51 protein-coding genes and 2 tRNA genes (2 of these 53 running past the window's edge) are annotated in these 57,671 nt (G+C 57.5%); 36 read left to right on the top strand and 17 right to left on the bottom strand.

All coding sequences use genetic code 11. The annotated features are described in order from the left end of the window. Positions 1–462, top strand: the final stretch of a protein-coding gene (gene cydB, locus EE949_RS03710) for a cytochrome d ubiquinol oxidase subunit II (RefSeq protein ID WP_122662984.1). 546 nt of this gene lie to the left of the window's left edge; the window shows 462 of its 1,008 coding nt (coding positions 547–1,008); the start codon falls outside the window, past its left edge; it ends in the stop codon at positions 460–462. A gap of 55 nt (positions 463–517) precedes the next feature. Then, positions 518–688 (top strand): DUF2474 domain-containing protein, encoded by a 171-nt coding sequence (locus EE949_RS03705; RefSeq protein ID WP_087272625.1) that lies wholly within the window; start codon positions 518–520, stop codon positions 686–688. Between the two features lie 181 nt (positions 689–869). On the opposite strand, the gene EE949_RS03700 is transcribed toward EE949_RS03705, so the two are convergent. Then, entirely contained in the window at positions 870–1,994 is a 1,125-nt protein-coding gene (locus EE949_RS03700) for a methyltransferase (RefSeq protein ID WP_122662982.1), read from the bottom strand. A 118-nt stretch (positions 1,995–2,112) separates the two neighbouring features. Further along, a complete protein-coding gene (locus EE949_RS03695; RefSeq protein ID WP_122662980.1) occupies positions 2,113–2,346 on the bottom strand; it encodes a LuxR C-terminal-related transcriptional regulator in 234 nt (77 codons plus the stop codon). Between the two features lie 344 nt (positions 2,347–2,690). Between EE949_RS03695 and EE949_RS03690 the strand changes: the two genes are divergently transcribed. Continuing rightward, positions 2,691–3,467 carry a ferredoxin--NADP reductase gene (locus tag EE949_RS03690; RefSeq protein ID WP_122662978.1) on the top strand — a complete coding sequence of 259 codons (777 nt, stop codon included), beginning with the start codon at positions 2,691–2,693 and terminating at the stop codon, positions 3,465–3,467. A 136-nt stretch (positions 3,468–3,603) separates the two neighbouring features. Here EE949_RS03690 and mscL read toward each other — a convergent pair whose 3' ends face one another. Then, positions 3,604–4,050, bottom strand: a complete 447-nt coding sequence (gene mscL / locus EE949_RS03685) for a large-conductance mechanosensitive channel protein MscL (protein ID WP_087272638.1) — start codon at positions 4,048–4,050, stop codon at positions 3,604–3,606. A gap of 195 nt (positions 4,051–4,245) precedes the next feature. Between mscL and radA the strand changes: the two genes are divergently transcribed. Then, complete coding sequence (radA, locus tag EE949_RS03680) at positions 4,246–5,613, top strand: DNA repair protein RadA (protein ID WP_122662976.1); 1,368 nt, start codon at positions 4,246–4,248, stop codon at positions 5,611–5,613. A gap of 219 nt (positions 5,614–5,832) precedes the next feature. Here the strand turns inward: radA and EE949_RS03675 are convergent, their stop codons facing one another. Beyond that, positions 5,833–6,201 carry a PilZ domain-containing protein gene (locus EE949_RS03675; protein ID WP_122662974.1) on the bottom strand — a complete coding sequence of 123 codons (369 nt, stop codon included), beginning with the start codon at positions 6,199–6,201 and terminating at the stop codon, positions 5,833–5,835. A gap of 283 nt (positions 6,202–6,484) precedes the next feature. Between EE949_RS03675 and EE949_RS03670 the strand changes: the two genes are divergently transcribed. From EE949_RS03670 to yjiA, 3 genes are all read left to right on the top strand, one after another. Further along, complete coding sequence (locus EE949_RS03670; protein ID WP_122662972.1) at positions 6,485–8,560, top strand: carbon starvation CstA family protein; 2,076 nt, start codon at positions 6,485–6,487, stop codon at positions 8,558–8,560. Positions 8,561–8,579: 19 nt separating this feature from the next. Further along, entirely contained in the window at positions 8,580–8,777 is a 198-nt protein-coding gene (locus tag EE949_RS03665) for a YbdD/YjiX family protein (RefSeq protein WP_032627364.1), read from the top strand. Between the two features lie 155 nt (positions 8,778–8,932). After that, positions 8,933–9,910: a GTPase gene (gene yjiA, locus EE949_RS03660; protein WP_122662970.1), complete on the top strand. Its 978-nt coding sequence runs from the start codon at positions 8,933–8,935 to the stop codon at positions 9,908–9,910. A 212-nt stretch (positions 9,911–10,122) separates the two neighbouring features. Here yjiA and glyA read toward each other — a convergent pair whose 3' ends face one another. Together glyA and EE949_RS03650 are read right to left on the bottom strand one after the other, a co-directional pair. Next, a complete protein-coding gene (glyA, locus tag EE949_RS03655; protein WP_122662968.1) occupies positions 10,123–11,376 on the bottom strand; it encodes a serine hydroxymethyltransferase in 1,254 nt (417 codons plus the stop codon). A gap of 217 nt (positions 11,377–11,593) precedes the next feature. Continuing rightward, the gene (locus EE949_RS03650; RefSeq protein ID WP_122662966.1) at positions 11,594–15,391 is read right to left on the bottom strand and encodes a sensor domain-containing protein; all 3,798 of its coding nucleotides are present in this window, start codon (positions 15,389–15,391) and stop codon (positions 11,594–11,596) included. Between the two features lie 452 nt (positions 15,392–15,843). Between EE949_RS03650 and ettA the strand changes: the two genes are divergently transcribed. Further along, positions 15,844–17,508 carry an energy-dependent translational throttle protein EttA gene (gene ettA / locus EE949_RS03645; RefSeq protein WP_032627371.1) on the top strand — a complete coding sequence of 555 codons (1,665 nt, stop codon included), beginning with the start codon at positions 15,844–15,846 and terminating at the stop codon, positions 17,506–17,508. A 92-nt stretch (positions 17,509–17,600) separates the two neighbouring features. Here the strand turns inward: ettA and EE949_RS03640 are convergent, their stop codons facing one another. The 3 genes from EE949_RS03640 to EE949_RS03630 form a co-directional block, all read right to left on the bottom strand. Beyond that, positions 17,601–18,098: a GreA/GreB family elongation factor gene (locus EE949_RS03640; protein WP_122662964.1), complete on the bottom strand. Its 498-nt coding sequence runs from the start codon at positions 18,096–18,098 to the stop codon at positions 17,601–17,603. A gap of 172 nt (positions 18,099–18,270) precedes the next feature. Next, positions 18,271–20,124, bottom strand: coding sequence for a DUF4105 domain-containing protein (locus EE949_RS03635; RefSeq protein ID WP_122662962.1), 1,854 nt, complete (start codon positions 20,122–20,124; stop codon positions 18,271–18,273). 98 nt (positions 20,125–20,222) lie between these two features. Further along, complete coding sequence (locus EE949_RS03630; protein ID WP_027901843.1) at positions 20,223–20,711, bottom strand: DUF3015 domain-containing protein; 489 nt, start codon at positions 20,709–20,711, stop codon at positions 20,223–20,225. A 281-nt stretch (positions 20,712–20,992) separates the two neighbouring features. On the opposite strand from EE949_RS03630, the gene EE949_RS03625 reads away from it, so the two are divergent. The 5 genes from EE949_RS03625 to EE949_RS03605 all read left to right on the top strand — a co-directional run bounded on the left by EE949_RS03625 (position 20,993) and on the right by EE949_RS03605 (position 26,027). Continuing rightward, the gene (locus tag EE949_RS03625; RefSeq protein WP_122662959.1) at positions 20,993–23,428 is read left to right on the top strand and encodes a Lon protease family protein; all 2,436 of its coding nucleotides are present in this window, start codon (positions 20,993–20,995) and stop codon (positions 23,426–23,428) included. A 362-nt stretch (positions 23,429–23,790) separates the two neighbouring features. Then, positions 23,791–24,120: a hypothetical protein gene (locus EE949_RS03620; RefSeq protein ID WP_122662957.1), complete on the top strand. Its 330-nt coding sequence runs from the start codon at positions 23,791–23,793 to the stop codon at positions 24,118–24,120. A gap of 179 nt (positions 24,121–24,299) precedes the next feature. Next, a complete protein-coding gene (locus tag EE949_RS03615) occupies positions 24,300–24,788 on the top strand; it encodes a TIGR00645 family protein (RefSeq protein ID WP_027901846.1) in 489 nt (162 codons plus the stop codon). A 141-nt stretch (positions 24,789–24,929) separates the two neighbouring features. Continuing rightward, positions 24,930–25,235 carry a DUF6482 family protein gene (locus tag EE949_RS03610; protein ID WP_122662955.1) on the top strand — a complete coding sequence of 102 codons (306 nt, stop codon included), beginning with the start codon at positions 24,930–24,932 and terminating at the stop codon, positions 25,233–25,235. A 174-nt stretch (positions 25,236–25,409) separates the two neighbouring features. Then, complete coding sequence (locus tag EE949_RS03605; RefSeq protein ID WP_122662953.1) at positions 25,410–26,027, top strand: FKBP-type peptidyl-prolyl cis-trans isomerase; 618 nt, start codon at positions 25,410–25,412, stop codon at positions 26,025–26,027. Positions 26,028–26,106: 79 nt separating this feature from the next. Here the strand turns inward: EE949_RS03605 and EE949_RS03600 are convergent, their stop codons facing one another. Together EE949_RS03600 and EE949_RS03595 are read right to left on the bottom strand one after the other, a co-directional pair. Next, positions 26,107–26,349: a PA4570 family protein gene (locus EE949_RS03600; protein ID WP_027901849.1), complete on the bottom strand. Its 243-nt coding sequence runs from the start codon at positions 26,347–26,349 to the stop codon at positions 26,107–26,109. A gap of 300 nt (positions 26,350–26,649) precedes the next feature. Next, complete coding sequence (locus EE949_RS03595) at positions 26,650–27,618, bottom strand: polyprenyl synthetase family protein (protein WP_122662950.1); 969 nt, start codon at positions 27,616–27,618, stop codon at positions 26,650–26,652. A 240-nt stretch (positions 27,619–27,858) separates the two neighbouring features. Here EE949_RS03595 and rplU point away from each other — a divergent pair, with 240 nt between their 5' ends. The 5 genes from rplU to EE949_RS03570 all read left to right on the top strand — a co-directional run bounded on the left by rplU (position 27,859) and on the right by EE949_RS03570 (position 31,782). After that, complete coding sequence (gene rplU, locus EE949_RS03590) at positions 27,859–28,173, top strand: 50S ribosomal protein L21 (RefSeq protein ID WP_003176051.1); 315 nt, start codon at positions 27,859–27,861, stop codon at positions 28,171–28,173. Positions 28,174–28,207: 34 nt separating this feature from the next. Further along, entirely contained in the window at positions 28,208–28,483 is a 276-nt protein-coding gene (rpmA, locus tag EE949_RS03585) for a 50S ribosomal protein L27 (protein ID WP_002551972.1), read from the top strand. 234 nt (positions 28,484–28,717) lie between these two features. Further along, on the top strand, positions 28,718–29,941 hold the full coding sequence (cgtA, locus tag EE949_RS03580; protein WP_122662948.1) for an Obg family GTPase CgtA: 1,224 nt from the start codon (positions 28,718–28,720) through the stop codon (positions 29,939–29,941). A 103-nt stretch (positions 29,942–30,044) separates the two neighbouring features. Further along, positions 30,045–31,163 (top strand): glutamate 5-kinase, encoded by a 1,119-nt coding sequence (gene proB / locus EE949_RS03575; protein ID WP_087272787.1) that lies wholly within the window; start codon positions 30,045–30,047, stop codon positions 31,161–31,163. A gap of 148 nt (positions 31,164–31,311) precedes the next feature. Next, the gene (locus EE949_RS03570; RefSeq protein WP_095096769.1) at positions 31,312–31,782 is read left to right on the top strand and encodes a CreA family protein; all 471 of its coding nucleotides are present in this window, start codon (positions 31,312–31,314) and stop codon (positions 31,780–31,782) included. A 287-nt stretch (positions 31,783–32,069) separates the two neighbouring features. Here EE949_RS03570 and rpsT read toward each other — a convergent pair whose 3' ends face one another. Further along, a complete protein-coding gene (gene rpsT / locus EE949_RS03565; protein ID WP_122662945.1) occupies positions 32,070–32,348 on the bottom strand; it encodes a 30S ribosomal protein S20 in 279 nt (92 codons plus the stop codon). Positions 32,349–32,600: 252 nt separating this feature from the next. Here rpsT and murJ point away from each other — a divergent pair, with 252 nt between their 5' ends. The 6 genes from murJ (at position 32,601) to ispH (ending at position 40,003) form a co-directional block, all read left to right on the top strand. Next, on the top strand, positions 32,601–34,139 hold the full coding sequence (gene murJ, locus EE949_RS03555; protein WP_122662942.1) for a murein biosynthesis integral membrane protein MurJ: 1,539 nt from the start codon (positions 32,601–32,603) through the stop codon (positions 34,137–34,139). A gap of 134 nt (positions 34,140–34,273) precedes the next feature. Then, on the top strand, positions 34,274–35,224 hold the full coding sequence (gene ribF, locus EE949_RS03550; RefSeq protein WP_122662940.1) for a bifunctional riboflavin kinase/FAD synthetase: 951 nt from the start codon (positions 34,274–34,276) through the stop codon (positions 35,222–35,224). After that, positions 35,221–38,052 (top strand): isoleucine--tRNA ligase, encoded by a 2,832-nt coding sequence (ileS, locus tag EE949_RS03545; protein WP_122662937.1) that lies wholly within the window; start codon positions 35,221–35,223, stop codon positions 38,050–38,052. The genes ribF and ileS overlap by 4 nt, the downstream gene beginning before the upstream one ends. Then, positions 38,045–38,548, top strand: coding sequence for a signal peptidase II (gene lspA, locus EE949_RS03540; protein WP_122662935.1), 504 nt, complete (start codon positions 38,045–38,047; stop codon positions 38,546–38,548). Before ileS ends, lspA begins: the two co-directional genes overlap by 8 nt. After that, entirely contained in the window at positions 38,541–38,993 is a 453-nt protein-coding gene (gene fkpB, locus EE949_RS03535; protein ID WP_122662933.1) for an FKBP-type peptidyl-prolyl cis-trans isomerase, read from the top strand. Before lspA ends, fkpB begins: the two co-directional genes overlap by 8 nt. Before the next feature lie 62 nt (positions 38,994–39,055). Then, on the top strand, positions 39,056–40,003 hold the full coding sequence (gene ispH / locus EE949_RS03530; RefSeq protein WP_122662931.1) for a 4-hydroxy-3-methylbut-2-enyl diphosphate reductase: 948 nt from the start codon (positions 39,056–39,058) through the stop codon (positions 40,001–40,003). Between the two features lie 128 nt (positions 40,004–40,131). Here ispH and EE949_RS03525 read toward each other — a convergent pair whose 3' ends face one another. Then, entirely contained in the window at positions 40,132–40,629 is a 498-nt protein-coding gene (locus tag EE949_RS03525; RefSeq protein ID WP_122662929.1) for a GspH/FimT family pseudopilin, read from the bottom strand. 131 nt (positions 40,630–40,760) lie between these two features. Here EE949_RS03525 and EE949_RS03520 point away from each other — a divergent pair, with 131 nt between their 5' ends. The 7 genes from EE949_RS03520 to thiO are packed head-to-tail and all read left to right on the top strand — an operon-like array spanning position 40,761 to position 47,742. Then, positions 40,761–41,240 (top strand): GspH/FimT family pseudopilin, encoded by a 480-nt coding sequence (locus EE949_RS03520; protein ID WP_122662927.1) that lies wholly within the window; start codon positions 40,761–40,763, stop codon positions 41,238–41,240. Then, a complete protein-coding gene (pilV, locus tag EE949_RS03515; protein WP_240350576.1) occupies positions 41,233–41,766 on the top strand; it encodes a type IV pilus modification protein PilV in 534 nt (177 codons plus the stop codon). Before EE949_RS03520 ends, pilV begins: the two co-directional genes overlap by 8 nt. Beyond that, positions 41,763–42,470 carry a PilW family protein gene (locus EE949_RS03510; RefSeq protein ID WP_122662925.1) on the top strand — a complete coding sequence of 236 codons (708 nt, stop codon included), beginning with the start codon at positions 41,763–41,765 and terminating at the stop codon, positions 42,468–42,470. Before pilV ends, EE949_RS03510 begins: the two co-directional genes overlap by 4 nt. 13 nt (positions 42,471–42,483) lie before the next feature. Then, positions 42,484–42,987 (top strand): pilus assembly PilX family protein, encoded by a 504-nt coding sequence (locus EE949_RS03505; RefSeq protein WP_240350577.1) that lies wholly within the window; start codon positions 42,484–42,486, stop codon positions 42,985–42,987. Continuing rightward, on the top strand, positions 42,974–46,174 hold the full coding sequence (locus tag EE949_RS03500) for a pilus assembly protein (RefSeq protein WP_122662921.1): 3,201 nt from the start codon (positions 42,974–42,976) through the stop codon (positions 46,172–46,174). Before EE949_RS03505 ends, EE949_RS03500 begins: the two co-directional genes overlap by 14 nt. Before the next feature lie 12 nt (positions 46,175–46,186). Beyond that, the gene (locus EE949_RS03495) at positions 46,187–46,609 is read left to right on the top strand and encodes a type IV pilin protein (protein ID WP_122662919.1); all 423 of its coding nucleotides are present in this window, start codon (positions 46,187–46,189) and stop codon (positions 46,607–46,609) included. A 23-nt stretch (positions 46,610–46,632) separates the two neighbouring features. Then, entirely contained in the window at positions 46,633–47,742 is a 1,110-nt protein-coding gene (gene thiO / locus EE949_RS03490) for a glycine oxidase ThiO (RefSeq protein ID WP_122662917.1), read from the top strand. Positions 47,743–48,010: 268 nt separating this feature from the next. On the opposite strand, the gene EE949_RS03485 is transcribed toward thiO, so the two are convergent. The 4 genes from EE949_RS03485 to EE949_RS03470 all read right to left on the bottom strand — a co-directional run bounded on the left by EE949_RS03485 (position 48,011) and on the right by EE949_RS03470 (position 52,502). Continuing rightward, complete coding sequence (locus EE949_RS03485; RefSeq protein ID WP_122662915.1) at positions 48,011–49,351, bottom strand: sigma-54-dependent transcriptional regulator; 1,341 nt, start codon at positions 49,349–49,351, stop codon at positions 48,011–48,013. 2 nt (positions 49,352–49,353) lie between these two features. Then, complete coding sequence (locus tag EE949_RS03480; protein WP_122662912.1) at positions 49,354–50,946, bottom strand: sensor histidine kinase; 1,593 nt, start codon at positions 50,944–50,946, stop codon at positions 49,354–49,356. Beyond that, positions 50,936–51,175 (bottom strand): PP0621 family protein, encoded by a 240-nt coding sequence (locus EE949_RS03475; protein ID WP_122662910.1) that lies wholly within the window; start codon positions 51,173–51,175, stop codon positions 50,936–50,938. Before EE949_RS03475 ends, EE949_RS03480 begins: the two co-directional genes overlap by 11 nt. Before the next feature lie 313 nt (positions 51,176–51,488). Then, positions 51,489–52,502 (bottom strand): outer membrane protein assembly factor BamD, encoded by a 1,014-nt coding sequence (locus EE949_RS03470; RefSeq protein ID WP_122662908.1) that lies wholly within the window; start codon positions 52,500–52,502, stop codon positions 51,489–51,491. A gap of 148 nt (positions 52,503–52,650) precedes the next feature. Here EE949_RS03470 and rluD point away from each other — a divergent pair, with 148 nt between their 5' ends. The 5 genes from rluD to EE949_RS03445 form a co-directional block, all read left to right on the top strand. Next, complete coding sequence (gene rluD, locus EE949_RS03465; protein WP_087272735.1) at positions 52,651–53,613, top strand: 23S rRNA pseudouridine(1911/1915/1917) synthase RluD; 963 nt, start codon at positions 52,651–52,653, stop codon at positions 53,611–53,613. After that, positions 53,610–54,341, top strand: a complete 732-nt coding sequence (gene pgeF, locus EE949_RS03460) for a peptidoglycan editing factor PgeF (RefSeq protein WP_122662906.1) — start codon at positions 53,610–53,612, stop codon at positions 54,339–54,341. The genes rluD and pgeF overlap by 4 nt, the downstream gene beginning before the upstream one ends. A 383-nt stretch (positions 54,342–54,724) precedes the next feature. Then, the gene (gene clpB, locus EE949_RS03455; protein ID WP_122662904.1) at positions 54,725–57,289 is read left to right on the top strand and encodes an ATP-dependent chaperone ClpB; all 2,565 of its coding nucleotides are present in this window, start codon (positions 54,725–54,727) and stop codon (positions 57,287–57,289) included. A 282-nt stretch (positions 57,290–57,571) separates the two neighbouring features. Then, positions 57,572–57,647, top strand: a tRNA-Asn gene (locus EE949_RS03450). A gap of 21 nt (positions 57,648–57,668) precedes the next feature. Further along, positions 57,669–57,671, top strand: a tRNA-Pro gene (locus tag EE949_RS03445); it runs 74 nt beyond the window's last position.

Below are 57,671 nucleotides of genomic sequence, written 5' to 3'. Positions count from 1 at the left end.
ACCGAAGGTGCACTGCAAAAAGCCATGCATGATCTGGCTCGTCCATTGGCAATCGCGGTGCTGGTCGTGATGGGTGTGGTAAGCCTGTGGACGCCGTTGGCTCACCCCGACATCGCTAACCGCTGGTTTACGCTGCCGAACCTGTTCTGGTTCCTGCCCGTGCCGATTCTGGTGCTGGTAACCATGTACGGCTTGTTCAAAGCTGTGGCCCGCAACGCTAACTACACGCCGTTCCTGTTGACCCTGCTGCTGATTTTCCTTGGCTACAGCGGTCTGGGCATCAGCTTGTGGCCAAACATCATCCCGCCATCGATCTCGATTTGGGAGGCGTCGTCGCCACCGCAGAGTCAGGGCTTCATGCTGGTGGGCACGCTGTTCATCATCCCGTTCATCCTGGGTTACACCTTCTGGAGCTACTACGTGTTCCGCGGCAAGGTTACCCACGAAGACGGCTACCACTAGCAGATATCTGCCCCGACGCCCCGCGTTGGGGCTATCAGTAGAGGAGAGACTGGCGATGTCAGGCAAAGAATCTTTTCATGATGAGCAAGACCCGGCGTTGAAAAAACCGTTGTGGCAGCGTCTGGCATGGTTGGCTGGCATCTGGGCTGCGAGCGTGTTCGCGCTGTTCATCGTCGCCAGCGTATTGCGGCTGTTCATGAACGCTGCGGGTTTGACGACCCACTGATTTCGAATCCCATCCTGCGTCCCATCGACGCGGTTTTATAACCCTCCTTTGGAGGGTTTTTTTTCCATCCCGATATTGATCCTGTAGGAGCTGCCGAAAGCTGCGAACTGCGGTTTATCAGGCAAAACGCGTTCGCAGCCTTCGGCAGCTCCTACAGAGGTATGGTTTGGGCCCGGGGTTATTACTTGCGCGCTTTAAGAATCACAAACTTTGGCGTTGCAGCGACTTGCTCTACGCCACGAAACAGCCGTGCCAGTTTGGTGTGGTAGCCCAGATGACGATTGCCCACCACATACAACGCGCCACCGGGAACCAGTGCGGCACGAGACTGCTGGAACATGCGCCACGCCAGGAAGTCACCCACCACCTGCTGTTGGTGGAAGGGCGGGTTGCATAACACTACGTCCAGAGAGTCGGGTTCCTGACCTGCCAGGCCGTCATCGGTGCGCAGGATGACTTCACGGTCGCCCAGTGCAGTGCGCCAGTTCTGCTCTGCCGACTGCACCGCCATGTATGACTCATCAACCAGTGTGTACTGCGCTTGAGGGTTGGCCAGAGCGCTGGCAATCGCCAATACGCCATTACCACAACCGAGGTCCGCAACCCGGGCGTTGCCCAGATTCCTTGGCAGATAAGGCAGAAATGCACGGGTGCCGATGTCCAGACCCTCACGGCAGAACACGTTGGCGTGGTTCACCAGTTCGATCGCAGGTTCATCCAGCGTGTAGCGGGTCGGGTAGGGCGAAGAGGCAAGCTCTTTGGGTTGTGGAGTCGCGAACAGCAGCCTGGCTTTTTTCACTGCCAGGGAAGCACTGACCGGGCCGACGTACTCTTCCAGGAGCTCACCGGCCGAGCGAGGCAGGTGCTTGACCATCGCGGCTGCCACGACCCGGGCGCCGGGAGCCAATTGGCCTTGCAGGCGAATCAGTTGCTCTTCGAGCAAGGCGAGGGTTTTTGGTACACGAATCAGCACCCAGTCGAAAGGGCCAATGGCGGCGTTGCTGGCGGGCACCAGGGTTACCGCATCGTAGGCCATGCCATTGCGCACCAGGTTTTTCTGCAAACCATGAGCCGCCAGATAAGAGTCGGTGCTGCTGGTGACCGTCGCATGCTGAGCAAGGCTGACTGCCAGCGCGCCGAAACTGTCGTTAAGCACCAGCACCTTGCTTTGCAGCGTCAGGCCATGCTCCGCCACGTAATTGAGCAGATATTCATCAGCAGCGTCGAACGCTTGTAGCGGTTCATCTTGCTGTTCCGGTTGGCGGATAAGATCAAGCTGGGCGAATGGAGTATCAAGCAACGGCATGGGCGGGGAAACTCTGGTCAATCGACGATTGGTCACCTAAGCCCAGGACAGCGGGCTGGCTGAGGAGGGGGATTTTACGTGCTTTTTGTCGCTTGGCACGTGTCGGTGAGCGGTTGCTTCAAAACATTCCTCTGAGCGCCGCCTGTACCACTGCCGCTGTCTTGTTGCAGGCCCCCATTTTTACAATCGCGTTGGCCATATGAAAATGCACGGTACGCTCCTTCAGACTCAGAATGATGGCGATGTCGCCTGCTGTTTTTCCTTCGGCCGTCCATTTCAGTATTTCGACTTCCCTCGCAGTCAGCGGCTTGACGCCGTACCTGTGCAGGGCCTCAAGAGACGTGCTACCCATTTTGTAGCCTCCGTGCTGTGTCAGTTATTTCCCGTTTGCCTCACTTCTCTAGTGTAGGAAGAATCCCGTACCGCAACTTTGCCTTGCTGCTATCACGGACAGGTGGAGTACTGGCGTTTTATCCCGCAGATCACAGGTCACAACGCCAAGCCGTTGCAGCGGCGGGCTTTGCCCGGTTCGTCCGGCCCGCGTTTGAATGCACCGCTATAGACCCAAGAATGAAACAGTCTAAACGGCGACCAGAGCAACGAATCAGGGATGTCACTACAAACCGGCGGTGTTTATCCACTGCACTTTGCGGGACACTGGGCGCATCCGTTTACATGCAGGAGTCAGGTTCGACCATGACCGCCAGTGAAGAAAAGTACACCCGCCAGACGCTGCTAAACGTCACGCCGTTGACCCCAAGCCTGTTCACGTTGCGAACGACCCGCGATCCGGGCTTTCGCTTTCGGGCCGGGCAGTTTGCGCGTCTGGGGGTCACCAAGCCGGACGGCAGTATCGTTTGGCGTGCCTATTCAATGGCCTCTTCACCTCATGACGAATTTCTGGAGTTCTTCTCCATTGTGGTGCCGGGTGGCGAGTTTACGAGCGAGTTGAGCCGGCTGCGTGAAGGCGACACGCTACTCGTCGAAAAACTGGCGACGGGTTACCTGACTGTGGACAGGTTTATGGACGGGCGGGACCTGTGGCTGTTATCCACGGGCACTGGAGTCGCGCCGTTTCTGTCGATCCTGCAGGATTTCGAGGTGTGGGAGAAATTCGAGCGGATTGTTCTGGTGTACAGCACCCGTGAGGAGAAAGAGCTGGCGTACCAGGAGTTGATTGCGGGGCTGACAGAGCGCGATTATCTGGCCGAATATGCCGACAAGCTGATCTACCTGCCTGTGGTCACACGCGAGCAGATCCCTGGCGCACTGAATGGCCGGATCACGCAGTTGATCGAGAACGGCGAGCTGGAACAGGCAGCAGGCCTGCCGCTGAATCCTGAGCAGTCTCGCGTGATGATCTGCGGTAACCCACAGATGATCGAAGACACCCGTGCGCTGCTCAAGGCCCGCAACATGAACCTGAACCTGACGCGTCGGCCGGGACAGGTGGTTGTCGAGAACTATTGGTAAGAGGATGAAGGCTTGGTGCTGTTTCTTGTGGGAGCGGTGCTTGCCCGCGATAAAGTCCCGGTGATTTGACTGTCAAATCGCGGCGTCCTTATCGCGGGCAAGCACCGCTCCCACAAAAGCGAGCCAACCTCTCCGGTTAAACCGGATGCTTCGGATCAACGGTGATCGGCGCCGATGGCTGATGCTGTTCTTTGAGCAGATCACGAATCTCGCCCAGCAGCAGTTCCTGCTTGGTCGGAGTCGGTGGCAGGGTTGGCGCTTTGGCTTCTTCGCGTTTGAGGCGATTGATCGCTTTTACGCCCATGAAGATGGCGAAGGCGACGATGATGAAGTCGATCACGGTCTGGATGAACTTGCCGTAGGCCAGCACTACCGCAGGGGCCGCCCCTTCTGCAGGTCTGAGAATAACGGCGAGGTCACTGAAGTCCACACCGCCGATCAGCAGCCCCAGAGGCGGCATGATGACATCGCCGACGAACGACGAAACGATCTTGCCGAATGCCGCACCAATGATGATACCGACGGCCATATCGACCACGTTACCTTTGACGGCAAAGGCTTTGAACTCGCTTAGTACGCTCATGGGTCATTCCTTGTAACTGATGAGATTGTCCAGTGCAGTGTAAGTCAGCTGCACGCGTTGCGCTGGGCACCCTGCAATCGACCGGGCTTTTCTGACGAAGTTTTATGAAATTCCTTAAAAACCTGATGTAGCAGGCTTACCGACGTACAGGTAGCAGCTGCGTTATGATTGCCAACTTTTACCGACGGGGTTGTCATGGCCAAGGCCAAACGCTTGTATGGCTGCACAGAGTGCGGTGCGACCTTTCCCAAGTGGGCCGGGCAGTGCAGCGAATGCGGCGCCTGGAACACACTGGTTGAAACCGTGCTGGAAAGCGGCAGCGCAGCGCCTCCGAGCGGGCGTTCCGGCTGGACCGGGCAGCAAACGCAGATCCGTACGCTGGCTGAGGTCAGCATCGAGGAAATACCGCGCTTCTCCACCAACTCTGCCGAGCTGGACCGCGTGCTTGGCGGCGGGCTGGTCGATGGTTCGGTGGTGCTGATCGGTGGCGATCCGGGGATCGGCAAGTCGACCATCCTCCTGCAGACCCTGTGCAACATTGCCGAACGCATGCCCGCGCTGTACGTCACCGGGGAAGAATCCCAGCAGCAAGTGGCGATGCGCGCCCGTCGTCTGGGGTTGCCTCAGGACAAGCTTCAGGTGATGACCGAAACCTGTATCGAAAACATCATTGCCACCGCCAAGGTTGAAAAGCCCAAGGTCATGGTGATCGATTCGATTCAGACGATTTTTACCGAGCAATTACAGTCCGCGCCGGGCGGTGTTTCGCAAGTTCGCGAAAGCGCGGCTTTGCTGGTGCGTTACGCGAAGCAAAGCGGTACGGCGATTTTCCTGGTCGGCCATGTCACCAAAGAGGGCGCTCTGGCGGGGCCGCGAGTGCTTGAGCACATGGTGGATACGGTTCTCTACTTCGAGGGCGAGTCTGACGGGCGTCTGCGGTTGCTGCGTGCAGTGAAAAATCGCTTTGGTGCGGTCAATGAGCTGGGTGTGTTCGGCATGACCGACAAAGGCCTGAAAGAAGTCTCTAATCCGTCGGCGATTTTCCTGACACGCGCCCAGGAAGAAGTCCCGGGCAGTGTGGTGATGGCAACCTGGGAAGGCACGCGGCCTATGCTGGTGGAGGTTCAGGCGTTGGTGGATGACAGCCATATGTCCAATCCGCGGCGGGTGACGCTGGGCCTGGATCAGAACCGTCTGGCAATGTTACTGGCGGTCCTGCATCGTCACGGCGGTATTCCGACTCACGATCAGGATGTTTTCCTTAACGTGGTGGGGGGCGTCAAAGTACTGGAAACAGCGTCGGACCTGGCGTTGATGGCCGCAGTGATGTCCAGCCTGCGTAACCGTCCGTTGCCCCACGACTTGCTGGTGTTTGGTGAAGTGGGGCTGTCGGGTGAAGTGCGTCCGGTTCCGAGTGGCCAGGAGCGCCTCAAAGAAGCGGCCAAACATGGCTTCAAGCGGGCGATCGTGCCCAAAGGCAATGCGCCAAAAGAAGCCCCGCCGGGGTTGCAGATTATTGCGGTGACGCGCTTGGAACAGGCGCTGGATGCGTTGTTTGAGTAACGTTCGAGAGGCCCTGTAGGCGCGCGCTCATCAAACAATATGCAATCTACTGGATTGAAATGCATTTTCTGTAGGAGCTGCCGAAGGCTGCGAAGCATTTCTCCCGATACACCGCGATCGCAGCCTTCGGCAGCTCCTACAGGTCCTATGTTTGCCGCTAGACAGCGCGGTGCCAGGGACAGCGGGCGATCTCCTACAGCTAAAAAACCATGCAGGTCCTTACACCTCAATCAGCGCTGCCAACTCCCGCTCAAGCTCATCATGATCGGCCAGGTTCAGTTCGATCAGGCGTCGCAAGTGGCTTATTGAGTCGAGCGTGATGTGCTCACAGACAAATCCCAACTGCCCGTTATCATCATGGGTCAGTCTGACGTCCATTTGCACATGCACTTCATTGCTCAACTTGATGTCAGCGTGGAATGGCTCATGAGTATCGGCCTGCCACGGTTGTGGGCGCTCGATCAGCATGCCTTTCAGAGACAGGTCGACCAGTTGAACCTGCCAGTTGCGGTCCCCCTGGCTTAGCGTGGTTTTGGCATCGAAGGCGATGCGTTTGAAGCGGCGGCGGTCATCGTGGGAGTCGGTCATCGAATCACTTCTCTTGGAATCGACTGACATGCTGTCAGCGGTTCAACGCCAGGCAAGGCGTCGCCTGTAACGACGATAGTCCTGATCCTGCTTTCCGGATAGCTTTCAGGCCCGGATTTACACTTCGTCTGCCTTTCGAACCGCGTCTGGTGATCAGGTTCAATGGCCGTTTTTAAGTGAAACGTTTCTTTTACGCTCTAGACCTTGGTTGGGGTGGCCTTTCGCTGCGACAGAGCTAAACTCGCGTAGCTGGTCTTTCAGTCATCTGCTGGAATATAAAAAAATGAAAAATAATAATAGCCTCATGCGCCATGTGCCCTGGCTAATCGTTGCAATTATCGGAGCATGTGCTCTGGGGGTCGTGGCCTTGCGCCGCGGAGAAGCAATCAACGCCTTGTGGATCGTGGTCGCTGCAGTCGCCATCTACCTGGTAGCCTATCGTTATTACAGCCTGTTCATTGCCCGGCATGTCATGCAGCTCGACCCGCTGCGAGCGACTCCAGCAGTGGTCAACAATGATGGTCTGGACTACGTGCCGACCAACAAACACATTCTTTTCGGTCACCACTTCGCCGCGATTGCTGGCGCCGGACCATTGGTCGGGCCGGTACTGGCTGCGCAGATGGGCTACCTGCCCGGCACCCTCTGGCTGATCGCCGGTGTGGTTCTGGCGGGCGCGGTGCAGGATTTCATGATCCTGTTCCTGTCCACACGCCGTAACGGCCGCTCCCTGGGCGACATGGTGCGTGAAGAAATGGGCCGTATCCCAGGCACCATCGCGCTGTTCGGTTGCTTCCTGATCATGATCATCATCCTTGCGGTGCTGGCGCTGATCGTGGTCAAAGCGCTGGCTGAAAGCCCGTGGGGCATGTTCACGGTCATGGCGACGATCCCGACCGCGATGTTCATGGGCATCTACATGCGCTACATCCGGCCAGGCCGCATCGGGGAAATCTCGGTGATTGGTGTGGTCCTGCTGTTGCTGTCGATCTGGGCGGGCGGCCATGTTGCTGCCAGCCCTGAATGGGCACCGCTGTTCACCTTCACTGGCGTGCAGATCACCTGGATGCTGGTGGGTTACGGCTTCGTCGCTGCCATGCTACCGGTCTGGTTGCTGCTGGCGCCACGCGACTACCTGTCGACTTTCCTGAAAATCGGCACCATCGTCGCACTGGCGATCGGTATTCTGGTTCTTGCGCCTGAGCTGAAAATGCCTGCGCTGACCCAGTTCACCGACGGTACTGGCCCGGTCTGGAAGGGCACACTGTTCCCGTTCCTGTTCATCACCATCGCATGTGGTGCGGTGTCCGGTTTCCACGCGCTGATCTCTTCCGGGACCACGCCGAAGCTGCTGGATAACGAAACCAACGCCCGTTACATCGGTTACGGCGGCATGCTCATGGAGTCCTTCGTGGCGATCATGGCCATGGTTGCTGCTTCGGTGATCGAGCCAGGCATCTACTTCGCCATGAACAGTCCGGCTGCGGTCGTTGGCAGTGATGTGGTCACGGTTGCCGCGACGATTACTAACTGGGGCTTTGCCATCACCCCGGAACAACTGACAGCAGTTGCTAAAGATATCGGCGAGAACACCGTACTGGCACGTGCCGGTGGTGCGCCGACGCTGGCGGTGGGTATCGCGCAGATCCTGCACCAGGCCTTGCCAGGTGCGAGCACCATGGCGTTCTGGTACCACTTCGCAATCCTGTTTGAAGCACTGTTTATTCTGACCGCGGTCGATGCCGGTACACGTGCCGGTCGCTTCATGCTGCAAGACCTGTTGGGCAGCTTCGTACCGGCCCTGAAACGCACCGAGTCCTGGACTGCCAACGCCATCGGTACCGGTGGTTGCGTGGCGCTTTGGGGTTACTTGCTGTATCAAGGCGTGATCGATCCACTGGGTGGTATCAACACCCTGTGGCCTCTGTTCGGTATCTCTAACCAGATGCTGGCAGGTATCGCGCTGATGCTGGCAACCGTTGTGCTGATCAAAATGAAGCGCCAACGTTACATCTGGGTCACCATGCTGCCAGCTACCTGGCTGCTGATCTGCACCGTAACGGCTGGCTTCATCAAGCTGTTCGATAGCAACCCTGCGGTAGGTTTCCTGGCGCTGGCCAAGAAGTACAGCACCGCGGCTGATGCGGGTCAGATTCTGGCTCCGGCCAAGACCATGGATCAGATGCAGCACGTGATCTTCAACGCTTACACCAACGCGACGCTGACGATTCTGTTCCTGTTCGTGGTGTTCAGCATCCTGTTCTACGCGCTGAAAGTCGGCGTCGCGGCATGGGGCAACAAAGAGCGTACGGATAAAGAAGCGCCATTCCAGGCACTGACGACTCCGACCAACGTTTGAGAAACGAGAGGATCTGCCTATGTTCAACGACCTGAGTCGCCTCGGGAAATACCTCGGTCAGGCCGCGCGCTTGATGGTGGGGATGCCTGACTACGACAATTACGTCGCGCATATGCAGGTCAAACACCCTGACAAGCCGGTGATGGATTATGAGGCGTTCTTCCGGGAACGCCAGGAAGCCCGTTACGGCGGCAAGGGTGGGCCCAAGTGCTGTTGATCGGTTGATTAACAGTCCGCAGTAGAAGTTAACTTGTGGGAGCGGTGCTTGCCCGCGATACAGTCGAACCGGTATCTGAGACCGAGTTGAATGTATCGCGGGCAAGCACCGCTCCCACAGTTGTTTTGTGTTGTTTGATCAGTAAAGGAGCACCCATGACCACCCCGCAACCCATTCCCGTCACTGTCCTTAGCGGCTTTCTCGGCGCGGGCAAGACCACGTTGCTGCGTCATTTGCTCAAGACCGAGCACGGCCTGAAAATCGCCGTGATCGAAAACGAATTCAGTGATGCCGGGATCGACACCCAATTGCTGGGCGACGAGCCGGTGCAAGTCATGACCCTGTCCAATGGCTGTGTGTGTTGCACCATCCACACCGATCTGACCAAAGCCCTGTTCCTGCTGCTTGAGCGTTTGGACAGCGGTGAAATCGCCTTCGACCGTCTGGTGATCGAGTGCACCGGGCTTGCTGACCCTGCGCCGGTTGCGCAGACGTTTTTCATCGACGAAGAACTGCGCGAGCGCTATATCCTCGATGGGATCATCACGTTGGTAGATGCGGCCAATGCCGAGACACATCTGGCGCAGACCATCGCTCAGGCGCAGATCGGTTTTGCTGACCGGCTACTGGTGAGTAAGCGTGATCTGGTCGACGACGCGGCTTTCGATGCCCTCAGCGCCCGATTGACCCGCATTAACCGCCGCGCTCCGATCCGGGTGGTCGAGCATGGCCAGATTGATCTGGCTGAATTGCTGGATGTGCGAGGTTTCAACCTGAACGCAGACTTGGGCGCAGGCCTGACCCTGCGACCACTGGCCCCGGCGGGCAATTCCATTGACCGTATCTCCAGCCTCGTCCTGCGTACGGACGCACCGCTGGATATCGACAAACTCAGCGAGTTCATGAACGAACTGCTCGAAGAGTATGGCAAACAACTGCTGCGTTACAAAGGCGTGCTGAACATCGCTGGCGAGCCGCGGCGGATGGTGTTTCAGGGCGTGCTGAAGCTCTATGGCTTCGACTGGGATACCGAATGGGAGGAGGGCGAAAAGCGCGAAAGCGTGATCGTGTTTATTGCCGATGAGTTGCCGGAAGAGAAAATCCGGGCGGGGTTTGCCAGAGTCGCGAGCTGAACGGCCTTCTATCGAACAAAATACGATTTATTGAATTGAAATGCATTTTCTGTAGGAGCTGCCGAAGGCTGCGAAGCATTTCTCCTGATACACCGCGATCGCAGCCTTCGGCAGCTCCTACAGGTCCGATGTTTGCCTATATTTCCTGAACCCACAAAAAGCCCCGGCTCTTACGAACCGGGGCTTCATGTTACTGCTGCAAACAGGGCTGATTAAGCGCTGTATACCGGCAGTTTGGCGCAGATAGCTTTTACTTTTTCACGTACTGCGTCGATCACGGCTTCGTTGTTCAGGTCAGCCAGGATGTCGCAGATCCAGGTGGCCAGTTCTTTGCACTCTGCTTCTTTGAAGCCGCGAGTGGTGACTGCCGGTGTGCCGAAGCGCAGGCCGGAAGTGACGAACGGGGAGCGTGGGTCGTTAGGTACGGAGTTCTTGTTGACGGTGATGAAGGCGCGGCCCAGAGCGGCATCTGCGTCTTTACCGGAGATGTCCTGCTTGATCAGCGAGAGCAGGAACAGGTGGTTTTCAGTACCGCCGGAAACCACGTCGAAACCGCGCTCGATGAACACGCTGGCCATGGCCTTGGCGTTTTTCACGACTTGTTGCTGGTAAGCCTTGAACTCAGGCTGCAGCGCTTCCTTGAAGCACACGGCCTTGGCGGCGATTACGTGCTCCAGTGGGCCGCCTTGGGCGCCCGGGAAAACAGCAGAGTTCAGCTTCTTCTCGATGTCGGCGTTGGCGCGAGCCAGGATCAGGCCGCCACGTGGACCGCGCAGGGTCTTGTGCGTGGTGGTGGTCACGACGTCAGCGAAAGGCACCGGGTTCGGGTAAACGCCAGCGGCTACCAGACCGGCTACGTGGGCCATGTCGACGAACAGGTAAGCGCCAACTTTGTCGGCGATGGCGCGGAAGCGCGGGAAGTCGAGGATCTGCGAGTAGGCAGAGAAACCGGCCACGATCATTTTTGGCTTGTGCTCAACAGCCAGACGCTCGACTTCGTCGTAGTCGATCATGCCGTTGGCGTCGATGCCGTATTGAACGGCGTTGTACAGCTTGCCCGAAGAGCTGACGCTGGCGCCGTGGGTCAGGTGACCACCGTGGGCCAGGCTCATGCCCAGAATGGTGTCGCCGCCTTGCAGCAGAGCCAGATAAACGGCGCTGTTGGCTTGCGAACCAGCGTGTGGCTGAACGTTGGCGTAATCTGCGCCGAACAGTTCTTTGGCGCGGTCGATAGCCAGTTGCTCAACCACGTCGACGTATTCGCAGCCGCCGTAGTAACGCTTGCCTGGGTAGCCTTCAGCGTACTTGTTGGTCAGGACCGAACCCTGAGCTTCCATCACCGCTGGGCTGGTGTAGTTTTCCGAAGCGATCAGCTCGATGTGCTCTTCCTGGCGCTGGGCTTCTTGCTCCATCGCGGCGAAGAGATCGGAGTCGTACTTGGCGAGAGTCAAATCACGGCTGAACATGGCGGTCCTCAAGGATCGGGGCAGAAAAGGGGGGCATTCTACCCCATTGGCTTTTATCTGGCATATGAAAGGCAGTCATGTGCTGGACAAGTGGTTTTCACGTGGACTGTTCGGTCGCAGGCAACCCCCTGTGGGAGCGTTCAGTCAAAGCTTTGATATGGCTCCAGAGGCCTTGAGCGCCAACATGGAATTTTCCACGGGGTTTACCAAGCGCGAACTAATCGAACATGAACAGCGCGTTGTCACTGTACTGCGCCTCGAAGCGGCTTGGTGGCATCGGGCGGCCGAAGAGGTAGCCTTGCACTTCGTCACAGCCATGCTCGCGCAAGAACTCAAGCTGCTCGTGAGTTTCGACGCCCTCGGCGATTACCGCGAGGTTCAGGCTGTGGGCCATGGCGATGATGGCGCGGGCGATCTGCGCGTCCTGTTCGCCGGAGGGCAGGCCGTCGACAAACGTCCGGTCGATCTTGAGGATGTCGATAGGGAACTGCTTGAGGTAGTTCAGCGACGAGTAGCCGGTGCCGAAGTCGTCCACCGCGATGCTCAGACCCAGACGCTTGAGACCGTCGAGAATATGCATCGCTACGCCCACTTCGCGCATCAGGATACTTTCGGTCAGTTCCAGCTCAAGACAGGCGGGGGAAAGGCCTGTTTCCTGAAGGATATTGGCAATCCGGTTGCCTAGCTGGCCGTCGGCGAACTGGCGTGCAGAGATGTTGACCGAAACCTTGGGCACGCGGACCTTGGCCTGGTGCCAGGCCTTGAGCTGTCGACAGGCTTCCGTGAGTACCCAGTCGCCGACTTCCACCACCAGCCCGAGCTCTTCCAGCACGGGAATGAATTCGCTTGGCGAAACCAGCCCGCGCCGTGGATGACGCCAGCGCAAAAGTGCTTCGGCACCGGTCAGGCGTTTGCCGTCGCCGCTGAACTGCGGTTGATAGAAGAGGGTGAATTCCTTCTGCTCCAGGGCATGGCGCAGGTCGCTTTCCAGCTCCAGACGCTCAAGAGCGGTGGCGTTCATGTCGGCTTGATAGAACTGGAAGTTGTTTTTTCCGTTCTCCTTGGCGTGATACATCGCAGTGTCGGCGTTCTTCATCAGTTGGCTCAGTTCGTTGCCGTCCTGCGGGCTGAGCGCGATGCCGATACTGGCGGTGACGAAGAACTCCCGGCCTTCAAGAACGAACGGTGTTACCAGGCTGGTCAGAATCTGCTCTGCAACATGGATGGCGCGGTTCAGGGCGATTTCGCGGGTCGGGCTGGGTTGCAACAGCAACGTGAATTCGTCGCCACCCATGCGGGCGACCGTGTCGTCATCGGCGACGCACGCCAGCAGGCGCGTGGCCATTTCCTGGAGCATCCGGTCACCCGCCGCATGGCCCAGCGAGTCGTTGATCGGCTTGAAGCGGTCCAGGTCGAGGAACATCAATACCACCCAGGCATTTTGTCGCTCGGCGTGTTGCAGTGCCGAGTGCAGGCGATCCTGGAACAGCGAGCGGTTCGGCAGGTGGGTCAGGGCGTCGTAGTAAGCCAGGCGATGGATGCGTTGCTCACTGGCTTTGCGTTCACTGATATCGGTGAAGAAGCACACATAACTGGCCAGATCACCTTCGTCATCCAGTACCGCTGTGATGCCCACCCATGCCGGGTAATGCTCTTCGTTGCGCCGTTTGAGCCACACTTCGCCTTCCCAGCTGCCGCGTTGGTGCAGCTGTTTGACGATGTAGCGCAGGTGCGCTTCCTGTTGGTTGTCGACCGTAAGCAGTGTCGGCAACTGGTCCAGTACTTGTGCTGCTTCGTAGCCACTGACCCTGCTGAACGCTTCGTTGGTTTGCACGATATAGCCAGCTGGATCGGTAATCAGGATGGCCGAAGTCGAGTGTTCGAATACGGTAGCGGCCATGCGCAGATCTTTTTCCGCCCTGCGTTGCTGGCTGATATCGCGGCCGACACCGAGGATGCCTTCGAACGCGCCCTGATCGTCCCAGACCAGCACCAATCGCAATTCAATAGGGATTTTTCGTCCGTCGGCGCGCAGGCAGTCGAACAGGAACAGCTGAGTAGGGATCTCGTCGCGCAAAGCCGCCAATGCTTCCGGCTTTTTCAGCACTTTGCGGATGCGCTCCATGAGCGCGTAAACGCCTGCGAGCTGCTGCGGGTTGGCGACGGTGGATTTCCAGCCGTGCGTGAGAATCCATTCAGCGCTGTAGCCCAGTACGCCCTGTACCGAAGGGCTGACGTAGTTGGGGGTGAGCTTGTTATCAGTAGAAAAGATGACGTCGCTGATGCTTTCGGCGAGCATGCGATAGCGCTGTTCGCTGTCCCGCAGGGATTCACTGGCTTCCAGCTGTTCGGTGATGTCTTTGGCAACACCGATGATGCGCGTGACCTGATCGTCGAGATCCCGGGACAGCGCCTGTTCGCGAATATCAAAACGTCGCCATTTATCGTCGCGAGCCCGGAAACGAAGCTGGCAGTGCAGCAGCTCACTGTGACCACGGTGACGCTGGCGCAGGCGCATGTCCTGATAGCTTTCAGCGTCTTCGGGGTGCAAGAGCATCTCCCAGAAAAACTCCCCCATGCGCAGCAGTTCAGTTCTGCTGTAGCCCAGTGTCTGGCCCAGATTGTGGTTGCTGTAGATCATCCGCTGGCTCAATACATCCTGCACATACAGGTGATCGGGGACGGTGCGCACCACGTTCGACCAGAATCCTTCTCGCTCCTGCTGCGACAGCTCAACCCGTTTGCGGCTGGTGATGTCGCCAATACTCAGAATCACCGCATTGAAGTCTTCGAGTTCTTCAGGCAACCGCAGTACCAGCCACAGGTGCTGATCTTCGCCCCGGTCCCGAGTCAGGCGGATTTCGATCTCCAGCTGGCTTTTTCGGGAAAGCACCGCGTGGATCAACTGTTCGCCAATCCCTTGCCGACTGCGTTGGCAGCCTTCGATCAGGTGCTGCCACGCCTGCTCATTGGATTGCACATTGAGCAGGCTCAGTGCGACCTGATTCACTTCAGTGATGCGAATTTTGCGTAATAGTGCATTCAACTGTCCGGGTTGCGCCTTGAGCAACTCATTCAGACCTTCGCTGTTATCGATTTGCAGCGTTTCGAGGTAGTCCGGTAGATCAGACATGTCCAGTACACAGATGGCGACTCCGGCACCTTCGAAGATGTCCTGGTAACGCCGTCGGCTTTCGTGCAGCTGGCGCTGACGGCGACGCAGGCTAAACAGCGCGAGCAGCGGCAGGATCGAGCAGAACAGGCCGACCACACATTTACCGATCAATGGCCCCAGCAGTTGTTCCCGCGCTTTGGTGACGTCAAACAGGCCGCGTAGCTGCCAGTTACTGTTGGTCAGCGGCTGAAGCAGCACACTCTCGATTTCGCCCACGGTGCTGACTATCGGTTCGTTCTGAATGGTAGTGTCGCGAAACAGCAGCCGATCAGTAGAGCGGTTTTCCAGCCGCCAAAGAGGCTGGAAGCCCTGATGCGTCTGGCGTGTCAGAGGTTTCAGGACGTCGGGAGCCAGGCGCAAAGCCCAGTAGTTCGGGTTGTTTTCACCGGGATAGCGGATCAGCAGATAGACCTGCGAGCCATCATCGCTATTGTCGTAGTAGTACGGACGGCCCATGGCTTGTTGCAGCGTCTGTTTAAGAAACAGAGCATCGGTGGTGGTGTCCAGGGTGTCGGTAGTGACCTTCCCAAGCGCGTTCAGCCACGCCATGCTGCGCAGAGACGGCAGAGACTGACGCAAATTGTTCAGCAGTTGCAGTTCCTGCTCAGGATTCTGCGGTTCTTGCTGGTTTTTGCGGCTCAGGAGATTGAGCGCCACCTGAGCGCTAAGCTCCATGTTCAGGCTCAAGCGGTCAGCCAGTTGCGCGCTGTAATCGAGGCTACGCTGGCGTTGACGCTCCTGAGTCTGTTGAAACTGATCGATCAGCTGCCAGATGATCAACGCGAGCATCAACAGAACCAGTGCTGCCAGAACACCTTTCAATGACCCGCGCAAAGGCATGGCCGTTGAGCTCCTGGTCAAGTTCGAGGGCGATGAGTGGGTTGATGTAGGCAACGTTGATCCTGACTACTGAACTGAACAGGCTGTTGGTAATGATTGCGTCCGGGCTGCGCTGTGGTGAGCGCCGGGCGCACTATAAGCTGCACGCCCAAAGGGCGGCTAGCATGCCCTGAGTTGTGGCTAAGTGCCAGTCCTGTGGGTTCAGACGGTTTGCCCTCAAGCCCGCATTCGGGTAGCTTTGCCCGACGCGCAGCCTCTGCCGACTTCTGCATGAGTGACTCCACTGCTTGCAAACTTTGATCCAGTTCCACGGCGCTCACATCCCGCGATGTAGATAATTCAAGGCGTGGAACCGTCCAACGGCAAGTGCCGTCGACAAATAAAAGCTTTTTACGTCGGAGCTTTAAGCTCGCGTCTTTTATTCAACAGTCATAAACCCAGGTTTTCATCCCATGGCCCAATACGTCTTCACCATGCATCGGCTGAGCAAAGTTGTGCCGCCGAAGCGGGAAATTCTCAAGAATATTTCCCTGTCGTTTTTCCCGGGAGCCAAGATCGGCGTCCTCGGCCTCAACGGTTCGGGTAAATCCACGCTGCTGAAAATCATGGCGGGTGTCGACACCGAGTTCGACGGTGAAGCACGTCCGATGCCTGAACTGAACATTGGTTATCTGCCTCAAGAGCCGCAACTTGATCCGACCAAGACCGTGCGTGAAGTGGTCGAGGAAGCGGTTAGCGTGATCAAGAATGCTCAGGCGCGCCTTGACGAGGTCTATGCAGAGTACGCAGATCCGGACGCTGACTTCGACAAGCTGGCTGCCGAACAGGCCAAGCTTGAGGCTATCCTGCAAGCCGCTGATGGCCACAATCTGGACCGTCAGCTGGAAGTTGCGGCTGATGCGCTGCGTCTGCCAGCGTGGGATGCCAAGGTTGAAGTGCTTTCCGGTGGTGAGAAACGTCGTGTCGCCCTGTGCCGTCTGCTGCTGTCCGCTCCGGACATGCTGCTGCTCGACGAACCGACCAACCACCTGGACGCCGACTCGGTTGCCTGGCTTGAACACTTCCTGCACGACTTCCCGGGCACCGTGGTTGCGATTACGCACGACCGGTACTTCCTGGATAACGTCGCTGGCTGGATTCTGGAACTCGACCGCGGCGCTGGCATTCCTTATGAAGGCAACTATTCGGGCTGGCTGGAAGCCAAGTCCGATCGTCTGGCCCAGGAATCCAAGCAGCAGTCGGCCCATGAAAAGGCCATGAAAGAAGAGCTGGAATGGGTTCGCAAAGGTGCCAAGGCGCGTCAGTCCAAGTCCAAGGCTCGTCTGCAACGCTTTGAAGAAATGCAGTCGCAGGAATTCCAGAAGCGCAGCGAAACCAACGAGATCTACATCCCGGCCGGTCCACGGCTGGGCGACAAGGTCATCGAGTTCAAGAACGTCAGCAAGGGTTACGGCGATCGCGTGTTGATCGACAACCTGTCGTTCGCAATGCCTAAAGGCGCGATTGTCGGCGTGATCGGTGGTAACGGTGCCGGTAAGTCGACCCTGTTCCGCATGCTGATGGGCAAGGAGCAACCGGACTCGGGCAGCATCGAGATCGGTGAGACCGTGCAACTGGCCTGCGTTGATCAGAGCCGTGACGATCTGGATGGCAGCAAGACTGTGTTCCAGCAGATTTCTGACGGTTCTGATCAGATCCGCATCGGCAACTACGAAATTCCGTCACGCACTTATGTGGGGCGCTTCAACTTCAAGGGCGGCGATCAGCAAAAGTTCGTCAAGGACCTCTCCGGTGGTGAGCGCGGTCGTTTGCACCTGGCGTTGACCCTGAAAGAGGGCGGCAACGTCTTGCTGCTCGACGAACCTTCCAACGACCTCGACGTGGAAACCCTGCGTTCGCTGGAAGAAGCACTGCTGGACTTCCCTGGCGCCGCCATTGTGATCTCTCACGATCGGTGGTTCCTTGACCGGGTTGCGACTCACATCCTGGCCTATGAAGATGATTCACAGGCAGTGTTCTTCGAAGGCAACTACACCGAATACGAAGCCGACCGTAAAAAACGCCTCGGCGACGCGGCAGCCCAGCCACACCGGGTACGCCACAAGAAACTGGCCTGATTTATTCAGGTGGTACAAGAAAGGAGCCCTCGGGCTCCTTTTTTTTGCCCCCGGTAGGAGCGAACAAGTTCGCTGCTACCGGTTGGCATGGCTTACACATCCGGCTCGATCAATACAATCTCGATATCCTGATCGCCGGCCGGGCGCTTCCACAGCACTTCATCACCCAATTGCGCACCGATCAGCGCGCGGCCCAGCGGCGAGGCCCAGTTGATCAACCCGGCGGTTGCATCCGCCTGATCCTCGCCCACCAGTTGCACGCGATGCTCGGTGCCGTCTTCATCGGCGTAGGTTACCCAACTGCCAATCTGCACCTTGTCCGTCGAGATGGCGGGGGTGACCACCTGCGCACTTTGCAGGCGCTGGTTGAAGTAGCGCAGGTCACGTTCAAGGTCAGCCAGATGCTGTTTGTCGTTGTCTTGATCCAGCGCGGCAATCTCGCTGTGGTGGGCCTGGAGTTCGGCAACGCGGCGCTGCAAATGCTCCAGACCGCTGGCGGTGACGTAATTGGGTTGCTCGCTGATCAGGCGCTCGACCGGCTGGTCGGCATCCGCAGCGGCATTGTCTTCATTGACGAAGGCGCGGCTCATGGCTTTTCTCCTCTAATGAAGGTTGGGCCATGGGCGCGGGGGATAAGTTTCGTTGATTCTTGCGCAGATGCTATTCCCTGTAGGAGCTGCCGAAGGCTGCGATGGGGGCGTGTCAGGATGAATGCTTTCGCAGCCTTCGGCAGCTCCTACAGGGAACAGCACCGCCTATCAATCAATAGTGATACCACTTCACCTCAAGCATCACTTCATTTTGCGGTGAGCTCAGTTGGCTGAATTCCCGCTGGGCGCTTAGGCGCAGGCCGAGGTTGCGTGACAGTTCCCATTGCTGATTCAGGCTGATGCTGCGGCGTACTTCGCCGTTGGTAAAGTAGTCGCCCTTGGTCTCCAGGCTCAGGTTGCCAACCGGGTTACGCCACAAAATACCGCTATTGAAGCCAGCCGCGGGTGAGATGAACTCGGCGAAGTCGTTGTTGTGCTCAACCCGCACGGTGCCCAATGCAAAACCCAGAACATCTTCGCCCAACTGCCAGGTACCGCCCGCGCCGCCATTCACGTGGGACACCAGCGTCTCATCGCCATGTTTACCCAGCACTCGCTCCAGACCGCCAGTGACTTGCCACGACCAGGGCTTGAGCAATGCATTGCGCGGGGTCAGCGAGCGGATAGTCGCCAGATCCAGTTGCTGTAGTTGCCAGTGATTGCCTTCGTACTGACGCAGCTTGAGTTGCAGGATTTCGATCTGCGCGCCCAACGGGAAGCCATAGGCATTGTCGTTGAGGTCGTGATACGCCATGCGCAGGCCGTACTCGGCGAAGGCCTTGTCATCACGGGTGCCGACGCCAGCTTGCCAGGTTCGGGATTCGTGGCCGTCTTCCGGTAGCCCTGGGCGCTCGATATCCAGTGCTGGCGGCGGGTTCTGGTTGATCGCCCGCAGCAGTTCGAAACTACGCTGAGCGCGTCCGGCATCCCGCTCCTGACCATTGGCGCGGTAGCGTTCGAGGCGATACGCGGCATCTTGAATCAGTGCACGGCGCTCTTTGGGCAGGGCCAGATAGTCAGGGCTTTGCAGTTGCTTCTGATCGGCGCTGACCTTCAGCACCCATTGCTGCTCGGTGCTGTCCAGCGGCTTGGCGCGCTCCAGCAGTTCGCGTTCACGAGACGGGCGATAGTCGATCTTGTCGACCAGGCCCGCCGCCTTGACGGCTTTGACGGTGTCGGTCGGGATGGCCGTCAACGGGAATTGCTCGGTCAGCTTCAAGCCGGGGCGAGCAACCTGCAACAGCTCCAGCAAGCGATAGGAGCAGTTCTCGTCGAAGAAGAAATAGCCGAAGCGGATCTGTTTCAATTCCCAGACGTGCTCGACCATTCGCCCGGTTTCTTCGGGCGTCAGGTTCAGGTGGTATTCCCACAGGTCGCGGTTTTCCAGGCTGCGATATTCAGACAGCTTTTCCTGGTAGGGCACTAGCGCGAACAGGCCGGGGTAGCCACCAGCCAAGCCCTTCCAGGCGTACAGAATGCTGTTGTCCATGCCTTCGATGTAAGCACCGAAGTTGATCGCATAGCTGAGCAGGGCGGTGTTGTTGGTTTTGACATCAGCCTGATCGATGCGCAGCAGCGTATGGCCGAACATGGACGAGGGGCTGTTCAGGTAGGCCGCGGGGAAGATCATCACTGCGCTATCCGGGGCGACGTCCTTGAACCATTGAGTGAACTCTTTGCATTCCACCGTAGGCAAGTCAGTCAGCTTCAACTGATCCTTTAGCCATCGGGTACGAGCAGGGTAAACACACTGCGCATGTTTTTCACCCGCGCTTGCCGGAGCATAAATAGCGTCGAGGGTAGCGCTCAACTCCGCTTTCGGGTCGTGTTCACCGTTGGCCGAGAGAAAGAATTTTGGGTCGTCGACATAGCTGCGCCATCCACCCAGCTTGGCGGTTTCGTAATGCCCTAATGAAATCCAGAACGGCTCATTAGCCAGTTGCTGCAAACGTTCATCGCTCGCATGTTGTGCGGCGGACAGCGGGGTGCAGACGCAGAGCGCCAGATACACAAGGCGTTTGAGCATAGAAAGCAACTATTTCAGGGGATCGGGCAGTCAGGCAGTCTAGCGCGTGAACGCAACAAAAAGCCCGCCCTCCGAATGGAGGGGCGGGCGCAACGAGCTTATGCCTGGGTAGCGTACTTGGCCAGGGTCGGATCGTTTTTCAGTACGTCGAGGGTGTTGGTGTGAACGTCTTCAGCGGTGGCGTCTGCCTTGCTGAAAATCTGATTGAAGTGCTCGTGGGTGACAGCGGCGAAATGCGCACGGTCTTCCGGTGCAACGCCCAGCACAACCGCGTAAGTGGTCAGTGCTTCGCCTTGACCCATGGCCATGTCCTTGGAAAGCTCATCCATCATGCCGTTCATGGCAATCCAGGATTTACCACCGTACGTCAGTGCGCTGTTAGTGGAGCAGCCGTTGGTGCCCGAGGTCATGCCGAAAGTGGCGTTACCCGAGGTGCCGTTAGTGGTCGATGCGAGGAAATGAGCGGGAGTACCGCGCTGACCTTCAAACAGCATGTTGCCCCAGCCGCAATCCGGGCCGCCTGGAGCCTGGGCCATAGCGTTGATGGAAACAGCTGCGAAGAGACTACCAAGAAGAATCCGTTTCATAGCTTTATTCTCTTTATATTCAACCAAGGGTCAGGGTTCATGGCTTCAGTTGCGCCAAGGCGGCCAGTGTTTAATTTCTGGTACGCCAAGCTTGGAGCTTAGGCGCTATCCAAGGGTTCCGCCCTTTATTACAAAATGTTCATCAAAAATAGTGCCTGATATAACGCTCTGGCCAGCGTACCGCGCGGGTTGTGACGACTTGAGTTTTTTCCTGTCTTGCAAGTCACGTCCGGCGAGCGCCAGAATGCCGCCATCTGCCCCGCCTGATGTAAGGATGCCCGATGCCCGATACTGTTGCTGCCAGCCTGCGTCTTGCGCCTGAAGCGCTGACGCGTCCTTTTTCTGCTGAACAGTTCAGCTTTTCGACGACCAATGATCTGGAGCCCTTCCGCGGTGTGCTCGGCCAGGAACGAGCAGTAGAAGCCCTGCAGTTTGGTGTGGCGATGCCTCGCCCTGGTTACAACGTATTTGTCATGGGCGAGCCCGGCACCGGGCGTTTCTCGTTCGTGAAACGCTACCTGAAAGCCGAAGGCAAACGCATGCAGACCCCGTGTGACTGGGTCTACGTCAATCACTTCGACGAACCCCGTGAGCCTCGTGCGCTGGAGTTGCCGCCGGGCAGCGCTCACCAGTTCATCACCGACATCGGTGGGTTGATCGATAATTTGCTGGCAACGTTCCCGGCTGTTTTCGAGCATCCGTCCTACCAGCAGAAAAAAAGTGCCATCGACCGCGCTTTCAATCAGCGCTATGACAAGGCGCTGGACGTTATCGAACGTCTGGCGCTGGAAAAAGACATCGCTCTGTACCGCGACAGCACCAATATCGCGTTCACCCCGATGCTCGACGGCAAGGCGCTGGACGAAGCAGAGTTCTCGCAACTGCCCGAGAATGATCGCGAGCGCTTCCACGAAGATATTTCGGGGCTTGAGGAGCGGCTCAATGAAGAGCTCGCCAGCTTGCCGCAGTGGAAGCGTGAGTCCAGTAATCAATTGCGTCAGTTGAACGAAGAAACCATCACCCTGGCTTTACAGCCGCTGCTGGCGCCGCTGTCTGAGCAGTACGCAGAAAACGCGGCTGTCTGCGCTTATTTGCAGGCGATGCAGGTTTACCTGCTCAAAACCGTGGTCGAACAGTTGGTCGATGACAGTAAAACCGATGCGCAGGCGCGCAAGCTGCTTGAAGAGCAATACAGCCCGAGCCTTGTAGTCGGTCACTCGGCCAGCGGCGGGGCACCGGTTGTGTTCGAGCCGCACCCGACTTACGACAACCTGTTTGGCCGTATTGAATACAGCACTGATCAGGGGGCGCTGTACACCACTTACCGACAGTTGCGGCCGGGTGCGTTGCATCGCGCCAACGGCGGTTTCCTGATTCTCGAAGCAGAAAAAATGCTCAGCGAGCCGTTTGTCTGGGACGCCCTCAAGCGCGCCCTGCAGTCGCGCAAGCTGAAAATGGAATCGCCGCTGGGTGAGATGGGGCGGCTGGCCACGGTCAGTCTGACGCCGCAGGTCATTCCGTTGCAGGTCAAAGTGATCATCATCGGTGCGCGTTCGCTGTATTACACCCTGCAAGACCTGGATCCTGACTTCCAGGAGATGTTTCGGGTGCTGGTGGATTTCGACGAAGACATCCCGATGTACGACGAGACACTGGAGCAGTTCGCCCAGTTGTTGAAAACCCGTACTTCGGAAGAGGGCATGGCCCCGCTGACAGCCGATGCAGTCGCGCGGCTCGCGACCTACAGCGCACGATTGGCAGAGCATCAGGGGCGTCTTTCGGCACGCATCGGTGATTTGTTCCAGTTGGTCAGTGAAGCGGATTTCATCCGCCAACTGGCCAATGAGGAGCAGACCGACGCGGGCCACATCGAACGGGCGCTCAAGGCCAAGGCTGCACGCACGGGCCGTGTGTCTGCACGAATCCTCGACGACATGATGGCGGGCGTCATCCTGATCGATACCGATGGGGCGGCAGTTGGCAAGTGCAACGGGCTGACGGTGCTGGAAGTTGGCGATTCGGCGTTTGGTGTACCTGCACGCATTTCTGCCACGGTGTATCCGGGTGGCAGTGGGATCGTCGATATCGAGCGCGAGGTGAATCTCGGTCAGCCGATTCACTCCAAGGGCGTAATGATCCTCACTGGCTATCTGGGTAGCCGATACGCGCAGGAGTTCCCGCTGGCGATTTCCGCGAGCATCGCCCTGGAGCAATCCTATGGTTATGTGGATGGCGACAGCGCGTCGCTGGGCGAGGCCTGCACGCTGATTTCGGCGTTGTCGAAAACGCCGCTCAAGCAATGCTTTGCGATCACCGGTTCGATCAACCAGTTCGGTGAAGTGCAGGCTGTGGGTGGGGTTAACGAGAAGATCGAAGGTTTCTTCCGACTCTGTGAGGCGCGTGGGTTGACGGGGGAGCAGGGCGCAATCATTCCGCAAGCCAACGTCTCGACGCTGATGCTTGATGAGCGGGTTCTGCAGGCCGTACGTGCCGGTCAGTTCCACGTTTATGCAGTGCGTCAGGCTGACGAAGCCTTGAGTTTGCTGGTGGGCGAACCTGCCGGTGAGCCGGACGAGAATGGCGAATTCCCCGAAGGCAGCGTCAACGCCCGCGTCGTCGAACGTCTGCGCGACATCGCCGAGATGCTTAGCGATGAAGACCTCAAGGAAGAACTGGAGAAGGAGCCTGCGCAACTGGCACCAGAACTGAAGGCTTAACCACGCAAGTGGCGACGCCTTCTGTGGGAGCGAATTCATTCGCGAATACGGTATGTCAGCCGACGATGATGTTGACGGTGCCGGCCCCTTCGCGGATAAATCCGCTCCCACAGGCCCTCAATTCAGCACGATTGCTGTAGGAGCTGCCGAAGGCTGCGAACCACGGAGTGAAAGGAACATCGCTTCGCAGCCTTCGGCAGCTCCTACAGACTTCGATTGCTACCGATACGCCGTTCATCCCCGAATCTTTCCCAATCCGGGTTTTCTTCTATTCTGTTTCGGTACCACGGTTGTCAAAGGGACTGACGCGCCTTACAGCACTTTTCAGTGCGGCGAATACCGTAGCCAACGAGGAGCTCGCCATGTCGCGTAGCCTCTGCCTTACCCGCCAATGCCTGGGTCTCATGACCCGAATAGAGTGTGTGATACGCCCCCTTTCTGGTGACAATGGCATGTGGACGTTGCTGTTTGCCGCTGGAATGACTGGGGAACAACCGTCTGCAATCAAGACGCAGGGCCCATTTCCAGGTGCTCCGGCTGCCGAGTCTGTCATGTTGGCGATTGCCGAGAGCCTGACTTCGAGTGGTTACGAAGAAACTGACGACATCCCTATCTGGAGTCTGCACCTGCAGAGCGAATTACGCCGAATCAACGGCGATGCCTCCAGGCTCCAACGTTCTTCGCCCTTCTAGCTAGCCGCTTCTCCCGGTATGACGACGTTACCTTGCGATTCACATGATGGACGTGAAAGGCAGCAGTGGTTACGTCGATTTCAGCTATAAAACCTGCCCTGCGTGGCTTTAGGTCACATTCTGCGAATCGCCGGGTGGCTGGTATACTCGCCGCCATCTCCAAGCATCTGTGAGTTCAAATGGAACGTTTTGTCGAAAATGCCATGTACGCCTCGCGCTGGCTGCTGGCCCCGTTGTATTTCGGTCTGTCCCTGGGGTTGCTGGCTCTGGTGCTGAAGTTCTTTCAGGAAATCTTTCACGTCCTGCCCAACGTTTTTGCGTTGGCCGAGGCTGATCTGATTCTCGTTCTGCTGTCCCTGATCGACATGGCGCTGGTAGGTGGCCTGTTGGTGATGGTGATGATCTCCGGCTATGAAAACTTCGTTTCGCAGCTGGATATCGATGAGGGCAAAGAAAAGCTCAACTGGCTGGGCACCATGGATTCTTCATCGTTGAAGATGAAAGTGGCTGCCTCCATTGTGGCGATCTCCTCGATTCACTTGTTGCGGGTGTTCATGGACGCGAAGAACATCGAGCCGCAATACCTGATGTGGTACGTGATCATTCACATGACTTTTGTTGTTTCGGCATTTGCCATGGGGTACCTGGACAAGGTCACCAAGCACTGATACTTGCTCCACTCAATGCTTCACATCGCCGCCCGTCCATTGAAGAATGGACGGGCGGCGTCGTTTCCGCTGGCTGAAATCCGTTACCTTTCACAGCGACAGTCTTTTTAATGTGAGCTGTGCTCGACGAGGGATTTGCAGATGACTGAAGACGAATTGGCAGCGCATATGACTGCCGGCCGTATCGACGAGTTGAACCTGATCTCCATTGAGGGCGGAATCTACCTGCTCGAAGCCCGCTCGCAAGGCGCGGTGCAACTGCTCAAGGGCGAGCAGGGCGAGACTGTGAAGCTGCGCTCGGTCGAGCACGCCCGTGAAATACTGAGAGACTTCGAGCCTGTGCCCTTTCACCTGGTGCACGCGGTGGTGCATGACGAAATGTGCGGCATGCCGGTAGATAAGCGCGAGGCGTTGCGAGTGCCGATCAGTTTTTATTCGAAGTGGTAGTTTTTGATTTTTGTAGGAGCTGCCGCAGGCTGCGAACAGCAGTGTGGCAGGAATATCGCTTTCGCAGCCTTCGGCAGCTCCTACAGTGGCGTATGCCGGTACTTCATGTGCTAGGCTGCTCGCCCTTTTGATTCGGAGCGTCTGGTTAAGGCGTTCCTTTAGCGGAGCAGTGATATGTCCGAAGTCAACTTGTCCACCGACGAAACTCGCGTCAGCTACGGCATTGGCCGTCAGTTGGGCGGCCAACTGCGCGACAACCCTCCGCCGGGCGTTAACCTGGACGCGATCCTGGCTGGCCTGACCGATGCTTTCGGTGGCAAACCAAGCCGCGTTGGCGAAGAAGAAATGTCCGCCAGCTTCAAGGTTATCCGCGAAATCATGCAAGCCGAAGCCGCTGCCAAAGCTGAAGAGGCTGCTGGTGCCGGTCTGGCTTACCTGGCTGAGAATGGCAAGCGCGAAGGCGTTACCACTCTGCCGTCCGGCCTGCAATTTGAAGTGCTGACCACTGGTACTGGCGCCAAGCCGACCCGTGAAGATCAGGTTCGCACCCACTACCACGGCATGCTGACTGACGGCACTGTGTTCGACAGCTCCTACGAGCGTGGCGAACCCGCTGAATTCCCGGTCGGTGGCGTTATCGCTGGCTGGACCGAGGCGCTGCAACTGATGAACGCCGGCAGCAAATGGCGTCTGCACGTACCGAGCGAGTTGGCTTACGGCGCTCAGGGCGTTGGCAGCATCCCGCCGCACAGCGTGCTGGTATTCGACGTTGAGCTGCTCGACGTTCTCTGATCGACTTAAGGTCTGTCAGTGAGGAGCAGGGCGAGTCTTCGGGCTCGGTCTGCTCCCGTTGCAAAAGCTGGCTTCATGGTCAGTGCAATTCTGCAATCGGGCGCAACGCTCGGGCATAGCAGAACAGAAACAGGTTACGCACCAACTCCTTGAGAACGATTGGCTCGCTTGAACTCAGCTCGTTGACGTCCAGATCGCCCTGATCTCGCAGTTCATCCAGCGCTTCCTCCTCCAGTACGGCACATACTTCCCCGGTTTCGCGATGCAGGATTCGCAGGTAGGGGTGAGGACGGTCCAGCCATGCGTCGATCAAATAAGTCATGTTGATTCTCCTTGAGCAATGCAATGAGAATAATTCTTATTGGCGGAATAGCAAGTCTCTATTGAGAATTGTTCGCATTTTACGCTGAGTGGTTGATTTGGGTCAGCGCCGGTGTTGATTTGGAATAGCATTCCTGTGGGAGCGAGGCTTGCCCGCGATAAGGTCAATGCGATCTAACGTGAACCGCGTCCAGCCTTATCGCGGGCAAGCACCGCTCCCACAGGATCGCGGGCTCAGCCAATTTTCGTTGGCCAACAAAAAGCCCGTCACATTGGACGGGCTCTTTGGCTCAGCGGGCGATCAGTGGGTACGGGCCACCGCAAACTCGCTCAACTCGACCAGCGCGTCGCGGTATTCGCTTGGCGGCAGGGCGTCCAGGCATTTGATCGCGCGTGCGACGTAATCGCGGGCCAGCTGAGCGGTGTAGTCCAGAGCACCAGAGCTCTCGACTGCGTTGCGGATGCTTTCCAGATCTTCCAGACCGCCTTTCTGAATGGCCTGACGCACCAGCGCAGCCTGTTCGGCGGTGCCTTCGCGCATGGTGTAGATCAGCGGCAGGGTTGGCTTGCCTTCGGCCAGATCGTCACCGACGTTCTTGCCCAGGGTTTCGGCGTCGCCACGGTAATCGAGCAAATCGTCTACCAGTTGGAAAGCCACGCCCAGGTGGTCACCAAAGGTGCGCAGCGCTTCACTTTGCTCTTCGGTGGCGTTGCACAGTGCGGCGGCGCTATGCGTCGAGGCTTCGAAGAGCATGGCTGTCTTGCCGCGAATCACTTCCATGTAGATTTCTTCGGTGGTGCTGGCGTCGCGAACTTTCGACAGTTGCAGCACTTCGCCTTCGGCAATGACCCGGGTCGCTTTCGAAAGGATCTTCATGACGGGCATAGAGCCCAGTTCGACCATCATTTCGAAAGAGCGGGAATAAAGGAAGTCGCCGACCAGCACGCTGGGCGCGTTGCCCCAAAGGGCATTGGCGGTAGAGCGGCCACGGCGCATGCCGGACATGTCGACCACGTCATCGTGAAGCAGGGTCGCGGTGTGCAGGAATTCGATGGTCGCAGCCAGAAGGCGTACGTCATCGCCTTCACGGCCCAGAGCCTTGCCACACAGGAGGACCAGCAGTGGGCGCAGGCGTTTGCCGCCGGCGGAGGTAATGTAGTCGCCGATTTTCGAGACCAACGGTACCCGCGACGTCAGCTGCTGCTTGATAATGACGTCGACGGCACTAAAATCGTCCGCCACAGCGCGGTAGAAGGCTTGAGGTTGCATCAGCGAAAGGTGCTCCAGAAGGGTTGCGCCGCATGCTAGGTTGCGGGTTAGAGCGTGTCAAGGTATGACATCCCGCCTCTTGCAACCGTTTGATGCCTTGCGTACAATCGCGCACCCTAACTTTCCTGGGCAGCACCTGCCTTACGCAATTGCGACCGGGCCTTTCCAGCCCCGAGCAGCCATGCCAGCCGATACTCTACTTATAAAGAGCTGGGTGAGCAGGATTTACGGAGAAATACCATGTCTTATGCAGTAATCGTTACCGGTGGCAAGCAGTACAAAGTTGCCCCAGGTGAATACCTGAAGATCGAAAAACTGGAAATCGCTACCGGCGAATCCGTTACTTTTGATCGCGTTCTGTTGGTTGCCAACGGCGACGACGTTAACATCGGCGCACCTGTTGTTGCCGGCGCTACCGTTGTAGCTGAAGTGATCTCTCAGGGTCGCCACGACAAAGTTCGCATCATCAAGTTCCGTCGTCGTAAGCACCACATGAAGCGTATGGGCCACCGCCAGTGGTACACCGAGATCAAAATCACCGGTATTCAGGCTTAATTTCAGCCTAATCCCTCACTAGGAGAATTGACTCATGGCACACAAAAAAGCTGGTGGTAGTACCCGTAACGGTCGCGACTCAGAAGCCAAACGCCTTGGCGTGAAGATGTATGGCGGCCAGGCTATCATTCCGGGCAACATCATCGTGCGTCAGCGCGGCACCCAATTCCACGCTGGCTACGGCGTTGGCATGGGCAAAGATCACACCCTGTTCGCGAAAGTGGAAGGCGTGATCAAGTTCCAGGTTAAAGGCGCCTTCGGTCGTCGCTACGTGAGCATCGTTCCGAAGACTGAAGTCTCCGCAGCGTAATCATGCAGCAGCTGGAAAAGCCCTGTCTCGCGACGGGGCTTTTTCGTTTATGAAGGCTGCTGGCTTCAGGTTGTAAGTGTTTTGGTGAGTCTCTTGCAAAGCTGTTTGTGCGGGCTGTTGTGATGTTGACCTTTGAAGGTCACTGGTTTTTGATCGGTATCGCAACGCTCATTTTTGCAAGAGTCTTATGTATTTATGTTGTTCTGCTCGTCCCTGTGGCGGGAGGCGTGCGTTATGAAATTTGTAGATGAAGTATCGATTCGAGTAAAAGCCGGTGATGGCGGCAACGGTTGCATGAGCTTCCGTCGCGAGAAGTTCATCGAAAACGGCGGTCCGAACGGTGGTGATGGTGGTGACGGCGGCTCGATCTTCATGGTCGCCGACGAAAACCTCAACACACTGGTGGATTACCGTTACACCCGTCACTTCGATGCTGAGCGCGGTTCCAATGGCGGCAGTGCCGACTGCACCGGCAAGAAGGGTGAAGAGCTGGTATTGCGTGTGCCTGTAGGCACTACGGTTATTGACGCAAGTACCCAGGAAATCATCGGCGACCTGACCAAGGCTGGCCAGCGTCTGCTGGTTGCGATGGGTGGCTGGCACGGTCTGGGCAATACCCGTTTCAAATCCAGTACTAACCGTGCTCCGCGCCAGACTACGCCAGGTAAGCCGGGTGATCAGCGTGATCTCAAGCTGGAATTGAAGGTCCTGGCTGACGTCGGTCTGCTGGGGTTGCCGAACGCCGGCAAAAGTACCTTCATTCGTTCCGTGTCTGCTGCCAAGCCGAAAGTGGCTGATTATCCGTTCACGACACTGGTGCCGAACCTGGGTGTGGTCAGCGTTGATCGCTGGAAAAGCTTTGTTGTTGCAGATATCCCCGGTTTGATCGAGGGTGCATCCGATGGTGCGGGCCTTGGGATTCGCTTCCTCAAGCACCTTGCGCGTACCCGCTTGCTGCTGCACCTCGTTGACATGGCTCCTCTGGATGAAAGCAGTGCTCCAGATGCCGCTGAAATTATCGTCAATGAGCTGGTCAAGTTCAGTCCGTCCCTGGCTGAGCGTGATCGTTGGTTGGTGCTGAACAAGTGTGACCAGATCCTTGAGGAGGAGCACGAGGCTCGCGTCAAGGAAATCGTTGATCGCCTTGAGTGGACTGGCCCTGTCTACGTGATCTCGGCTATCTCCAAGGAAGGCACCGAGCAGCTTAGTCGCGACATCATGCGTTATCTAGAAGAGCGTAGTCTGCGCATCGCCGAAGAGCCTGGCTATGCTGAAGAGCTGGCTGAGCTGGATCAGCGTATCGAAGACGAGGCGCGTGCGCAGCTGCAGGCACTGGATGACAAGCGTGCATTGCGCCGTAGTGGTGTGAAGAGCGTCCATGACATCGGTGAAGACGATTGGGATGAAGATGATGAGGATGATGAAGATGGTCCGGAAATCATTTACGTCCGTGACTGATTCTCTGCAGTAAACTAGACGCCGCTTACTTGTAAGCGGCGTTTTTGTATCTGATATCTTGAATTTGTTTCTCTCAAAGTTCTCTGGCTAAGGTTGGAAGATGATGCGCAGCAAAGTGACGGGTGCCCAGCGCTGGGTTGTGAAGATTGGCAGTGCCTTGCTGACTGCGGATGGCAAGGGGCTGGATCGTTCGGCGATGGGTGTTTGGGTTGAGCAGATGGTGGCGCTGCATGAAGCTGGCGTTGAGTTGGTCCTGGTTTCTTCTGGCGCTGTGGCTGCCGGTATGAGCCGTTTGGGCTGGACTTCGCGACCCAGTGCCATGCATGAGCTGCAAGCTGCTGCTGCGATCGGTCAGATGGGCTTGGTGCAGGCGTGGGAGTCCAGCTTTGCCGAGCATGGTCGTCACACTGCGCAGATTCTTCTGACTCATGACGACCTTTCCGACCGAAAGCGCTACCTGAATGCGCGCAGCACGCTGCGTACCCTGGTTGATTTGGGGGTCGTGCCGGTCATTAACGAAAATGACACGGTCGTCACTGATGAGATTCGCTTCGGCGACAACGATACGCTGGCAGCGCTGGTTGCCAACCTTGTCGAAGCTGACTTGCTGGTGATCCTGACGGATCGTGACGGCATGTTCGATGCTGATCCGCGCAACAATCCTGAAGCTCAACTGATCTACGAAGCGCGCGCTGATGATCCGGCGCTTGACGCTGTGGCGGGTGGCACGGGTGGTGCCCTGGGTCGTGGGGGTATGCAAACTAAATTGCGTGCTGCGCGATTGGCGGCCCGTTCGGGTGCTCACACGGTGATTGTCGGTGGGCGCATTGAGCGCGTGCTTGCGCGTCTTAAAGGGGGTGAGCGTTTGGGCACGTTGCTGTCGCCTGAGCGTGAAATGCTCGCAGCTCGCAAGCAGTGGCTAGCGGGGCACTTGCAGACTCGCGGCACGCTTGTGCTGGACGAAGGTGCCGTGGCTGCGTTGAGCAAGGATCACAAAAGCCTGCTGCCTGTTGGGGTCAAACTGGTCCAAGGCAGCTTCCGTCGTGGCGAGATGGTCGTGTGCGTAGCGCCTGATGGTCGCGAAGTTGCACGTGGTCTGAGTAATTACAGTGCGCTTGAGGCGCAGAAGATTATTGGTCAGTCATCCGATGCGATCGTGCGTGTGCTCGGTTACATGGCTGAGCCTGAGCTGGTTCATCGCGATAACCTGATTCTGGTTTGAAATGCTGTTCCTGTAGGAGCGCGCTTGCCCGCGATTGCGTAAGGTCGGGCAGTACATTTTGGCTGACCTTACGCAATCGCGGGCAAGCGCGCTCCTACGGGTTCTGCGTTCGCCGGTAGCTAGCTTTCCACAAGATAAGGAACACGTAATGCGCGTAATGAAGGGACTGCTCGGGGCTTTGCTGGTGCTGCCGATGCTGGCTTCTGCTGAAGAGATTGGTCAGGTGTCGACGGTGTTCAAGCTCGTCGGCCCGAACGATCGTATTGTGGTCGAAGCTTTCGATGATCCCAAGGTCGATGGCGTGACGTGCTATCTGTCTCGCGCCAAAACGGGTGGGGTGAAGGGTGGTCTTGGTCTGGCTGAGGATCGCGCTGAGGCTTCGATAGCCTGTCGTCAGGTGGGGCCTATCCATTTCAAAGGTGAGCTGAAGGATGGCGACGAGGTATTCAAGGAGCGCACTTCGCTGGTTTTCAAGACTATGCAGGTCGTGCGCTTCTTCGATAAAAAGCGCAATGCGCTGGTTTATCTGGTTTACAGCGACCGGATTATCGAGGGCAGTCCTCAGAATGCGGTGACTGCGATCCCGATCCTGCCGTGGTCGCCTGCTCCCGCGCCGTAAGATTTCCGGTAGGAGCGAACTTGTTCGCGAGGTTTTGTGTTGCGAATATAAATAGCTATCTGGGTTTAAATGCTTTTTCTGTAGGAGTGAGCTTGCTCGCGATAGCGTCAGCTCAGGCGATATCTTCTTAACAGTTCTACTGCTATCGCGAGCAAGCTCACTCCTACAGGGTTATGTTTGCTGCGCGACAGTGCGGCGTCTGGGTGGTGGGTTGTTGTGATTCAACAAATCGCAGGCAACAAAAAACCGACCCTTGGGTCGGTTTTTTTACGGCTTAAGCTTATCGCTTAGGCTGCAGCTGCCACGGTCAGATCTTTGATGTGACCGTTCAGGCGGCTCTTATGACGAGCAGCTTTGTTCTTGTGGATGATGCCTTTATCGGCCATACGGTCGATAACTGGCACGGCCAGAACGTAAGCAGCTTGTGCTTTTTCAGCGTCTTTTGCGTCGATGGCTTTAACTACATTCTTGATGTAGGTACGAACCATGGAACGCAGGCTGGCGTTGTGGCTGCGACGCTTCTCAGCCTGTTTTGCACGTTTTTTGGCGGAAGGTGTGTTGGCCACCGTCGAGCTCCTCGAAAGACTTTTTAGGGAATAGCTTACAAAATAGGCCGCGAATCATGCCGATGACTGGATTGATTGTCAAGGGGGGGTTATCGGATCCGCTGAGTGGTCGCTATGTTTGCCCGGGATATTTATTTCCGGTGCGCGACCTGTAAACTCGCCGACTTTGCCTCTGTGCTTTTGCGGCGCGGAGTATTGCATAAATGGACAGGTTAATCGCCCGGTCCTTTAGCCTAGGCGCGAAATTCTTTAATGAACCTACTCAAATCATTGGCTGCCGTCAGCTCTATCACCATGCTTTCACGGGTGTTGGGCTTTGTTCGGGACACCATCATTGCGCGAACATTTGGCGCCGGAATGGCGACCGATGCTTTCTTTATCGCCTTTAAATTGCCCAATTTGCTGCGCCGGATTTTTGCTGAAGGTGCTTTTTCTCAGGCGTTCGTGCCTATTCTCGCCGAATATAAAAGCCAGCAAGGCGAGGAGGCCACCCGCACGTTCGTGGCTTACGTCACGGGTTTGCTCACGCTGGTTCTGGCGCTTGTCACGTTGCTGGGGATCATCGCTGCTCCCTGGGTTATCTGGGCAACCGCGCCGGGCTTTGCTGATACGCCGGAAAAATTCGCGCTGACCTCCGATCTGTTGCGAGTGACCTTTCCTTATATATTGCTGATTTCCCTGTCCTCCCTGGCGGGCGCGATTCTCAACACCTGGAACCGCTTTTCGGTTCCGGCTTTTGTGCCGACGCTGCTCAATGTCAGCATGATTTTCTTTGCCTTGTTTCTCACCCCGTACTTCGATCCGCCGGTCATGGCGCTGGGCTGGGCGGTGTTGGTCGGCGGCCTGTTGCAATTGCTCTATCAATTGCCGCACCTGAAGAAAATCGGCATGTTGGTGCTGCCGCGGCTGAATCTGCGTGACACGGGCGTGTGGCGGGTGATGAAGCAGATGCTGCCTGCCATCCTTGGCGTGTCGGTCAGTCAGATTTCTCTGATCATCAATACGATTTTTGCTTCGTTTCTCGTGGCAGGGTCGGTGTCATGGATGTACTACGCAGACCGCCTGATGGAGCTGCCGTCCGGGGTGTTGGGCGTGGCGCTGGGCACGATCCTCCTGCCGATTCTGTCGAAGACCTATGCCAGCAAGGATCGTCAGGAATATTCGCGAATTCTCGACTGGGGGCTGCGCCTGTGTTTTGTGCTGGTTTTGCCATGCACGCTGGCACTGGGAATTCTCGCCGAGCCGTTAACCGTTTCATTGTTCCAGTACGGCAAATTCGACGCCGTGGACGCGGCCATGACCCAGCGTGCCTTGATTGCCTATTCCGTCGGTTTGCTGGGCATCATTCTGATCAAAGTGCTCGCGCCGGGTTTTTATGCACAACAAAATATTCGCACCCCGGTGAAAATCGCCATCTTCACCCTTATTGTTACTCAACTGCTTAACCTGGCCTTCATCATCCCGCTGCAACATGCCGGGCTGGCGTTGGCGATCAGCGTCGGCGCTTGTATCAACGCGCTGTTGCTGTTCTGGCAGTTGCGCAAGCAGGATCTGTTTCAGCCGCAGCCGGGATGGACGAAGTTTCTGTTAAAGCTGTGTCTGGCGGTCGGCGTTATGTCCGCTGTGTTGCTGGGGCTGATGCATTTGATGCCAGCCTGGAGTGACGGACAAATGCTGGAGCGCTTTATTCGTCTGGGTGGGTTGGTCGCGGCCGGGGTAGTGGCGTATTTCGCGACGTTGTTGCTGTTGGGTTTCCGCCTGAAGGATTTCGCCCGTAGCGCGGTCCTGTAGGCAAGAGTTTGTAACGGGTAGTCGTCGGTTTTTTCCGTTATGGAACGATGACTGTTGTTTTGCCTCGGCGTGTTGCCTGTCGTCCGGGGCTGTGTGTGGTTATAATCGGCCACTTTATGAGCAAGAAGTGCGTTATGCAGCTGGTTCGAGGCCTCCACAATCTGCGCCCCCAGCATCGGGGCTGCGTCGCCACCATTGGCAACTTTGACGGTGTTCACCGGGGCCACCAGGCTATCCTGGGGCGTTTGCGTGATCGAGCGGTCGAGTTGGGCGTGCCCAGTTGCGTGGTCATTTTCGAGCCGCAGCCGCGTGAGTTTTTTGCGCCGGCAACTGCTCCCGCCCGTCTGGCACGCTTGCGTGACAAGCTGGAACTGCTGGCCGCTGAAGGTGTTGATCGGGTGTTGTGCCTGGCATTCAATCAGCGGCTGCGCAAACTCAGCGCTGCTGAATTTGTCGACACGGTTCTGATCGACGGCTTGGGCATACAACATCTTGAGGTCGGCGATGATTTCCGCTTCGGTTGCGACCGGATCGGCGACTTCGACTTCCTGCAACAAGCGGGTAACGAGCGCGGCTTTACGGTGGAGGCGGCGCAGACCGTTGAAATCGATGGCGTTCGCGTCAGCAGCACCAAGGTGCGTAATGCTCTGGCCGTGGCGGATTTCGCCCTGGCCGAGCGTATGCTCGGGCGTCCGTTCCGGATTACCGGGCGGATTTTGCATGGCCAGAAGCTGGCGCGGCAGCTGGGTACGCCTACTGCCAATGTGCAGCTCAAGCGTCGTCGAGTGCCGCTGACCGGTGTTTATCTGGTCAGTGCAAGCATCGATGGCAAGACCTGGCCGGGCGTCGCCAATATTGGCGTGCGTCCGACCGTGGCAGGTGATGGCAGTGCCCACCTTGAAGTGCATCTTCTGGATTTTGCCGGTGATCTTTACGACCGGCGTTTGACGGTGGCTTTCCACCATAAGCTGCGTGATGAGCAGCGTTTCGCCTCCCTGGAGGCGCTCAAGACGGCAATCAATGCGGATGTCGCCGCCGCCCGTGCCCATTGGCATGGTCAATCGCTAATCAAGAGCCTGAAATGACCGACTACAAAGCCACGCTTAATCTTCCGGACACCGCCTTCCCAATGAAGGCCGGCCTGCCCCAGCGCGAGCCGCAAACTCTGCAGCGCTGGGACAGCATTGGCCTGTACCAGAAGCTGCGCGAAATTGGCAAGGATCGTCCCAAGTTCGTTCTGCACGACGGTCCTCCTTACGCCAACGGCAATATTCACATCGGTCACGCCGTTAACAAGATTCTCAAGGACATGATCGTGCGCTCCAAGACCCTGTCGGGTTTTGACGCGCCTTATGTTCCGGGCTGGGATTGCCATGGTCTGCCGATCGAGCACAAGGTTGAAGTGACCCACGGCAAGAACCTGTCCGCCGACAAGACCCGCGAACTGTGCCGCGCCTATGCGGCGCAGCAAGTTGAAGGTCAAAAGGCCGAGTTCATCCGTCTGGGTGTACTGGGCGATTGGGACAAGCCTTACCTGACCATGAATTTCACCAACGAAGCCGGCGAAATCCGTGCGCTGGCGGAAATGGTCAAAGGCGGTTTCGTGTTCAAGGGTCTCAAGCCTGTGAACTGGTGTTTCGATTGCGGTTCGGCGTTGGCTGAAGCAGAAGTCGAATATCAGGACAAGAAGTCTTCGACTATCGACGTGGCGTTCCCGATTGCCGATGAGGCCAGGCTGGCCGCTGCGTTCGGCGTGGAGTCGTTGAGCAAGCCTGCTGCCATCGTGATCTGGACCACCACCCCGTGGACCATCCCGGCCAACCAGGCGTTGAACGTTCATCCCGAGTTCGAATACTCGCTGGTGGATGTCGGCGACAGATTGCTGGTCCTGGCTTCAGAACTGGTTGAAAGCTGCTTGAGCCGCTACAAACTGGAAGGCACCGTCATTGCGACTACGACCGGTGCCGCCCTGGAACTCATCAACTTCCGTCACCCATTCTACGACCGCCTGTCGCCTGTGTATCTGGCTGACTACGTCGAGTTGGGCGCTGGTACTGGTGTAGTTCACTGCTCGCCCGCTTACGGCGTCGACGACTTTGTGATCAGCAAAAGCTACGGCTTGACCAACGACGACATCATCAGCCCGGTGCAGAGCAACGGTGTGTATGTCGATTCGCTGGAGTTCTTCGGTGGCCAGTTCATCTTCAAGGCCAACCAGGCGATCATCGACAAGCTGGCCGAAGTCGGCAGCCTGATGGACACCGAGACCATCACCCACAGCTACATGCACTGCTGGCGTCACAAGTCGCCACTGATCTACCGCGCCACCGCGCAGTGGTTCGTGGGCATGGACAAGCAGCCTGAGACGGGCGACACCCTGCGCGAGCGGGCCGTGAAAGCCATCGAAGACACCCAGTTCGTTCCGGCATGGGGTCAGGCTCGCCTGCACTCGATGATCGCCAATCGCCCGGACTGGTGCATCTCCCGTCAGCGCAACTGGGGCGTGCCGATCCCGTTCTTCCTGCACAAGGAAAGCGGCGAGCTGCACCCGCGCACCGTTGAACTGATGGAAGAAGTCGCTCAGCGCGTCGAGAAAGAAGGCATCGAAGCCTGGTTCAAGCTGGACGCCGCCGAATTGCTGGGTGACGAAGCGTCGAAGTACGACAAGATTTCCGACACGCTGGATGTCTGGTTCGACTCGGGTACTACGCACTGGCACGTGCTGCGCGGTTCGCACCCGATGGGTCATGAGACCGGCCCGCGTGCCGACTTGTACCTGGAAGGTTCCGACCAGCACCGTGGCTGGTTCCACTCCTCGCTGCTGACGGGGTGTGCAATCGATAACCACGCGCCTTACCGCGAATTGCTGACCCACGGTTTCACCGTAGACGAAAACGGCCGCAAGATGTCCAAGTCGCTGGGCAACGTCATCGCGCCACAAAAGGTTAACGACACTCTGGGCGCCGACATCATGCGTCTGTGGGTCTCGGCGACTGACTATTCCGGTGAAATGGCGGTTTCCGATCAGATCCTGCAACGCAGCGCTGACGCCTACCGGCGGATCCGCAACACGGCGCGTTTCCTGCTCTCCAATCTGAGCGGTTTCAATCCGGCTACCGATATCCTGCCGCCGGAAGAAATGCTCGCGCTGGACCGTTGGGCTGTCGACCGTACCTTGCTGCTGCAGCGTGAGCTGGAAGAGCATTACGGCGAATACCGTTTCTGGAACGTGTACTCCAAGATCCACAACTTCTGCGTGCAGGAGTTGGGTGGTTTCTATCTGGACATCATCAAGGACCGTCAATACACCACCGCGGCGGACAGCACCGCACGGCGTTCCTGCCAGACCGCGCTGTTCCACATCTCCGAAGCGCTGGTGCGCTGGATCGCGCCGATCCTGGCGTTCACCGCCGATGAGCTGTGGCAGTACCTGCCGGGCGAGCGTAACGAGTCGGTCATGCTCAACACCTGGTACGAAGGCCTGAGCGAAATGCCGGCTGACTTCGAGCTGGACCGCGCCTACTGGGAGCGGATCATGGCGGTGAAGGTGGCGGTCAACAAGGAAATGGAAAACCTGCGCGCAGCCAAGGCGATTGGCGGCAACCTGCAAGCTGAAGTGACTCTGTATGCTGAAGACGCGCTGGTCGCCGACCTGTCGAAACTGAGCAACGAACTGCGCTTTGTGCTGATCACCTCCACGGCCAGTGTCGCGCCATTGCTCGATGCACCGGCCGATGCGGTGGTGACTGAGGTGTCGGGTCTGAAGCTCAAAGTCGTCAAGTCCGGCCACGCCAAGTGCGCCCGTTGCTGGCATCACCGTGCTGACGTTGGCGTGAACCCGGAGCATCCGGAAATCTGCGGCCGTTGCGTAGACAACATCAGCGGTGCTGGCGAGGTTCGTCACTATGCCTAAGGCTGGTTTTGGCCGCTTGGCCTGGCTCTGGTTGAGCCTGCTGGTCCTGGTCATTGACCAGGCCAGCAAGTATTACTTCGAGCACCGTCTGGAATTGTACGAACAGATCGTGATCATTCCGGACTACTTCAGCTGGATGCTGGCTTACAACACTGGTGCGGCCTTCAGCTTCCTGGCCGACAGTTCGGGCTGGCAGCGCTGGCTGTTCGCCCTGATCGCGATTGTGGTCAGTGTGGTGCTGGTCGTCTGGCTCAAGCGTTTGGGGCGAGACGAGACATGGCTTGCCATTGCGCTTGCGCTGGTGCTGGGCGGCGCGCTGGGTAACCTGTACGACCGCATCGTCATCGGGCATGTGATCGACTTCATCTTCGTACACTGGAAAGAGCACGGCTTCCCGGCATTCAACGTCGCTGACAGCGCGATTACTGTCGGTGCAATCATGCTGGCGCTGGACATGTTCAAGAGCAAGAAAACCGGAGAAACCGTTAATGACTGAACAGGTATTGACCGAGCAGCGCATCGGTCAGAACACGGAAGTCACTCTGCATTTTGCTTTGCGCCTGGAGAACGGCGAAACAGTCGACAGCACCTTTGAAAAGGCTCCGGCCACCTTCAAGGTGGGTGACGGCAACCTGCTGCCTGGCTTTGAAGCTGCATTGTTCGGCTTCAAGGCGGGTGACAAGCGCACTGTGCAAGTCTTGCCGGAAAACGCCTTTGGTCAGCCGAACCCGCAAAACGTGCAGATCATCCCCCGTTCGCAGTTCCAGGACATGGAGCTGTCGGAAGGTTTGCTGGTGATCTTCAATGATGCCGCCAATACTGAGCTGCCGGGTGTGGTGAAGGCTTTCGATGACGCGCAGGTGACCATCGACTTCAATCACCCGCTGGCGGGCAAGACCCTGAGCTTCGAAGTGGAAATCTTCGAGGTCAAGGCGCTCTGAACAAGCTTGAACCTGAGCCCGGCTTCGGTCGGGCTGTTTCGCACGTAGACACGAGGCACCCCATGCAAATCAAACTCGCCAACCCCCGCGGCTTCTGTGCTGGAGTGGATCGTGCGATCGAAATCGTCAATCGCGCCCTGGAAGTGTTTGGCCCGCCCATCTATGTGCGCCATGAAGTGGTTCACAATAAATTTGTCGTCGAAGACCTGCGCGCTCGCGGTGCGATCTTCGTTGAAGAGCTGGATCAGGTGCCGGACGACGTCATTGTGATCTTCAGCGCCCATGGTGTTTCGCAAGCGGTGCGTACTGAAGCGTCGGGTCGTGGCCTGAAAGTGTTCGATGCGACCTGTCCGCTGGTGACCAAGGTTCACATCGAAGTCGCGCGTTACAGCCGCGACGGTCGCGAATGCATTCTGATCGGCCACCAGGGGCATCCGGAAGTTGAAGGCACCATGGGGCAGTACGATGCGAGCAACGGTGGTGCGATCTATCTGGTCGAGGATGAAGAGGACGTCGCCAACCTGCAGGTGCGTAATCCTGAAGCCTTGGCGTTCGTGACCCAGACTACGTTGTCCATGGACGACACCAGCCGCGTTATTGATGCCCTGCGCACGCGATTCCCGGCGATTGGCGGGCCGCGCAAGGATGACATCTGCTACGCCACACAAAACCGCCAGGATGCGGTCAAGCAGTTGGCCGATGAGTGCGATGTGGTATTGGTTGTCGGCAGCCCTAACAGCTCCAACTCCAACCGTCTGCGCGAGCTGGCCGAGCGTATGGCAACCCCTGCCTATCTGATTGATGGTGCAGAGGACATGCAGCGTGGCTGGTTCGACGGCGTTGCGCGCATCGGCATCACCGCAGGTGCCTCGGCACCGGAAGTACTGGTGCGTGGTGTGATCCAGCAATTGCACGAGTGGGGCGCAACCGGTGCCGACGAACTGGCCGGCCGCGAAGAGAATGTAACCTTCTCGATGCCCAAGGAACTGCGGGTCAAATCGCTGCTGTAATGCGGCAAACCAGTACCCTGTAGGAGCTTCCGAAGGCTGCGAGTCATTTAGCCTGACACACCGCGATCGCAGCCTTCGGCAGCTACAGGGAATGCGTTTGCCAACACAGGTCTGCGGAAGCTCCCGCGCTACCCGCAAAGCTTTTCCGGCTTTGGCACGCTTTCAATTCTGACCCTGCCGGTATTGGCCATCACCACTGTGTGATGGCTCAGCGTGTCATTCACTGCGCAGATGAAGAGACTCCCGGACACAAACCCGCTGTCTGATGGCGAACCCAGCGCGTTAAAGCGAATCTGTCGCGTGACATGCTGGTTGCCGAAGACTGGCACCTTCCCGCTTCGAGTCCGCTCGGTCAGCACCAGATCATCCTCGCTGTTTTTCGGGTCAACTACGATCTGCCAGCCTTTGCTCCAATCCTCATCAATCGCCCGGATCACCACCGGTCGGCTTCTAAGAATCGCCTCCGTTCGCGCTGTGCGTATGCCGCTAGCCAGTTGCTGAGCCACATCAAGCCGCCGCTGGCTCATGACGAGCTCACTGAATGCCGGAACGGCAAGGGTGACGATCAGTCCGATGATTACCATCGTCACTGCCAGCTCGATTATCGTAAAACCCGCTTGTTTCATGCATTTCCCTCCTTGGAAATTGTCATTTGAATGTCAGCCGGGTACTCGTCCCAGCCAAACAACCGTACATCCCTGTTTACAGTTTCAGCGCTGGATGCTGTCCTATAGTCGTAACGTCAAGGAGACACTCAATGACTCAGCGATCCAAGGGGTTCACCCTCGTCGAATTGTTAATCACTGTGTCGTTGGTGGGGATACTCGCGGCTATTGCCATTCCCAGTTTCAATAGCTCGATACAGGGATCGAAGGCCGACACCGAGGTCAGTGATCTGCAGCGCGCGCTCAACTTTGCCCGGCTTGAGGCGATAAACCGGGGAGTGAACATTCAGGTTCGGCCCAATGTTGACGGTACTGCCTGGAACACTGCCCTCAAGGTGGTGCGCGCGAGCGATACGTCGAGCGTGAACGCTTTGAGGGTCACAGCCCCCATGGGCAGCGGGGCTGCGCTGGCGGTTCCGGGTGTCAGCTTGATCGAGTTCAATAACCTCGGCGGGCTCTCGGCACCGGCGAGTGCCGTTGCAATGACTTACACACTGGGCACGACGATTACCAAGACTGTCTATGTATGCTTGAACGGCCGAATAGTTTCGAGTGGAAATTGCGATGGTTAAGGGACGAAAGGGTAGTCAGATTGGCATGACGCTGATCGAGGTGTTGGTGTCTGTGCTGATTTTAGGCATTGGCCTGTTGGGGGCTGCCGCGATTCAACTTAACGCACTTAGGTATACCGACAGCTCGGCCATGACCAGTCAGGCCAGCTTCATCGCCTACGACATGATGGACCGCATCCGGGCGAACGTAGATGGTAATGCCGCGAACAATGGTTCCAATGTCCTGGCTAGCTATGCACTGGCTTCATTGGCCAATGCGCCCGCAGCCAGTGCTAGCAATATGAGCAATGCCGTCACGCAGGACCTGGCCGACTTCAGCAGCAATATCACTAACTTTGCCGGAACCGCCGGTGCCAACAGCAAGATCGTGATCGCCAAACCCGTTGTGACCATCACGATTACCTGGGATGACACGCGGGCTGCCGCTGCAAGCGATACTTTTCTGGGCAGAACCCCGGGCGCGACCAACCCGCAACAGTTTGTCCTGAGTACACGCATCGGTGTTAACGACGTGGTAGCCCCATGAACAGATCTGTTCGGGGTTTTGGTCTGGTCGAGATCATGGTGGCGCTGGTGCTGGGCTTGATCGTGAGCATGGGCATCGTGCAGATTTTCATCGCCTCCAAAGGCACTTATCAGTCTCAGAATGCTGCCGCACGGATGCAGGAAGATGCGCGTTTCGCCCTGAGCAAGTTGATGCAGGAAATCCGCATGACCGGGATGTATGGCTGCCTTGATTTCGATACGACGATCGTCGCCCCGGCAATCGCCAAGCCTGCTGATTTCACTAATCCGATTCTTTGGGATAACGCCACCAACACACTGACGCTGGTGACCGCCGACGTGGGCACATCCGGCAGTTCGCCGACCTGGAGCGTGGTCTCTGATTGCAAGACTACCTCCCGCATCTATAGCGGAGCGCGCGCGCCAGGAGTGGGAGAAACCACTTTCCCCCTGCGCAAGATCACTTACAGCCTGAGCGGGACCGATTTGAGGATGAAGGTCGGAAATGGCAGTGAACCACCGCAGCCGTTGGTGAGTAACGTTCAGGCATTCACCGTCGATTTCGGGATAGCCGGTGCACCGATGTCCTACACCAGAGTTATCAGCAGCCCCGCGCTGGCCTCCAGTATTCGCAGCGTGCGCCTGACCCTGACCGTATTTGACCCGGCGGGGAAAGTGCGTAACCAGACCTATAACGTGGTTGCTGCTTTGCGTAACCGGTTCTGAACGGATGCATGCCATGAAGACAAGCTCGCGCGCTATTTCAAAGGGATATCCTTCCAGGCAAAAGGGCATGGTGCTGTTGATCAGCCTGGTCTTTTTGCTGCTGCTGACGCTGGTGGGCGTCTCGTCGATGCAGAACGCAACCTTGCAGGAAAAAATGGCAGGCAGCGTGACGGTACGCAATCAGTCCTTTCAGATGGCAGAAGCAGTGCTGCGGCTTGGCGAGTCGGCTATTCAGGTCGCGGGTTATTCATTGGCCGCCTGCACGACTACGGCCGCGTGCGCGCCTCCGGCTGATTCAACTTCAGTCACTGCGGCAGGCAACAGTTCGGCGGGCGTTCCATGGGTAGCCGCGGGCGGGGGCTTTTATGTGATTCAGAACATTGGTGTCACCGCCTCGCCGGTCAATCGGCCGCCTACTTGTTCGGCCAGCAGTTCCGTCACCCTTTATCGGGTGACGGCGAGCGTAGTTCAAGGGGTATCGAGAACGGTACTGGAGAGTATTTATGCCAATTGCTAGGTTGCCGGCCCGTATTCTGAAGTATGTCTACGGTGCATTACTGGCGTTGTACCTGACGGCCCCCGCGTATGCGTTTACCCCCGCGCAAGTGCCGCTGCTCAGCTCTCCGGCGGTGCCGCCTAATCTGATGTTGTTGGTGGATAACTCGGGGAGTATGTACAACATTATCTGGGCATCGGGTTTTGATCCGACTGTAGCCCGTACCCCTGTGAGTTATCTTCCCAACTGCCTGAACGGGTTACTTGTTGTACCTTGTCTTGAGTTGAAGGAGATCTCGGGAAACGAGACGTTGGCATTGGCGGATGTCAGCGCACTTGGCTTAATTGGGCTTTCGCTTCAATGTCTGGTGGGCGGGATACCTATTTATCGCAATGGTTTTCAGCGCTGCATGAAACTACCGGACCCAGCCGGAAACGGGCAGACACGTTACACCGCCAACTACCTATCCTGGTTGATAGATCAGGTCCCGCAGAACTTGCTGGGGTTCAGGGACTACACCACCGGCAACATCCCCAATGATTACCGGATGAACATTGCCAAGACCGTCGCTACCAATCTGGTGACCAACAACACGTCGTTGCGCATTGGCCTGGCCCAATTTAATGACCCCAATAATTTCGACCTCGGCCCCGGCGGCAGAATTACCAGACCTGTTGCCGACCTTTCGCCAGTGACTGCAACGGTTTATCAGCCCACACCGGTGACTCAGGCGCAGGCCACGACCAATATCAATAATCTGAAAAACTCCATTGCGGCACTGACGCCATCGGCCAATACGCCGATGGCGGAAACTTACTATGAGATCACACGTTATTTTCGGGGGATGACCTCTTACTATCCAAGTCCCCCGACGACTTATACCAGCCCGATTCAGTATCGCTGCCAGAAGAACTATGGCGTGGTGATCACTGATGGTTTGCCGACCTATGACCGGACGTTTCCCACCAACGATCCGGATGACCTTGCCGATTCCTCGCGGTCGCTGCCCAACTGGGATTTGAACGCCGCTAACGACGGCACTCTGGTGGGTGATGACGAGGGCAGTACGTTCTACCTCGATGACCTGGCTAAATTCGCCTACGACATTGATATGCGAAAAACCTCGGATGGCACTGACCTGACTGGCAAAAGCTGGGACACCACCGGTTTCAACAAGCAGAACATGAGTACCTACACCATCGGCTTTACGCTGGGGGACCAGATGCTCATCGACGCTGCCGACGACAATCATGGGCACGGCAAGTACTACCAGACTAACGACAGCGCCGGGCTGACCAACGCGCTCAACCTGACACTCAGTGATATTTATGCCAAGGCCGGTTCGGGCGGTGGCGGGGCGGCGAGCTCTTCAACGCTTACTTCCTCTACGCGGATCTATCAGACCCTGTACGACCCTGCTGACTGGCGCGGCACGATCAGGGCTTACAACCTGGATGGCACTACCGGCGTTCAGCAAACCACACCCGCCTGGAGCACCGACTCGCAAATCACCAGCACGGCAACTGCTCCGGTTTTCGAGTCATGGAACACCGCCACGTCAGCAAAGATCACCCTCAACTTCACTAATTTTTCCACGCCACAACAAACTGCCCTCAATGCGACCTTGCCAACAGGTTTCACCGGAGCGCAGCTCATTGCGTGGACTCAAGGGACTGCGAACAGCCGGTTGCGCACCCGCACTCGCTTGTTGGGCGACATCATCAACTCACCTCTTACGGTTGCGCAGCCTACCGAAAAGACCTCTGCGGACCTGACCGGTAATACCTCGTACGCGACGTATCTGACGACCAAAGCAGCCAACATGAACCTCAACCTGCTGGTTAACGCCAATGACGGTTTTTTCAACGTCATCAATGCGACCACGGGGGCTCGTCGCTACGCGTATATGCCGTCGACTGCATTGACGTCACTCGCAACTATTGCGTCGCCAACCTACGGTTCCGGGGTCCACAAGTTCACAGTTGACGGTCAGATCAGCGTTTTCGATACCCAGATCGGAAGCACTTGGTCGACCGTTGCTTACGGCGGCACCGGCGCGGGTGGCAAGGCGTTCTTTGCGATCAGTCTGTTTCAGGGTACTGCCAGTAACATCGGCGCATTATGGGAGGTCAAGGCCCCTGATACCTCTACGCCTGCCAATCTCTACAACAATCTTGGTTATGCCTATTCAAAGCCTGATGTGGCGCGTATGGCCAACGGCACTGGCATTGTCGTAGTGGGTAATGGCTACGGCAGCTTTACCGGCAACGCATCATTGTTCGTGCTCAACGCCGCCACCGGAGCCGTGATCAGAGAGATCCCGATTCCGGCGGCCTATGCCGCAGCGGACAACGGTCTGTCTTCGGTAAAATTGCGGGTCAACGCGCAGAACGTTGTGCAAGCGGCCTATGCTGGCGACTTGAAAGGGCGCATGTGGAAGTTCGACATGAGCGGCGCGGCGGCCAGTAGTTGGGGAGTCGCCTTTGGCAACAAACCCCTGTTTACCGCACCGGGCGGTGCTACACAGCCGATCACCGTGCAGCCTCTGCTGGTAGACCATCCTACCAACGGCAAAATGGTCTATTTCGGCACCGGTAAATTCATGGAGGTCGCGGATAAAACCACCACTGACCAACAGGGGTTTTATGCGGTCTGGGATCCCGATACCGGTGTAGGTGACGTGACGCAAAGTGGTTTGCAGCCACAAACCATCACGGGCACCATCACCGGCAACGGCGCCTCTTACACCACGACGTCCAGCAATGACGTTGATTGGGCGTCAAAGAGGGGCTGGTATCTGCTTCTGAACACGACTGAGCCTTTTGTCGGCGAGCGAGTGATCTACCCGGCACAAACCACTCGTGGGCGGATTCTTTTCACCACCGCTGCAGTCAACTCGGCGGACCCTTGTGAAAGCACGGGTACCGGACGGGTTTTCCAGCTGGATGCTGCCAAGGGCGGAATGCTTAATTACGCGATTCTGGATACCAACGGCGACGGCAAGATCGACTCTGCCGATTCGCGCGTGGCGGGCATTGCGATCGGCACGGGTATTCCGAATCTGGTCGCGGTCGTGGCCGGACTGGCTGGCGCGGATGACAACATGTATATCATCGATTCCAGCGGTAATTTCATTCGTCTTCCAACGAAGGGTGATGGTAGCGGCAACAACGTTTACCAACGCATCATGTGGCGGCAAATACAGTAAGGAATACGGCGGATGCGCAGCAGATCAACAGGCTTTACCTTGATGGAACTCATGATTGTCGTAGCGATTGTCGGTATTCTTGCTTCCATTGCGTACCCCAGTTACACGGAATATGTGAGGCGTACCCATCGGGCGGAGATTGCCAGCCTGTTGACTGAGCAGACTCAGGCACTTGAGCGGTTCTTCTCCCGCAACGGTAAATATACGGATGTCGCTGCCGCCGGAGGCAACGCGGCGGTAAACCTGATTATTTCGCCGGGTAACGCTTATTACACCATCGCTGCAGTTCGGGCCGATCAGACGTTCACATTGACTGCGACACCTGTGGCAGGGTCGATGATGAACGGTGACAAATGCGGCAATTTCGTCATTACCAATACCGGCGCTATCAGCAACTCCACGGGTCTGGCCAGTAAAGACTGCTGGGGCCGCTGATCGGCCTTTTGAATGAGAGCAAGATGTCCAGGCAGGTTGTGATTGTTGGCGGGGGTGTGATCGGTCTGTTGACGGCGTTCAACCTCGCATCCGAAGTGGAAAAGGTCGTGCTGCTGGAACGCTCCGATGTAGGGCAAGAGTCCTCTTGGGCGGGCGGCGGCATTGTTTCTCCACTTTATCCCTGGCGTTACAGCGCTGCAGTAACAGCGCTGGCGCATTGGTCGCAGGATTTTTATCCACAACTCGCCGAACGCCTGTTTGCACAGACAGGCGTCGATCCCGAAGTCCACACCACCGGTTTGTACTGGCTGGATCTGGATGATGAACAGCAGGCGCTGGAGTGGGCGGTGCGCGAGGGGCGACCGTTGAGTTCGGTGAACATCTCTGCGGTGCACGATGCGGTGCCCGTGCTGGGCGAGGGCTACACGCGGGCCATCTACATGGCTAACGTGGCTAACGTGCGCAATCCGCGGCTGGTCAAATCCCTTAAAGCCGCCTTGCTGGCGCTGCCCAATGTCACCGTCCATGAGCACTGTGAAGTGCTGGGTTTTGTCCGCGAGGGCGACCGGGTGCTGGGCGTGAGTACCTCTTCCGGGGATGTTCTCGGCGATCAGGTAGTACTGGCGGCCGGGGCCTGGAGTGGCGAGTTGCTCAAGACGCTTGGCCTTGAGCTACCGGTCGAGCCGGTCAAGGGCCAGATGATTCTGTACAAATGCGCGTCGGACTTTCTGCCGAGCATGGTGCTTGCCAAGGGGCGATACGCGATCCCCCGGCGTGACGGGCATATTCTGATCGGCAGCACGCTGGAGCACGAAGGCTTCAACAAGACCCCCACCGATGTCGCACTGGAAAGCCTCAAGGCTTCTGCGATCGAGCTGCTGCCTGCGTTGGCTGACGCTCAGGTGGTTGGTCATTGGGCAGGCCTGCGTCCGGGCTCGCCTGAAGGTATTCCCTACATCGGCGAGCTGCCCGGGTTTGCTGGGCTATGGCTCAATTGCGGCCATTATCGCAACGGCCTGGTACTGGCGCCTGCGTCGTGCCAGTTGCTGGCAGACCTGCTGGTCGGACGTGAGCCGGTGATAGATCCGGTACCGTATGCGCCGACGGGAAGGGTGAGAGGGCTGCTGGCGTAGCTCAACGCTTGCTCGCGAAGAACAATGACGCGAAATGCCTGATACACCGCGGCGCCGATATCGCGGGCAAGCACCGCTCCCACAGGGATGGCATTGCAGTTTAAAAAGTATGGATGGTTGATGGATACAGAGCTTCAGGCGCTCTGATGCCGCCCGGCCAACCTAAATCCTTGTTGGAGCGAGGCCTCAATGTTTGCTGCGCGACAGGGCTTTGTTAGTGACACTGGGCGACCTCCTACAGGTCATGTGTTGCTGAGTGCCAGCAGCTCTACTCCAACCCAAGCTTTTTAAGCCGATAGCGCATTGACCTGAACGTCAGGTTCAGGCGCTGTGCCGCTGCTGTTCGATTCCAGCGGGTTTCTTCCAGAGCTTGCAGGATCAGTTTGCGCTCGATGCTTTCCAGATAGTCTTCAAGGTTGTCGATGTCGGCGAGGTTGGCGCTGTCTTGTTCCGACGGTGCTGACGGTTGCACCAGGCGCAGGTCGGCTACGTTGATCTGGTCGTTCTCGCACAAGGTATAGGCGCGTTCGAGAATGTTCTCCAGTTCGCGCACGTTACCCGGAAAACGGTAGCTCTTGAGTGCCTCCAGCGCTTGCGGATCAAGTCGGGCAGGGGGCTGCGACGATTCATCGGCAAGGCGTTTCAGGACATGTGCGGCCAGTTGCTCGATGTCCTGGCGACGCTCACGCAGCGGTGGCACCTGTAACTCGATCACGTTGAGCCGGTAGTACAAATCCTGACGAAAGCGCCCGGCGGCGACTTCGATTTGCAGGTCCTTGTGTGTGGCGCACAGCACGCGCACGTCCACCACCAACTCCTGCTGAGCGCCGACGCTACGAACCGATTTTTCCTGAATCGCCCGCAGCAGTTTGACCTGCATGGCCAGTGGCAGGTCGGCGACTTCATCCAGAAACAGTGTTCCGCCATTGGCCGCCTGAAACAGCCCCGGTTTATCTTCGTGAGCCCCGCTGAAACTGCCCTTGCGATGGCCAAAAAACTCGCTTTCCATCAGTTCCGAAGGGATCGCGCCGCAGTTGACCGGGATAAACGGCTGCTCTGCGCGTGGCCCTTGTTCATGGATCAGGCGCGCGACTCGCTCTTTACCGCTGCCGGATTCACCGCTGATGTAGACCGGTGCCTGGCTGCGCGCCAGTTTGCTGATTTGCTGGCGCAACGCCTGAATGGGCGGCGAGTCTCCCTGCAAGCGACGAGCGATGCCCGGCTCTGGCTGGATTGGCTGCTTGAGGCGCAGAGCGCTGCCCACCAACTCCCGCAGCCTGCTCAGGTCCACCGGTTTGGTGAGGAAATCGAAAGCACCGGCTTTCAGCGCGTGAATCGCCGTGTCCAGGCTGCCATGGGCGGTGATCATGGCCACCGGCGTCAGCGTATGGCGCTGCTGGATATGCTGCACCAGTTCAAGACCATTGCCATCCGGCAAGCGCATGTCGGTCAGGCACAGGTCGAATGGCTCACGAGCCAGCCAATCGCGGGCCTCCTTGACGTTACAGGCGCTCCGGGTATCGAGTTTCATCCGGCCCAGAGTGATCTCCAGCAGTTCGCGAATGTCCGGCTCATCATCGACTATCAGGATTTTTTGCCGCTGGCTCATGGTCAACTCAACTTCAACGGATGGGCGAAGGTGATACGCAGACAACTGCCGCCACCTTCCCGAAATGTGTAGTCCAGATGCGCCTGATTGCTCTCGCAAAGCTCCCGTGAAAGGTAAAGGCCCAGGCCGGTGCCTTTGCTTTCTGTTGTGAAAAAGGGCTCAAACATCTTTGTCATGTGTTCTTGAGGGACGCCGGGGCCATCGTCCAGCACTTCAAGGATGGCCTGGTCACTGAGCGGTGCCTGAAACAGCTTGATCCACACTTGCGCACGCTCATGGCTCTTACCACTGTAGCGCAAAGCATTTTGTACGAGATTGTTGAGCACTTGATTGAGCTGTTCGGCGTCCATGCGAGTGGTCAGTGGAGCAGGGGTGATTAGCAGGTGGATCGATTGATTGGCGTTCAGCCTGCTGCGAGCCTCGTCGACAAACTGTTCCAGCCACGTTTTCAAGTCCAGCAAGTGTGGTTCGGCGTGGCGCTGGCGGGACAACTGCAGAACGTTTTCGATGACGCGATTCATGCGTTGCGATTGCTCGTGAATGATCTGCCCCAGACGATGATCAGCACTGCCGAGCTCCTCGGACTCGTTAAGTAACTGCGCGGCATGACTGATCGCACCCAACGGGTTACGAATTTCGTGAGCAATGCCCGCTGTGAGGCGACCCAGTGCGGCGAGTTTCAGTTGTTGTGCCTGTTGTGATATCTGCGACAGATCTTCCAGAAAAATCAGCGTCTGGCGTTGATCACCCCGGTTGAGTGCGACGAAGCCCGGTTGCAGGACCGGGCCAGCAGAGGAGACTGAAATGCTTTGCGGTGTCAGCACGGGATTGATCAGCCATTGGCGCAGACGTGACACCAACTGCGGCGAATAGGTATCGAGAACCAGCCCGGTCAATTGCTCATAGCCCAGCAAATTGAGGGCGCTCTGATTGGCCAGCAGCACACGACGCCGGGCGTTCAGCACGATGATGCCGGTACGCATGCGTTGCAGAATGAGAGCGTTGAGCTCTTCGAGATTATCGACATCTGCGGCGCGTTGCTCTGCCAGTGTTTCGCTGATGTGCAGGCGTCGCGTCAGGGCCTGCACCAGTACTGCGGCGGCGAAGCACAGCGCGCCCAGCGAACTGGCCTGGAGGTAATGGCCTGCCGCAGCGGGGGTGCTGAAGCTGATGTAGAAGGTCAGGTAGATGATGCCGATGGCCGCGACGGCCGCTATCAACAGGCCTGTACGACCGCGGAGCAATACGTTGCTGATCGCGACGGAGGCGATAAGCACGTTGCCGATCCCGCTGGGTGGCCCGCCCCCGGCATAGAACAGGGCTGAGAGCATCAAGGCGTCGACCATCGCCAGGGTAAACAGCTGCGCCTGACGAGTGGGGCGCTCCAGCAGTACGACGATGAGGATGTTGGAAACCAGATACAGCCAGCATCCGGCGCGAAACAGGTTCGGATTGGCCATTTCCAGCAGTTCGATATCCAGACTGCTGGAGATAAGCAGCACCAGCATGATGCCGATGGTCAGTCGATAGAGGTGGTACAGACGCAGAATGCGCTGGGCCTGAGGGCTGCCCAGCGAGAGTGTTTCAGCGATCACGTGCCGCCGGGCCTTCCAGGCGATGCGTCTCGCTGCAATACCATTGTTGTCCCTGGCTCAGGGCTCGGTCCCGAGGCAAGTGCACGCCGCACTGGGCACAGCGGACCATTGGCGCAGCGACTTCTTCGGGCGGCGGTGCTTTGCGACGTGGGGCTGGCGGGTTGAGCAGACGCTTGACGAACCACACCACCGCCGCGATCAGCGCGACCCACATAAGTAAGCGAATCATGATTTCCAGCTTAGTGATTTTAGATTTTGCAGTGTAGCGAAGGAGGGCGGGTTGTGTCTCTCAGGGCGCGGGTCTAACGGAGGGAATGCCGAAAACTTCTATGTTCGCCAGCGACGTGGGACCGGCTTTAGCCGGGAAGTTGGTCTTTCTCAAACAGAACCCAATGGTGGGGCATTTTCTGTAGGAGCTGCCGAAGGCTGCGAAGCATTTCGCCAGACACACCGCCTCGCAGCCTTCGGCGGCTCCTACAAACCACTCAATATCGGGACACAAAAAAAGAGGCCCGCAGGCCTCTTTTTTATTAACGCAGGTGTCAGTCAAACACACCAAACGTCATGTAGCTGAACCACGAACGGTCGTTGTTGCCTTCGGCTTCGTGTTCCTGCTCGTCGAGCTCTTCCTGGTTTTCTGGCAGCAGATCACGAGGGATGGCTTGTTTGGCATCTTCGTACTGCTTGATCACGTCCTGGTTGGCGCGGGTTTCACCCGGCGGCAGCGGCGGATTGCTTTCGATCAGGCCCAGTGTTGCCTTGGACAGCCACGAGCGGTTATCCGCTTCGGCTTCGCGAGGCACGAACTGACCATCGACCAGTTGCGGATGGTTTGGATAGTTGGCCTTGAGCACTTCCAGGCTGGTAGCAGCCAGGTCGTCCAGGTGCAGACGCTGATAGGACTCGACCATCACCGCCAGGCCGTCACCCACGGATGGGGTTTCCTGGAAGTTTTCGATCACATAACGGCCGCGGTTGGCGGCAGCTACGTACGCCTGACGGGTCAGGTAGTAGTCGGCAACGTGGATTTCGTAGGAAGCCAGCAGGTTGCGCAGGTAAATCATGCGCTGCTTGGCGTCCGGCGAATAACGGCTGTTCGGATAGCGGCTGGTCAGTTGCGCGAACTCATTGAACGAGTCGCGAGCGGCACCCGGGTCACGTTTGGTCTGGTCCAGCGGCAGGAAGCGCGCCAGCAGGCCAACGTCCTGGTCGAACGAAGTCAGGCCTTTCATGTAATAGGCATAGTCAACGTTCGGGTGCTGCGGGTGCAGACGGATGAAGCGTTCGGCAGCGGATTTCGCAGCTTCCGGCTCACCGTTTTTGTAGTTCGCGTAAATCAGTTCGAGCTGTGCCTGATCAGCATAGCGACCGAATGGATAACGCGACTCCAGCGCCTTGAGCTTCTCAGTGGCCGTCGAATAGCTGTTGTTACCCAGATCGGCCTGCGCCTGCTGGTACAGCTCGACTTCGCTCAGGTTTTCGTCAATCACTTCCTTCGACGAGCAGGCAGCGGTGAGTGCGAGGATGGCTATCAGCAGCAGGTGTTTCACTTGCATGGCGGCTTGCGTCCCTATAACGGTCGCTGTCTTGGGCGTGACCGTCCTGTTATGATGAGCACCCCGCGGAACCCCCGGGGCAAAAGACGCCGTATTTAACCACAAGCGCGCTGCCGAAACCAAAGGCTAGCCGCCACCTAGTCTGGCCATGTCCGAAAATATAGAACTTCGCGCAGAGGTGCCGTCCGAATTGGGCGGTCAACGCCTCGATCAAGTCGCCGCACAATTATTCGCTGAGCACTCGCGCTCGCGCCTTTCTGCCTGGATCAAGGACGGCCGTTTGACGGTGGACGGAGGCGTATTGCGCCCTCGTGACATCGTGCACGGTGGTGCTGTTCTGCAATTGATCGCCGAGCAGGAGGCCCAGGGCGAATGGCTCGCTCAAGACATCGAACTCGATATCGTCTATGAAGACGATCAGATCCTGGTCATCAACAAACCTGCTGGTCTGGTGGTGCATCCCGCTGCGGGTCACGCTGATGGCACGCTGCTCAATGCCTTGCTGCACCACGTGCCGGACATTATCAATGTGCCGCGTGCCGGTATCGTGCACCGTCTCGACAAGGACACCACCGGTCTGATGGTGGTCGCCAAGACGATTCAGGCGCAGACCCAGCTCGTGACCCAGCTGCAAAGCCGTACCGTGAGCCGCATCTATGAGTGCATCGTGATCGGTGTTGTCACTGCCGGTGGCAAGATCGACGCGCCGATTGGCCGTCACGGTCAGCAACGCCAGCGTATGGCGGTCATGGAAGGCGGCAAGCAGGCGGTGAGTCACTACCGCGTGCTTGAGCGTTTCCGCTCCCACACCCATGTGCGGGTCAAGCTGGAAACCGGTCGTACCCACCAGATTCGTGTCCACATGGCGCACATCAACTACCCGTTGGTGGGCGATCAGGCCTATGGCGGTCGTTTCCGTATTCCGCCAGCCGCCAGTGTGACCATGGTTGACTCGTTGAAAACCTTCCCACGTCAGGCGCTGCATGCTCGCTTCCTGGAGCTGGATCATCCGACCACCGGTAAGCGCATGAGCTGGGAATCGCCGTTGCCTGACGATTTCGTCTGGCTGCTGTCGCTGCTCAAGCAGGATCGCGAGGCGTTCATCGGGTGAGTGACTGGCTGATTCCCGACTGGCCCGCGCCTGCGGGGATCAAGTCCTGCGTCACAACCCGTAACGGCGGCGTCAGTCTGGCGCCGTTTGAAAGCTTCAATCTGGGCGATCACGTTGACGACGATCCGCAAGCCGTCGCTGCCAATCGCCTGAGCCTGACCTCAGCCCTGCAGATTCGGGCCGCCTGGCTAAAACAGGTGCATGGCGTGGTGGTTGCCGAGGCCGACCCGACTCAAGTGGTCGAGGCCGACGCCAGCCGGACTGCAACCCCGGGCATCGCCTGCACCATCATGACTGCTGATTGCCTGCCCGCTCTTTTCTGTGATCGGGCCGGCACGCGTGTGGCGGCTGCTCATGCCGGTTGGCGTGGTCTGGCGGCCGGTGTACTGGAGGCGGCCGCCGACAGTCTGCAGGTGGCGCCTGAGGACATCATGGTCTGGCTTGGCCCTGCCATTGGCCAACCGTCCTTTGAGGTGGGGGGGGAAGTTCGTGAGGCTTTTATCAGCACGCATCCGCAAACTGACGCTGCTTTTATACCCAGCAAAAATCCTGGCCGGTTCATGGCCGACATTTATGCCCTGGCCCGTCTGCGGCTGGCAGCTCACGGGATTACCGCTGTTTACGGTGGCGGTTTTGATACCTTCACTGATCCTCGCTTCTATTCTTACCGCCAGAGCGCCCGCAACGGCCGGTTTGCTTCGCTGATCTGGATCGATCCCGTCAGGTAGGAGCCGCCGCGCAGTCCCTGACACCACGCTGTCGCGCAGCAAACACAAAGCCTGTGGGACCGGATTCATCCGGGAAGGCGGCATTCCCGACGACGATGAGGTGGCGGATGTACCGACCTCTTCCCGAATAAACTCGGTCCCAAAGGTTCTTTGTGAATTCGAATAGTTACGTGTTGTTTGATGAGCGCGAACTTGATAGCTCGGTTCTGCGTGCGAGAACTCATTCATGAGGCTATCGTTCAGGCTTCGTCCTGCAATGCTGATCTGCGTCAACTAAATTCAGCTTGAATCTCACGCAATTGCCCGCATGTAGTGGGCATCCAGCAGGTTTTTTTCATAGGTGTGTTTATTTGCTCCGGCCTGCTTATATAGGAAGGTGACTAATGCGTATCGATAGATTGACCAGCAAATTACAGTTAGCGTTATCTGATTCCCAATCCCTGGCGGTAGGTCTCGACCATCCAGCCATTGAATCTGCACATTTGATGCAGGCGCTGCTCGACCAGCAGGGCGGCACTATCAAGCCGTTGCTGTTGCAGGTTGGCTTTGACATCAACAGCCTGCGTAAAGAGCTGACCAAAGAGCTCGACCATCTGCCGAAAATCCAGAACCCGACCGGCGACGTCAACATGTCGCAGGATCTGGCGCGTCTGCTTAATCAGGCAGATCGTCTGGCGCAGCAGAAGGGCGACCAGTTCATCTCCAGCGAGCTGGTCTTGCTGGCGGCGATGGACGAAAACAGCAAGCTGGGCAAGTTGCTGCTTGGCCAGGGTGTCAGCAAAAAGGCACTGGAAAATGCCATCAGTAATCTGCGTGGCGGTTCGGCGGTCAACGACCCTAATGTTGAAGAGTCGCGTCAGGCGTTGGACAAATACACTGTCGACCTGACCAAGCGCGCCGAAGAAGGCAAGCTGGACCCGGTGATCGGCCGTGACGACGAAATCCGTCGGACCATTCAGGTGCTGCAACGGCGGACCAAGAACAACCCGGTGCTGATTGGCGAACCTGGCGTGGGTAAGACCGCCATCGCTGAAGGTCTGGCCCAGCGCATTATCAACGGTGAAGTGCCGGATGGCCTGAAGGGCAAGCGCTTGCTGTCCCTGGACATGGGCGCACTGATCGCCGGTGCCAAGTTTCGGGGTGAGTTCGAAGAGCGCCTGAAGTCGTTGCTCAATGAGCTTTCCAAGCAGGACGGTCAGATCATCCTGTTCATCGACGAACTGCATACCATGGTCGGCGCCGGTAAAGGCGAAGGCTCCATGGACGCGGGCAATATGCTCAAGCCTGCGTTGGCGCGTGGCGAGCTGCATTGTGTCGGTGCGACCACGCTTAACGAGTATCGCCAATATATAGAGAAGGATGCGGCGCTTGAGCGGCGTTTCCAGAAAGTGCTGGTGGATGAGCCGAGTGAGGAGGACACCATCGCGATCCTGCGTGGCTTGAAGGAGCGCTACGAGGTTCACCACAAAGTCGCGATCACGGACGGCGCGATCATTGCGGCGGCCAAGCTGAGCCATCGTTACATCACTGATCGGCAGTTGCCGGACAAGGCCATCGATCTGATCGACGAAGCGGCCAGCCGTATTCGTATGGAAATTGACTCCAAGCCGGAAGTGCTCGACCGTCTTGAACGCCGTCTGATCCAGCTGAAGGTTGAATCCCAGGCATTAAAGAAAGAAGACGACGAAGCTGCAATCAAACGTCTGGAAAAACTTCAGGAAGAAATTGTCCGCCTGGATCGTGAATACGCTGACCTGGAAGAAATCTGGACCTCGGAAAAAGCTGAAGTCACCGGTTCTGCGCAGATTCAGCAGAAGATCGAACAATCGCGTCAGGAGCTGGAAGCCGCTCGTCGGCGTGGCGACCTGAATCGCATGGCTGAATTGCAGTACGGGATCATTCCCGACCTGGAGCGCAGCCTGCAAATGGTCGACCAGCATGGCAAGCCTGAGAATCAGTTGCTGCGCAGTAAAGTGACTGAAGAGGAGATCGCCGAAGTCGTCTCCAAGTGGACCGGGATCCCTGTGTCGAAGATGCTCGAAGGTGAGCGCGACAAGCTCCTGCGTATGGAGAGCCTGCTGCACCAGCGCGTGATTGGTCAGAACGAAGCGGTGGTTGCTGTTTCCAACGCGGTACGTCGTTCTCGTGCCGGTTTGTCTGATCCGAATCGCCCAAGTGGTTCGTTCATGTTCCTCGGCCCAACCGGTGTCGGTAAGACCGAGCTGTGCAAGGCGCTGGCGGAGTTCCTGTTCGACACTGAAGAAGCGATGGTGCGTATCGATATGTCCGAGTTCATGGAGAAACATTCCGTGGCTCGACTGATCGGTGCACCGCCAGGCTATGTAGGTTATGAAGAAGGCGGTTATCTCACCGAGGCGGTACGTCGCAAGCCTTACTCCGTGATCTTGCTGGACGAGGTGGAGAAGGCGCATCCGGATGTGTTCAACATCCTGCTGCAGGTGCTTGAGGACGGGCGCCTGACTGACAGTCATGGTCGCACGGTGGATTTCCGCAATACCGTGATCGTCATGACCTCCAACCTGGGCTCCGCGCAGATCATCGAGCTTTCGGGGGATCGCGAAGCACAGCGCGCGGCGGTGATGGATGCGGTCAGCAATCACTTCCGGCCGGAGTTCCTGAACCGTATCGACGAGGTGGTGATCTTCGAACCTCTGGCCCGCGACCAGATTGCCGGCATTACGGATATTCAGCTGGCTCGCCTGCGCAGCCGTTTGACCGAACGCGAACTGAAACTGGAGCTGAGCCCCGAGGCGATGGATAAACTCATCGCGGTGGGTTACGACCCGGTTTACGGTGCTCGCCCGCTCAAGCGTGCTATCCAGCGCTGGATCGAGAACCCGCTGGCGCAGTTGATTCTGTCCGGTGGGTTCATGCCTGGCTCCAGTGTGACCGGCACAGTGGTTGACGACGAAATCGTGTTCAACTGATTTCGTCAGCGGCCCGGGCTCGTCGGTGATGCATATTCAGACGAGCCCGACGCTGCGAATGGACGGATTTGCGAAGGCTGAAAGGCCATCTGAAAAAAAATCGCAAATCATTGTCTTAAAAGCAATTTAAGGGGTTGACACCTCTTTTTAAAATTGTAGAATAGCGCGCCTCAGAGACGTGAACGCAGCGATGCAAACACATCGAAGAGGTTGAATTAACAAGTTAACAGCGCGTTAGTTCGAGGCGGTAAGTTGTAAAAGTTGCATCTGAAATCGATAAGTTCCGCGATAGCTCAGTTGGTAGAGCAAGTGACTGTTAATCACTGGGTCCCTGGTTCGAGTCCAGGTCGTGGAGCCAGATTTCAACATGTAGCTGTATCGG

This window comes from Pseudomonas viridiflava, from assembly GCF_900602065.1.
GTDB lineage: Bacteria > Pseudomonadota > Gammaproteobacteria > Pseudomonadales > Pseudomonadaceae > Aquipseudomonas.
The sequence above is the reverse complement of the archived record's forward strand: the minus strand, read 5'-3'. Positions and strand labels throughout refer to the sequence as shown.

Coding starts and splice junctions, on each gene's coding strand:
- EE949_RS03705 (WP_087272625.1), top strand. CDS start 518: ATGTCAGGCAAAGAATCTTTTCATGATGAGCAAGACCCGGCGTTGAAA.
- EE949_RS03700 (WP_122662982.1), bottom strand. CDS start 1,994: ATGCCGTTGCTTGATACTCCATTCGCCCAGCTTGATCTTATCCGCCAA.
- EE949_RS03695 (WP_122662980.1), bottom strand. CDS start 2,346: ATGGGTAGCACGTCTCTTGAGGCCCTGCACAGGTACGGCGTCAAGCCG.
- EE949_RS03690 (WP_122662978.1), top strand. CDS start 2,691: ATGACCGCCAGTGAAGAAAAGTACACCCGCCAGACGCTGCTAAACGTC.
- mscL (WP_087272638.1), bottom strand. CDS start 4,050: ATGAGCGTACTAAGCGAGTTCAAAGCCTTTGCCGTCAAAGGTAACGTG.
- radA (WP_122662976.1), top strand. CDS start 4,246: ATGGCCAAGGCCAAACGCTTGTATGGCTGCACAGAGTGCGGTGCGACC.
- EE949_RS03675 (WP_122662974.1), bottom strand. CDS start 6,201: ATGACCGACTCCCACGATGACCGCCGCCGCTTCAAACGCATCGCCTTC.
- EE949_RS03670 (WP_122662972.1), top strand. CDS start 6,485: ATGAAAAATAATAATAGCCTCATGCGCCATGTGCCCTGGCTAATCGTT.
- EE949_RS03665 (WP_032627364.1), top strand. CDS start 8,580: ATGTTCAACGACCTGAGTCGCCTCGGGAAATACCTCGGTCAGGCCGCG.
- yjiA (WP_122662970.1), top strand. CDS start 8,933: ATGACCACCCCGCAACCCATTCCCGTCACTGTCCTTAGCGGCTTTCTC.
- glyA (WP_122662968.1), bottom strand. CDS start 11,376: ATGTTCAGCCGTGATTTGACTCTCGCCAAGTACGACTCCGATCTCTTC.
- EE949_RS03650 (WP_122662966.1), bottom strand. CDS start 15,391: ATGCCTTTGCGCGGGTCATTGAAAGGTGTTCTGGCAGCACTGGTTCTG.
- ettA (WP_032627371.1), top strand. CDS start 15,844: ATGGCCCAATACGTCTTCACCATGCATCGGCTGAGCAAAGTTGTGCCG.
- EE949_RS03640 (WP_122662964.1), bottom strand. CDS start 18,098: ATGAGCCGCGCCTTCGTCAATGAAGACAATGCCGCTGCGGATGCCGAC.
- EE949_RS03635 (WP_122662962.1), bottom strand. CDS start 20,124: ATGCTCAAACGCCTTGTGTATCTGGCGCTCTGCGTCTGCACCCCGCTG.
- EE949_RS03630 (WP_027901843.1), bottom strand. CDS start 20,711: ATGAAACGGATTCTTCTTGGTAGTCTCTTCGCAGCTGTTTCCATCAAC.
- EE949_RS03625 (WP_122662959.1), top strand. CDS start 20,993: ATGCCCGATACTGTTGCTGCCAGCCTGCGTCTTGCGCCTGAAGCGCTG.
- EE949_RS03620 (WP_122662957.1), top strand. CDS start 23,791: ATGTCGCGTAGCCTCTGCCTTACCCGCCAATGCCTGGGTCTCATGACC.
- EE949_RS03615 (WP_027901846.1), top strand. CDS start 24,300: ATGGAACGTTTTGTCGAAAATGCCATGTACGCCTCGCGCTGGCTGCTG.
- EE949_RS03610 (WP_122662955.1), top strand. CDS start 24,930: ATGACTGAAGACGAATTGGCAGCGCATATGACTGCCGGCCGTATCGAC.
- EE949_RS03605 (WP_122662953.1), top strand. CDS start 25,410: ATGTCCGAAGTCAACTTGTCCACCGACGAAACTCGCGTCAGCTACGGC.
- EE949_RS03600 (WP_027901849.1), bottom strand. CDS start 26,349: ATGACTTATTTGATCGACGCATGGCTGGACCGTCCTCACCCCTACCTG.
- EE949_RS03595 (WP_122662950.1), bottom strand. CDS start 27,618: ATGCAACCTCAAGCCTTCTACCGCGCTGTGGCGGACGATTTTAGTGCC.
- rplU (WP_003176051.1), top strand. CDS start 27,859: ATGTCTTATGCAGTAATCGTTACCGGTGGCAAGCAGTACAAAGTTGCC.
- rpmA (WP_002551972.1), top strand. CDS start 28,208: ATGGCACACAAAAAAGCTGGTGGTAGTACCCGTAACGGTCGCGACTCA.
- cgtA (WP_122662948.1), top strand. CDS start 28,718: ATGAAATTTGTAGATGAAGTATCGATTCGAGTAAAAGCCGGTGATGGC.
- proB (WP_087272787.1), top strand. CDS start 30,045: ATGCGCAGCAAAGTGACGGGTGCCCAGCGCTGGGTTGTGAAGATTGGC.
- EE949_RS03570 (WP_095096769.1), top strand. CDS start 31,312: ATGCGCGTAATGAAGGGACTGCTCGGGGCTTTGCTGGTGCTGCCGATG.
- murJ (WP_122662942.1), top strand. CDS start 32,601: ATGAACCTACTCAAATCATTGGCTGCCGTCAGCTCTATCACCATGCTT.
- ribF (WP_122662940.1), top strand. CDS start 34,274: ATGCAGCTGGTTCGAGGCCTCCACAATCTGCGCCCCCAGCATCGGGGC.
- ileS (WP_122662937.1), top strand. CDS start 35,221: ATGACCGACTACAAAGCCACGCTTAATCTTCCGGACACCGCCTTCCCA.
- lspA (WP_122662935.1), top strand. CDS start 38,045: ATGCCTAAGGCTGGTTTTGGCCGCTTGGCCTGGCTCTGGTTGAGCCTG.
- fkpB (WP_122662933.1), top strand. CDS start 38,541: ATGACTGAACAGGTATTGACCGAGCAGCGCATCGGTCAGAACACGGAA.
- ispH (WP_122662931.1), top strand. CDS start 39,056: ATGCAAATCAAACTCGCCAACCCCCGCGGCTTCTGTGCTGGAGTGGAT.
- EE949_RS03525 (WP_122662929.1), bottom strand. CDS start 40,629: ATGAAACAAGCGGGTTTTACGATAATCGAGCTGGCAGTGACGATGGTA.
- EE949_RS03520 (WP_122662927.1), top strand. CDS start 40,761: ATGACTCAGCGATCCAAGGGGTTCACCCTCGTCGAATTGTTAATCACT.
- pilV (WP_240350576.1), top strand. CDS start 41,233: ATGGTTAAGGGACGAAAGGGTAGTCAGATTGGCATGACGCTGATCGAG.
- EE949_RS03510 (WP_122662925.1), top strand. CDS start 41,763: ATGAACAGATCTGTTCGGGGTTTTGGTCTGGTCGAGATCATGGTGGCG.
- EE949_RS03505 (WP_240350577.1), top strand. CDS start 42,484: ATGAAGACAAGCTCGCGCGCTATTTCAAAGGGATATCCTTCCAGGCAA.
- EE949_RS03500 (WP_122662921.1), top strand. CDS start 42,974: ATGCCAATTGCTAGGTTGCCGGCCCGTATTCTGAAGTATGTCTACGGT.
- EE949_RS03495 (WP_122662919.1), top strand. CDS start 46,187: ATGCGCAGCAGATCAACAGGCTTTACCTTGATGGAACTCATGATTGTC.
- thiO (WP_122662917.1), top strand. CDS start 46,633: ATGTCCAGGCAGGTTGTGATTGTTGGCGGGGGTGTGATCGGTCTGTTG.
- EE949_RS03485 (WP_122662915.1), bottom strand. CDS start 49,351: ATGAGCCAGCGGCAAAAAATCCTGATAGTCGATGATGAGCCGGACATT.
- EE949_RS03475 (WP_122662910.1), bottom strand. CDS start 51,175: ATGATTCGCTTACTTATGTGGGTCGCGCTGATCGCGGCGGTGGTGTGG.
- EE949_RS03470 (WP_122662908.1), bottom strand. CDS start 52,502: ATGCAAGTGAAACACCTGCTGCTGATAGCCATCCTCGCACTCACCGCT.
- rluD (WP_087272735.1), top strand. CDS start 52,651: ATGTCCGAAAATATAGAACTTCGCGCAGAGGTGCCGTCCGAATTGGGC.
- clpB (WP_122662904.1), top strand. CDS start 54,725: ATGCGTATCGATAGATTGACCAGCAAATTACAGTTAGCGTTATCTGAT.